The sequence below is a fragment of the Pantoea sp. IMH genome, from assembly GCF_000599885.1.
Taxonomy (GTDB): domain Bacteria; phylum Pseudomonadota; class Gammaproteobacteria; order Enterobacterales; family Enterobacteriaceae; genus Erwinia.
On record NZ_JFGT01000005.1, the window covers coordinates 1 to 57,671 of the forward strand.

A 57,671-nucleotide genomic window follows, 5' to 3' on the forward strand; every position below is an offset into this window, starting at 1 on the left:
GGTGTAAATCCCCCCGCCGTTGCCGCCGCGTAACGGTATTCAGAACGTCAAATATGCTGTGCTGGCTGGCGGGTTTCCGCCAGCCTTCAGGGACTTGAGAAGGAAACCATCATGAAAAAGACGCTGCTGTCGCTCTGTCTGTCGTTAAGCCTGCTGACCGCGCTACCCGACGCCGCCTTTGCGGCTCAGCAGGATGCCGCAAAGGCGCCGGCGATTTCCAGCCAGACGCTGCGCCAGCTTTCGTGGACGCCGCTGGTGCCGCCGGTGACGCAGGACGTGAAGCTCAGCGCCACGGGCAGCCAGATTAACCAGGGTGAGATTCAGGGGCCGGTCGCACCATTTTCGCTGCCAGCCGATCGCGGATCGCTGGAAGTTGTGCTGACCAGCGTGGTCTCAGGCAAAACAGTTTATGCGCCGAACGTGCTGGTGCTCGACGAGCAGATGCGCCCGGCCGCGTTTTATCCTGCCAGCTATTTCCCCTACGAGCAGCCCGGCATTGTCTCCAGCGATCGTCTGGAAGGCACACTGAAACTGACCCCGGCGCTCGGACAGAAACAAATTTATCTGCTGGTTTATACCACACGCCAGGATCTGGCGAAGACCACGCAAATGGTCAACCCAGCGAAAGCCTATGCCTCGGGCGTGGGTAACGCCGTGCCGGATATTCCCGATCCTGTCGCACGCCACACCCCAACGGGCACGCTGAGCCTGAAGGTCACTGCCGAGCAGAAGTCCGGCAACGTGATGATCGGTCAGTTCCTGCCCTCATCCGGTGCGCCAGCTGCCACGCCGGTGGTGGTGGGCAACACCCAGCCAGCGGCCGCGCCAGCCAGCCCGGCCAGCCCGGCCAGGCCGTCAGAACCGTTGCTGGATGATTCAGACGCTTACTTTAACGAGTCGATCAAGAAGGCCGTGAAGGCGGGCAACGTCGATAAAGCGCTGAAATTACTGGATGAGGCTGAACGGCTGGGGTCGAAAACCGCCCGTCAGACCTTTATCGACAGCGTGAAGCGTTAATTGTATCGCGGCGGGCGGTGTCAGAGCGCTGCCCAACGCTGCTGTGCACGGCGCAGCTGGCGGGAGGAGGAGAATCCCGCCGACAGCGCCGCTTTTTCCGCACCTTCCCCCTGCTGCAGGCGTTGTCGCGCAACGGCAATCCGCAACTGTTCATGATACGCCTTGACGGTGATGCCCAGATGCTGGCGAAACAGCCTGGTGAGATGCCTGGCGCTGACGTGTACGCGTCTTGCAACCTCTTCCAGCGGCCACTCCTGCTCCGGATGCTGGATTAACAGATCCTGCGTACGGTGTATCGCCGGATGCAGATGGTTACGGTAGCGTAGCCAGGGAGAAAGCTGCGGATCGTCACCTGAACGGCGAAACCAGACCACCATTTCCCGCGCCACATCCAGTGCCACCGTCGCGCCGCAGAGGCGGTGAATAAGGTGCAGTGAAAGATCGATACCGGCGGTGATCCCGGCGCTGGTCCAGATACCGCGATCTTCGATAAAAATCCGGTTTTCCCTGACGACAGCCGTCGGATCCGCCGCTCTCAGTCGTGTAATCACCTCATGATGCGTGGTGCACTCCCTGCCCGACAGCAGGCCGCTTTGCGCCGCAAGCAGCGAGCCAGAACAGATACAGACCAGCGTGATTTCGCCTGCGCAAATAGCAGGTGCCATCCGCCTGAGCCAGCGCCGTGCGAGGTCCGCCTGCGGCGTGGCAAACGCCACGCGGGAGTCAGCCGCGCCCGGCACAATCAGCAGGCTACCGGCGGGCAAACTTTCCGGCAGCGGCGCTATCCGCGACACCTGCATTTCCGTTGAGGTAACGACACTCTCTTCAGGTCCGGTGTAGTGCAAGCTGAACGCGTCGCCAGCCAGCTTCAGCGTTTCCGCCGGACCAGTGATATCCAGCAGCATCACGCCAGGTAATGTTAAAAACCACACCGGGACAGTCATATTAATCAAGTTCCTCCAGGCACGCCTCAAGTGTACGGATAGCGGCGAAGCGGTTAATGAGCACGCTCTCTGTGCGGTGGCGCAAATCGGCGATGCTCAGCGTAATACCGGCATGGGTAATCGGGAACGTCAGCGTCGCTTCGGTAACAAACGTCACCGCGTAGCCGAGATCGGAGGCGACCCGCGCCGTGGTTTCGCAGCACTGTTCGGTACGCAGGCCGCTGATAATCAGGTGCGTTGTTTTCTGCTCACGCAGCCAGGCATCCAGCCCCGAGTCAGTCAGCGCATTGTGCACGCGCTTATGCACGGTTTTCACCGCCTGATGGTGCAGGAAAGGCAGCCGTTCAACCAGTCCTGACGCCAGCGAGAACGGGCCATCCTCTTCCAGATGAAAAACGTCCACCACGGGGATATCGCGCTGGCGGCAGCCGTCAATCAACGCGGTAAGGCATTGTTCGAACGCCGGCGTCTCCGCCGTCTCCTGATAGCCACGATGATAGAAGGACTGCTGAGCGTCAACGACTAAAAGAACGGTGTGGGTCATTTCCGGACTCCTGCTGATAAGGTGAGAAGCCATACTGACGCGGATCGGTGGGCATAAGAAGGCCAGAAACGGACAAGCTGCTGTTGCAGGCAGACAGATCGGGAGGCCGCGGCTGCAAAGCACCCAGCAATACCTTTCCGCTGGCAGCACGGCACTATTTTCTGTACGGGTCATCAGTAAATATCAGGCAACAAAACCCGGTGGGCTGGGCGTTCCACCGTAGGTGAAGGGCTGGCGGGCCTCACCGGGCCGGTTATTCTCGCCGGCGGTACGGGCTGCCGACGGGATAAGCAAATTGCCTTGCCGCAGGAGAAGAGATAGTGTTTCCCTATGGGGAGTCGCCATGACAGGGATTTTCCGCTCCCGTTTCATGAAGTTACTTTTTCTCACCGGAGAAACTATGAGCAAGACTACTATCGTACTATTTTCAGCCGCGCTGCTTGGCACGATGCCGATGATCTCACCCGTCTGGGCGGAAGAGGGGCAGTCCGCCGCTGCTCAAAGCGAACAGGCAGCCAATCCTGCCGCGTCTGAACCTCAGATGGAAACGCCTGCCTCCCCTGAGCAGACACCCGAGGCAGCCGCACAGACCGCTCCTGATGCCGCAGAGGCGCCACAGTCCCAGCCGCCATCAGCGATGAATCCGGACGGTGAAACGACACCGGCGCAGGTAAAAGGAAAGTACGATAAAACCTCTTTCTTCGCCGACTTTAAACAGTTCCATATCGGGGACATTGCACCCGAAAGCTATCGTGCCCCGCATTATAAAATCGGCGAATGGAAGAAAAGGCATCTGACGCCGCCCGAAGAGGGCAGCCACTGGACCTACATGGGCGGAGATTACGTGCTGATAACGGATAACGAAGGCAAAATTCTGAAGGTGTTATCCGGCGATATCATCTATCAGTAATTTACCCGTCATCCTTCAGGCTGCAGGTGCGTTGGCTGCGCTCACTCACCCGAATCACTTACCAAAGTAAGCTCATCGGGATTCCCTCGTTTGCCGCCTTCCTGCGGCCTGAATGATTTAGGGTAAACGTTCGTCATCCTTCAGGCTGCAGGTGCGTTGGCTGCGCTCACTCACCCGAATCACTTACCAAAGTAAGCTCATCGGGATTCCCTCGTTTGCCGCCTTCCTGCGGCCTGAATGATTTAGGGTAAACGTTCGTCATCCTTCAGGCTGCAGGTGCGTTGGTTGCGCTCACTCACCCGAATCACTTACCAAAGTAAGCTCATCGGGATTCCCTCGTTTGCCGCCTTCCTGCAACCTGAATGATTTAGGGTAAACGTTCGTCATCCTTCAGGCTGCAGGTGCGTTAGCTGCGCTCACTCACCCGAATCACTTACCAAAGTAAGCTCATCGGGATTCCCTCGTTTGCCGCCTTCCTGCAACCTGAATGATTTAGGGTAAACGTTCGTCATCCTTCAGGCTGCAGGTGCGTTGGCTGCGCTCACTCACCCGAATCACTTACCAAAGTAAGCTCATCGGGGTTCCCTAGTTTGCCGCCTTCCTGCAACCTGAATGATTTAGGGTAAACGTTCGTCATCCTTCAGGCTGCAGGTGCGTTGGCTGCGCTCACTCACCCGAATCACTTACCAAAGTAAGCTCATCGGGATTCCCTCGTTTGCCGCCTTCCTGCAACCTGAATGATTCAGGATAAATGTGCGCCCGACTTCAGGTTTTTACCTGTCAGCCTCGCGAATTAGTCTGCCAGGAAATCTTCACGCTGAGGAGTAAAGGTATCGAGCAGCGTCCCTGGCTCCAGACAGACGCAGCCGTGTACCACGTCCGGTTTTTTATACAGCGTATCGCCCGCCTTCACCTCGTGCGTTTCATCTCCAATGGTGAAGCGAAAACGCCCGGAAAGGACATAGGTCAGTTGCTCATGCGGATGGCTGTGCAGCGGCCCGACGGCATCCTGCCCGAACGTGACCTCGACCGCCATCATTTTGCCGCCGTGCGCCAGGATGCGCCGCGTAACGCCCGCGCCCAGATCCTGTAAAACGGTCTCTTCTTTAAAACAGAACATAGTCTTACCTCAACAATAATTGCCTGAACGATCGAAGAGATCTTCAGGAAGTCTGGCCAGATAGAGTGCGGGTTTGCCTTCGACGTCAGAGGTAAACAGCACCTGTTTGTCATCGGGCGTAAAAGAAGGGTGAGGATGGGTTACCTGACGATCGCCATCCAGTACCCGCCATGAGCTATGGTGAGCGGCCAGGCGCGCCGTCCGTTTCCGTTGGCTGTCAAAGACGTATAGCCAGGGATCGTTATCAATGGCGTAGCTTGCCGCATCCTGCACGTCGACCGGTGAGCCGGAGCCATCACCCACCAGCAGTGAGCCGTCGTGATTGCTCATCAGATGGGAGCAGGCAGGCATCGCCATCACCACCTCATTCCTGCCGCTGTCTGGATCGAAACGGCAGATATGGCGGGCCTGCTGGCCTTTGAGGTAGGAGACATACATCAGCGCCGAGCCGTCCGGCACCCAGAACTCGTGGGTGCAGCTTTCCCCTGGCGCATGCGCTTTCACTTTGCGTACGTGGCTGCCATCTTCGTCGACCAGCCACATACGGGCATCGACCAGGTCGTGCGGCCCTTCATGACAGAAAGCCACGCAGGCATCCTGAAAAGGGCGGTAGATTGGGTGGCCAAGCCAGAGGTTATCCTGATGGATGGTTCGCGCCTCGCCGCTGGTCAGATCGACCCGTAGCAGACGGCAGCGCGGTTTTTGGGTAAAAAAGGTGTGGAAGACCTTCCAGTCCGTCAGCGGCGTCCAGTCTTCCCGCGCAATTTCAATACCGACCAGGCTGGTGCATTCGCTGTTCGCCACCCAGGTGCCATAGCCTACCCACTCTTCAGGCACGCGATAAACCACAGTTTCTCTGAGCGTCTCCAGATCGACCTTGCGCAGTTCCCGCTCGTTTTTAACGTAATAAAGATGGCGGTCATCCGGTGACAGGAAGCCGCCGAAGGTATTGTCACCTTTCCCTTCGGTTAGCTGGACGGCCTGCTGCTGCCGGAGATCCAGCAAATAGTAGTTTCGCGCGCCGTCAAACTCACCGGCAAACAGCAGGTGCTGTCCGTCCCGGCTGAAACACTTCTGGTAAAAGTAGTTACGATGACAGAGTACGTCAGGCGGCGTCAGGCGAACCAGTTCGGCGCCGGTTTGTGCATCCCGGGACGTTTGAAAATGAAGCGTAATGCGTGAACCCTTAGCCACGTTGACCTCCCTCGTGAGTAAGCAGACGGGAAAATAGGCCTGTTTTAAAATCAAAACAATGTTTCAAAAAGACAAGTTGATAATACTGTGATTGGTTCATCCGCAAACGGTCACGCTTAATTTATGGGAGGCTTCTCACATAAATGCAGTTGGACGGTCGTCTTCTTTATCAAACAGATACGCACGCTTTTTGGCTAAGCGATTGATTGTTATTTTTATTAATGCCTTTTCTCAGGGGTTCATTATTTTTAGTTTCGCCATGTCATTATTTCTGCGTGATTTTAGTCACATTATTCACCCGCCTGTAAACGTATAAAACGCTCTCTAAATTATTTTTGAAACATCGTTTTAATTATATATGGAGCTTTTTGCTATGATGACCAATGAAAGTCTCAACAATAAGGCTCGTCAGGTGAAGCTGGGCCATCAGCTTGCCTATGGCGGTGGCAATTTGCTGGGCAGCGGCGCGCTGGCAATTGCGGGAGCCTGGCTCCTCTATTTTTATACGACGTTTTGCGGGCTGACGCTGCTCGAAGCCTCATTCATTTTTTCTGCCGCCAGTATTATTGATGCGATCAGTAATCCGGTTATGGGCTATCTGACGGATAAATTTGGCAATACCTGGCTCGGTAAGCGGTTTGGCCGGCGTCGCTTTTTCCTGCTGATTGGCGCGCCGCTGATGATGGTTTACCCCTTATTATGGGTGGAAGGCTTCGGCTTCTGGTATTACCTGGCGACCTATGTCCTTTTTGAATTAATTTATACCTCGGTGATGGTGCCTTATGAGACGCTGGCAACGGAAATGACCGATGATTTCGCCACGCGTTCGAAGCTGACCGGCTTTAAAGCGATATTTGGCAAGCTGGCTAATTTCCTCGCGGCGTTTATCCCGGGCCAGTATATTCTTTTTTACGGCAAAGATTCCGCTCAGCCTTTTTTACTGACCGGCCTGACCTATGGCGCCATTCTGTTTATTGCGATTGGCCTGCTTTATCTCTTTACGTGGGAGCGGAAAAACGAAGAAGTTGTCCGCCAGAAGCAGTCGCTGTGGAAAACGCTGATCTGCCTGGCGCGGGATATGCAATCCACCTTTTATCTGCGCGTCTTCCGTAAACATTTAGGTATGTATCTGTTTGGCTTTGGGGCCGAATGGTTGTTCGCCTCCGTATTTACCTGGTACGTTATTTTCGTGCTGCAATATGATCCTTCCATCCTTGCTGGACTGAACAGCCTCAACGCCATCCTGCAACTTTTCTCTACCGCGATTTTTATCGGCATCTGCGTGAAAAAGGGCTTCAGCAAACCTTATATCTGGGCGTTAAGCATCGTTATTTTTGCCGTCGGCTGTTATTCACTGCTGCATTTTTTCCAGCTGCCTGTCTATTTATCTTCCGTTGCGATCGTCGCCATTACCGTGGTGTTTGGCCTGGGTACCGGCGGCGTCTATTACATCCCCTGGACGGTTTACACCTTCCTTGCCGATGTGGATGAAGTCTTTACCGGACGCCGGCGTGAGGGCATTTATGCTGGCGCCATGACCTTCTCCGGCAAGATTGTACGTTCCATCATTGTCTTTGTGATGGGTGCCATCCTCAGCTATTACGGCTTCCAGTCAAACACGCACACCCAGCCGGAAAGCGCGATAACGGCGATCTCCTGGGTCTTCTTTGGCGGCGTTACCCTGCTGGCCCTGATGGCAATTGTCTTCAGCCAGCAGATGAAACTCAACCGCAAAACCCACCGGATCGTGCTGGAAGAGGTGGCGCGCATCAAGGCGGGCGGTAAACAGAGCGATATTCCGCCAGCGTCACGGGCAGTGATTGAAAACCTGGTGGGTTATGCCTACGAAGAGTGCTGGGGTAACAGCGCGATTTGCAAAAAGATGAAGCTGGCGCCGGAGCGCGTTGATGACGCCGATCGCATCCAGCCTGTCCGATCGTAAGCTACCGGGCGGGATCTTTCGATGACGCGGGCAATGACCCGCTCATGCGGCCATGCCCCGCGCGATGGCGATACGTAACTCGCGGAGCCAGGGAAAGGTGTGATACTGCATTTTATAAAAAAAGAAACATCGTTTTATATTTGTTTGAAACTGGGCTGTTGCCGCGCTAAACTGAGCATCCTTTGTCGGGCAACCCGTTGTCCGGATGTCACCCTAAGGATGCCGGTCGCGTCTCAAGCCTATTGCCGCACCGTTAATCCCCTAAACCTATTAAGGAAGAGATCATGATTCTTGAGAGTTTTGCACTGAAGGATAAAGTGGCGATCGTGACCGGTTGTGATACTGGACTGGGTCAGGGAATGGCGACGGGGCTGGCGCAGGCCGGTTGCGATATCGTCGGTATCAACGTGGTTGATCCGGTGGAAACGGCGGAAAAAGTGACCGCGCTGGGCCGCCGTTTTCTGAGCCTGAAAGCGGATCTGAGCGATCTGACGGCGCTGCCCACCCTGATTGAAAAAGCGGTGGCCGAATTTGGTCATATAGACATTCTGGTCAATAACGCCGGGATTATACGCCGCCAGGATGCGATTGAGTTCTCCGAAAAGGACTGGGACGACGTGATGAACCTGAACATCAAAACGGTGTTCTTTATGTCTCAGGCGGTCGCTAAAGTCTTCCTCAAACAGGGAACCGGCGGAAAAATTATCAATATCGCGTCGATGCTCTCTTTCCAGGGCGGCATCCGTGTCCCTTCCTATACCGCCTCGAAAAGTGCGGTGATGGGCGTCACCCGCCTGCTGGCGAACGAGTGGGCGCAGCACAATATCAACGTGAACGCGCTGGCACCAGGCTATATGGCGACCAATAACACCCAGCAGCTGCGGGCGGATGAAGCGCGTAGCGCGGCGATCCTTGAACGCATCCCTGCCGGACGCTGGGGGCTGCCGGACGATATGATGGGGCCGGTCGTCTTCCTGGCGTCGGCAGCGTCAGACTATGTTAACGGCTACACCCTTGCTGTGGACGGCGGCTGGCTGGCCCGTTAACTGAAACCTATCTTCAGGAGAATTTCATGAACATCGCACTAATGATGGAAAACAGCCAGGCAGGCAAAAACGCGCAGGTCCTTGAGCAGCTTCAGGCCGTAGCCGCAGACAACAATGACAGCGTATTTAACGTTGGCATGAGCGACGAGCAGGATCACCACCTGACCTACATTCACCTGGGCATTATGGCCAGCATCCTGATCAACGCCCGCGCGGTCGACTTTGTCGTTACCGGCTGCGGTACCGGCCAGGGCGCACTGCTCTCCCTGAACATTCATCCTGGCGTGACCTGCGGTTACTGCATCGATCCGGCTGACGCTTTCCTGTTTGCCCAGATCAATAACGGTAACGCGCTGGCGCTGCCGTTCGCCAAAGGCTTCGGCTGGGGCGCCGAGCTGAACGTGCGCTATATCTTTGAGAAAGCCTTTACCGGCCGTAAAGGCGAAGGCTATCCGCCGGAGCGTAAAGAGCCACAGGTGCGCAACGCGGGCCTGCTTAACCAGGTGAAAAATGCGGTGATGAAAGAGAACTATCTCGACACGCTGCGTGCCATTGATCCGGAACTGGTGAAAACCGCTGTCAGCGGCGAGCGCTTCCAGAAATGCCTGTTCGAACAGGGCAAGGATCAGGATATTATTGGCTTCGTTCGCAATCTGCTGAACAGCTGATTTTCCACCAGCGGCGAACACCGCCGCTGGTTTACTTCTTTCTGTTTTCTGCAAACCGAAGCAGAGCGTCTGCTCAGAGAGTGTGGACGCCTCGCCGCTGTCATTCAGACAGCATGGCAGTCGCTACCCTCGCCGTCGTTAATCACTACAAACGCCCTGACGCCTTAGTCGCCGTGCTGCATATTTATGGCGTGCATCGTCAAAGGAAAGGGATGATATGCCGTTAATCACTCTGCTGTGGGCGGGCCGTTAGCTTTTCTGCGCCAAACAGATAGCGGCAGGTCGCCAGCAGGCAGAAGCTGTAGCCCAGCAGTTCACAGACTTCTTCAGCCATATTTTTGACCGCGTGGTTATAGTCACCCTGCATCAGATGCCGCCAGAGCAGCTGCATGCCAAATAGCCGTGAAAAAATCATCACCGTCAGCAGGCCTGCCGCCATCATTCCCCATCCCGGATGACGTAAAAAGTCAGCCAGCCCCGTCAGGGTGCGTTCAGGCTGACGCGCCGCGATAACCACGCAGACCAGGGTGACCGCCAGCGCAAACCAGACCCAGCTGCCGTGTGAAATCTCGTCAAACAGAAAATCCAGTTCGCGAATGAACATACAGCTGTAAAAGCCGCCGACCAGCGTCAGCGTGGGGCGCAGGCTGCAGTAGCGATATCCCCGCCAGAAGAACAGCAGGGAAATAGCGAGCAACATCAGTTCCTGCGCCACCTCGGTAAGAGAATTTTCATGAATGGCATTGTTCACCCAGCGTACGTCAATAAAGACCAGCCCCATCATGGCGCAAAGAAAAATGGCGCAGGCAAAGAGTGCCAGCACCTTACTACGAATAAAAATCAAATCAGATCGCATAATGCCCTCTTGTTATCAGGAGGGCGATTATAGGAATCCGGTGTGCCGTGGCTTACCAATTAATGCCAGTTAGCAACCTGGGGCACATACGGATAATTCTTAGCAGATAATACCGCGTGGCTGGACGAAAACGGGACGTGCTCACTATTACAGCTTCTCTGTTGTGACGTACTTTTGTTCCTGTTTCTCAAACCAGGCGGCGGGAACCCGGTAGGGAGGCTGGGTCAGCGCCCCGATGCCCTGCTCAATGATGGTGGAGGCCTGCTGCCAGAGTTCGCGGCTGCCGTCGGTGAGCAGGGCGATCTGGACGCGTTTCTCCACGAGGTAGACGCGGGCGAAATGAGGATCAAAGTGAATAATGGAACGCGTATTATCGATGATGTCAGCCAGCTTGATGGTTTGCGCCTCACAGGACGCTTCTGCCGTATGACGGAAATGCGCCACTTTACGCGCCGCCCGGTTTTTGGCCTGCGGCTGCGCGCTGTCGGTAAGCATGGATACCAGGGCCGCCACTTCTTTACCAAAGTGACTCTCAATGTCGCCCAGCGTGGTGGGCGTATCTTCAACGGTGTCATGCAGCCAGGCTGCTGCCAGCATAAACTCATTTTCGGTCACGCTGCGCACCAGCTCCACCACCGCAGCCGGATGCACGATGTAAGGTTCGTCGGTATATTTCCGGCGCTGCCCCGCTTCCGCATGCGCTTTGGTCGCATAGCGCCTGGCGCGTTCTTCCAGTGAATCGATCATCTTCTCTCCGTGGCGAAAATTCGCTTGCAATTATGTAGTGCGCTATTTATATTTTAACCATGACACTTCATCAAGATGACAAAAAAGCGCAAACCTCGCCACTGTTGCTTGATCAACAGCTGTGCTTTGCGCTTTACTCCACCAATCTGGCGCTGAATAAGCTCTACCGCAAGCTGCTTGCCCGGCTGGATATCACCTATCCGCAGTATCTCGTGATGCTGGTGCTGTGGGAGCGCGACGATGTGACGGTTTCCGAGATCGGCGAACGGCTGTTTCTCGACTCTGCCACGCTGACACCGCTGTTAAAAAGGCTGGAGACTGCAGGGCTGCTTAACCGCCAGCGTTCACGCAAAGATGAACGTCAGGTCGTGGTGACGCTGACGGAGCAGGGCCGCAACCTGCGCAGCCAGGCTGAAGAGATCCCGGACGCGGTGTTTTGCGCCACTTCCTGCGACGGCGAAACGCTGCAGGCGCTGAAAAGTGAGCTGGAAAACCTGCGGGATAAACTTAACGGCTGACACCGGCGTCAGCCGGTAAGCGCTATACTGAAATAACGACGCTGTTATAAATCGCGCGCTATTAAATAGCACGTTTAATTCATTCCCTCCCTGGAGATTCAAGATGACGCTAGAAAACGTAGTTTACCGTGCAAAAGCGAAAGCCACTGGTGGCCGTGATGGTCGTGCAACTTCTTCCGATGGCGTTCTGGATGTGAAGCTGGGTGTGCCTAAAGAGATGGGCGGTGCGGGCGGTGAAGCCACTAACCCGGAGCAGTTGTTTGCTGCTGGTTATTCAGCCTGCTTCCTGGGCGCGATGAAGTTTGTTGCCGGTCGCGACAAAATTGCCCTGCCAAAAGAGGCGTTTATTGAAGGCGAAGTGGGCATTGGTCCGATTCCAACCGGTTTTGGTATTGAGGCGAAGCTGAATATTCATCTGGAAGGAATGGACCCTGCTGAAGCGAAAAAACTGGTGGATGCCGCACATATCGTCTGTCCTTACTCTAATGCGACGCGCGGCAATATCGACGTGACGCTGAATATCATCAACTAAGCGACGCGCGCCCGGGGCGGCGTTCTCCGCCCCGTTTTTTTCTCACGCCGACCGTTTTTCACCGGCAGAAAGACCCTCTACGCTTCCCGGTATCTCAGCGCGGCAATCACTTCCGCCAGCGCCAGGGCCATTCAAACTCCTGACGTCGTTTCTGAAAAACCTGGCTACTGCCTCTCAGCACTCTGCGCCGGGCGCAGGCTGAATCCCGCTTATGGCTGCCCGCGTACTGCTCTCTTCATGTCGCAATCCTGTCCTTAACGTTCTGAATAGGCGAGAATGAAAGATATTATCTTTCATTTAATCTTTCAAAATGAAAGTTAAATCAACCGTTTTGTGATCTGCCCATCTTTTATTGTTCTGTTTTCGATCTACCTTATTGTCGCAGTGAAGATGAAATCTGTTCTCTACGCGAAGGGGTTAACAATGATTGAACACATTACACAGGGCGCCGAGTGGTTTATCGGACTCTTTCAGAAAGGCGGAGAGGTCTTTACCGGCATGGTAACCGGTATCCTTCCGCTGCTTATCAGCCTGCTGGTCGTTATGAATGCGTTGATCGTTTTCGTTGGACAGCGGCGTATTGAGGCGCTTGCACAACGCTGCGCCGGTAATCCGGTCTCTCGCTATCTGCTACTGCCGGTTATTGGCACCTTTGTTTTCTGTAATCCGATGACGCACAGCCTCGGCAGGTTTATGCCGGAAAAATATAAACCGAGCTATTACGCCGCGGCCTCCTATAGCTGTCATTCCATGAACGGCCTGTTTCCCCATATCAATCCCGGCGAGCTGTTTGTCTATCTGGGCATCGCCAATGGTCTGACAACCCTGGGCCTGCCGCTGGGGCCGCTGGCCGTCAGTTATCTGCTGGTCGGTATTATCACCAACTTTTTCCGGGGCTGGGTCACCGATCTCACCACCACTATTTTTGAAAAAAAGATGGGCGTGCAACTCGACCGTCAGGTTCGTTTATAAGAGCGGAGTAGAAAATGACTGACACCATTACCGTTAAAAAAGGTGAAAGTGGCTGGGGCGGCCCGCTCACTATCACAGTGACACCAGGCAAAAAGATTGTTTACGTCACGGCGGGAACGCGTCCGGCAATCGTCGATCGCCTGAAAGCGGTGACTGGCTGGGAAGCCGTCGATGGATTTAAGGAAGGGGAGCCGCCGGCTGACGAGATTGGCGTGGCGGTGATCGACTGCGGCGGTACGTTGCGCTGTGGCCTTTATCCCAAGCGTGGCATTCCCACTATTAATATTCATGCCACCGGGAAATCAGGCCCGCTGGCGCAGTTTATTACTGAGGAGATCTACGTTTCTGGCGTACGGCCAGAAGATATTCAGGCCAGCGATAGCGCATCCATACCCGCCAATGAAATGCCACCGCCTGAGGCGGCAAATAAGGGGCGCGACTATGACACCAGTAAAAAAATTACCGAGCAGAGCGACGGGCTGCTGGCGAAGGTCGGTATGGGAATGGGGTCGGTGGTGGCGGTTTTCTTTCAGGCGGGAAGGGAAACCATCGATACGGTGTTAAAAACGATTTTGCCCTTTATGGCATTCGTCTCGGCGCTGATAGGCATCATTATGGCCTCCGGCCTCGGGGACTTTATCGCGCATGGCCTGACGCCGCTGGCAAGTAGCCCCATCGGGCTGGTTACGCTGGCGCTTATCTGCTCTTTCCCTCTGCTTTCACCGTTTCTTGGTCCGGGCGCCGTTATCGCGCAGGTGATTGGCGTGCTGGTCGGTGTGCAAATTGGGCAGGGAACCATTCCGCCGCATCTGGCCCTGCCGGCTCTATTTGCCATCAATTCTCAGGCTGCCTGCGATTTTATTCCCGTCGGCCTGTCGATTGCCGAAGCGCGTCAGGAGACCGTACGTGTCGGCGTACCCTCTGTGCTGGTCGGCCGTTTCCTGACCGGTGCGCCCTCCGTTCTACTCGCCTGGGCCGTCTCCGGGTTTATCTATCAGTAACAGCGGGAGCGCTTATGAAAACCGTTTATGCATCCACCTTTGTCGCCATTGGGGCCTGTGCCAGCGAGTCGCTGCAAGACAACTTCATCATCATCTTTGGGGAAGGTGCGCCTGACGATCTGGCGGAATACTGTTTTATCCACCGTACCGATGTTAATGACGGCGGTACGTTCGCTGCCGGTTCCACGCTGGTTATCGGCGAAAAAAGCTATCCGGTGACGGCCGTGGGCGATGTGGCGCGGGAAAACCTGCGCGAACTCGGCCATATCACCGTGCGTTTTGATGGTGCCGCACAGCCCGAGTTTCCCGGCACCGTTCATGTTGACGGCAGTGCGCCTGCCTCAATCAAGCCGGGCCAGAAGTTTTGTATGTTGAGTGAATAATCAGGAGATGAAAATGGATCAGGTTGCTGTAGTCATCGGTGGTGGACAGACGCTGGGTGCTTACCTGTGCGAGGGGCTGGCGCAAGCCGGTTATAAAGTGGCGGTTGCCGACTTAAATAAAGAGAATGCTGACAGGGTTGCCGCCATCATCAACCAGGCGCATGGCGCAGGTCGCGCCCTGGCTTTACAGGTGGATGCCACCCGTGAAGAGAGCGTGATCGCGCTTGCCCGTCAGGTTAATGACCATTTTGGCCGGACCGATCTGTTGCTTTACAGCGCAGGAATGGCGAAAGCCGCGCCGATTACGGAGTTCGGACTGAACGATTTTGACCTGTCACTGCAGGTCAATCTGGTCGGGTATTTCCTCTGTGCCCGTGAGTTTTCGAAGCTGATGATCAGGGACGGCATTCAGGGGCGGATTATTCAGATCAATTCAAAATCCGGTAAGGTCGGCAGCAAACATAACTCAGGCTACAGTGCGGCCAAGTTTGGCGGCGTCGGTCTGACGCAGTCGCTGGCGCTTGATCTGGCTGACTACGGTATTACCGTGCACTCCCTGATGCTGGGCAACCTGCTTAAGTCGCCGATGTTTCAGTCACTGCTGCCGCAGTATGCCGAAAAACTGGGCATCCGTGCCGGGGAGGTTGAACAGCACTATATCGACAAGGTGCCGCTGAAGCGTGGCTGCGACTACGCCGATGTGCTCAACGTACTGCTGTTCTATGCAAGCGACAAGGCGTCTTACTGCACCGGGCAGTCCATAAATATTACCGGCGGCCAGGTGATGTTCTGACAGAGAGGCCGGTAGCAAAAGCTACCCGCTTCAGAAGGAGAAATATGGATCCCGTAAATGCCTTGATTGGGGTGGCAGCCATTGCCTGGACTTCCCAGATAGCGCTGGGCTGGCTGCAGATTAGCCGCTTTAACCGGGCGCTTGCTGCGCTCGCAGAGCATGGCCGGGTCAGCATTGGCCGCTCAGCGGGACGGTTAAAGCCGCGGGTTGTCCTGGCGCTGGCCATCAGTGAGGAGGGCAGGATAACCGCTAACTTTGTGATGAAAGGGTTGACGGTATTTGCCACGCCTGGGGACGAAGCGCGTCTTACCGGTCGCGCAATAAGTGAGGTATGCCCTGAAGCCCTATTTCCTGAAAATAAATCCCTACAGGAGGCGCTGACATTAGCCATTTCAAATAAGAGGTGATAACTTTCATTTTGAAAGAATGCTCCTTTGCATCCGGTGTGAAAAACGCCGGATAATAAGGACGTTCAGCAACTGAAAGGACTTCTTTATGAAACCGATACAGCGTCAGGCACAAATTCTTGAATACCTGCAGCAAAACGGCCGCACAACCGTAGAGACATTGATTACCCACTTCAATACGACCGGGACCACGATCCGTAAGGATCTGACCCGGCTGCAGCAGGAAGGCGCAGTGATCAGGACCTACGGCGGCGTGATGCTGAACCGTGATGAAGGAGATCAGCCTATCGACAGAAAAACGCTTATTAACACGGAAAAGAAAAAGCGTATTGCCGCTCGTGCAGCCTCTCTGATCGGCGAAGGCGACTCGCTTATTTTTGATGCTGGTAGTACGGTGCTGCAAATGGTACCGCACCTGGCGCGCTTCAATAATATCACCGTGATGACCAACAGCCTGAATATCGTTAATGAACTGGTTGAGCTGAATAACGATCAGGTTATCCTGATGCCCGGCGGGACCTACCGCGGCACATCAGCATCTTTTCACGGCAGTCTGGCGGAGTCGGCCTTCAGCCAGTTCAGCTTCGACACGTTGTTTATCGGCGCGGACGGCGTGGATATGACCGCTGGCGTGACGACGTTTAATGAAGTCTTTGCTGTCAGCCAGGCGATGTGTCATGCCGCTAAAAAAATTGTCCTGCTGGTGGACGCTTCCAAATTTGGCCGCCGCAGCCCCAACGTCGTATGCAGTCTCGATGCCGTCGATATATTGATCACCGACGACGATATCCCTGATGAGATCCTGGCGCAGCTGCAGGAAAAGGGCATTGAAGTTATCGTTGTCTGATATAACGATTTAAAATCAGTGGGTTATGATTACGTTATTTGATAATGTTGATATTGAAAGTGTCGCTCTTATATGTGCGACTTCCTTAACCGCAATCTGGATGCTGCTGCACGGTATCCGGGGTTATCAGGCGGGGCTTATTATTGAGTCCCGCAAGGGTTCTCCGGTTAAAGATTACTATTACCGTGGAAGTGCTGGTTTTTACGTTAACGTCTTCTGTTACATTGCCGGCGGGACGGCCATGGCGGGGTTTTCATTCTGGCTGGTCATGACAAGCCTGGGCTACTGGTCATGATCTCTGGCTGACGAATATGCCGTTTATCCTGTCCTGAAAGCGCCTCGCTTAATATCGTGGGAGTATAGCCCTGGTAACGTCTCCTGAGGATGGCCGTCAGCCTGCTGCAAACATACTTCAGTTGAACGGTTAAGCTATCTGGCGTTTAACCAGATAGCTTAACCCGGACTGAGTACTCTTCAGATATTCCGATCGCTGGCGAGGTTATTTAGCCAGCAGCTCTCTCCGGACAATTTCAGCGCCCGCACTTAAGGCGTTCAGCTTGCCCTGGGCTACGCGACGGGAGAGCGGCGTCATACCGCAGTTGGTACAAGGGTAGAGTTTGTCAGCATCAACAAATTGCAGCGCTTTACGCAGCGTATCGGCGACTTCCTCAGGCGTTTCAATGGTATTGGTGGCCACGTCAATGGCGCCAACCATCACTTTCTTACCGCGGATAAGTTCAATAAGATCCATGGGAACTCGCGAGTTTTGACACTCCAGAGAGATGATATCGATATTCGATTTCTGCAGTTTAGGAAAAATCGCTTCATATTGTCGCCACTCTGAGCCCAGCGTCTTTTTCCAGTCGGTATTTGCTTTGATGCCATAGCCGTAGCAAATATGCACAGCCGTTTCACATTTAAGCCCTTCGATGGCTCTTTCTAATGCGGCGATCCCCCAGTCATTCACCTCATCGAAGAAAACATTAAATGCAGGCTCATCAAACTGGATAATATCGACACCTGCCGCTTCTAATTCTCTGGCTTCCTGATTGAGGATTTTGGCGAATTCCCAGGCGAGCTTTTCACGGCTTTTGTAATGGCTGTCATAAAGCGTATCGATCATGGTCATCGGGCCTGGCAGCGCCCATTTAATGGGCTGGCTGGTATGCTGACGTAGAAATTTAGCATCTTCAACAAATACGGGCTTTTGACGGACCACTTCACCGATAACGGTCGGCACACTCGCATCATAACGGTTGCGGATCCTCACGACCTCACGTTTTTCAAAATCGACGCCGCTGAGGTGCTCGATAAAGGTCGTGACAAAATGCTGACGGGTCTGCTCGCCATCACTGACGATATCAATACCGGCTTCCAGTTGATCCTGCAGGCATAAACGCAGCGCATCCAGCTTGCCATCAACCAGTTCCTCACCCTGCAATTTCCAGGGTGACCAGAGCGTCTCCGGTTGAGCAAGCCAGGAGGGTTTCGGTAAACTGCCAGACGTCGACGTAGGTAATAACTTTTTCATCATAGAGAACCTTGTAATTCGATCAATTAAAGAACGGCGTTAGCAGACCATTGCTCAAGAACCGCTTTATAGGGTTTAATGAATTTTTCTTCAGTAAATTTTCCCTGTTCAATAGCCAACTGGCTGCGTTCTTCGCGATCGTAAACAATCCGCGTTAACGAATAGTCCTGATGCGTCAGGCTTGGCTGACAGACTTTTCCTGCGGCAGAATTTGCATTGTAAATTTCAGGCCGGTAAATCTTCTGAAAGGTTTCCATCGTGCTGATGGTGCTTATCAGCTCAAGATGTGTGTAGTCGCTGAGTAAATCACCCATGAAATAAAAAGCCAAAGGTGCAACGCTGCCTTCCGGCATAAAATAGCGGGCTTGTAGCCCCATTTTTCCGAAATAGTAGTCAGTCAGTGACGGCTCGTCCTGCTGATATTCGACGCCCAATACAGGATGCGTATCTCCTGTACGGTAATAACTGTTTTTGCTTGAAACACTCAGGCATATCACCGGTGGTTTACTGAAGCTCTCTTTGTAGGCATCTGAACGAATGAATTTTTTGAAAATATTCCCATGCAAATCGCCAAAGTGAGCAGGCAGGCTGAACTCAGACTGATTTTTATTGTGTTCTGGCAGTAAGACGCTGAAGTCGAAGTCCCTCACATAAGAGGAGAAGTTATTCCCTACAATCCCCGCAATACGCTGACTGGTTTGTTTATCGACGATATTCGTTTTCAATATTTCAATGACGGGAAAGGCGTCAGATTGGCCTTGTATATCAATATTTAATTCAGCGGAAATGATTTCAAGCTCAACCGAGTAGCGATCGCTTGTGGGGTTGTCCCAGTGCGCCAGAGAATTGAAGCGATTATCGATCATTATCAGGGTGTTGCGCAGATTCTCCTGGCGCTTATCACCTCTGGCTAAGTTAGCAAAGTTAGTGGTGATTCGCGTATTCTCAGAAGGGTTATAATTTTCGTCGAAACGAATACTTTTAAGCGTAAATGTGAAATTTTTATTCATTTCGATCTGGTACCCCGGTTGCTGATATAAAAACCTGACCTATCATTTTTCTCAGGCTTTCGTACTCAATTTTTATGTTAATTGATTAACATCAATGCATCTTTTATGCCTGAGTCACGGTGTGAGGAAAAGTGATTTAATTTCATTCATCATGAGCTATTTTCATGATGAGAGCGTAGACGGTGGCACCGATGCCGCAATCCGAAGAGATTCACCGCGAGAACCTGAAGCATAGGCTGCTCGCTGAGGTATGCAGGCGGAGTGGGGGGCTGATATTTCAGGCCCCCTGACCCATTAACAATTTAACGCGTTTCAGCCCGGCGCAGGATTTTGGTGAAAGGCAGCCTGCGGGCCGGCAGGGTAATCACCGTCAGGCAGGCGACAATCAAGCCGACGCCAGCCCAACCGATCGGCGGCAGTCTTTCACCCACCAGCAGCACTGCCAGCAGGGCCGCGACCACCGGCTCCAGCAGGGTAATGGTGGTCGCCATACTGGCCGGAATGCGCGCCAGTCCGTAGCCGTAACAGAGATAGCCGACAAACATCGGCACCAGCGCCATGTAAATGCCGACGGCCGCATTATTCCAGGCCATCAGCAGTGGCGCTCCCGTCAGCAGCAGCACCGGCATCAGCAGGATACCGCCCGCGCCGAAGGTCACGCCCATAGCCGCACGGGGAGCCACGCCTTCCTGCATCATTCTCCGCGCTGACCAGGAATAAAGTGCATAGGTGAAGCCCGCCAGCAGCCCCAGCATAATGCCCGCCATGCCATAACTACTCTCACTATGGTGACCACCGCTTTCTGCCAGGCAGAGCAGCATCATACCGGCAATACCTGTGGCCGCGCCGCTCATCCAGCGCTTTGTGAGGCGAAGCCCGTCAATGCGGTATTCGATCAGGGCGGAAAGCAGGGGCGCAGACCCGATGGAAATTACGGTGCCGACCGTCACGCCCGCATAGCGCATGGAGGCATAGAAGGCGAGGGGATAAACCGCCACCGCGAGCGCGCCGGTCAGCAGGTAATGCCAGTGACGGGCTATCAGGCGGCGCTGACGAATAATGGTGGCGGCGGCAATCAGCCCTTGTAACAGTCCGCCGATCCCCATGGCAACCGCGCCCACGGCCAGCGGACTCAGATCGGGTGCGTAGGTGGCCGCCGTGCCGGTCGTTCCCCAGAGGATGGCCGCGACGAGTACCCCCGCCGTGCCGCCCAGGCGTTGTCCTGATGGGAGCATCAGTAGGTCTCCATCATCTGGCTGGCCATCATCCCAGCCTGCCTGACGCAATCGCCGTTACCTTCCAGACCGGCGCGTGAAATGCTGCCTTCCAGCAGGAAAGCAAAGTGCCTGGCCATCCTGCGTGCCTCTTCAGCCTCTTCCCCCATCAGTTCGGTCAGATGCGCGATGAGAATGGCCTCTACCTCTTCCTTGTGCGCCCGCACGGCCTGCCGGCCAGGCGCGCCGGCGGGCAGCTCCGCCGCCGCGTTGAGCAGGCCGCAGCCGCGGAAACCATTTTCATACGCAAACTCAGCATGGTCCTCATAGGCCATAAACACGGCCAGCACTTTTTCACGGGGCGTTGTGGCGTTCTGCTGCCGCTTCTTATAAAGAGAGAGCCACTCCTCATGACGCACCCTGAGATAGGTGGCAACCAGTTCGTCTTTCGAAGCGAAATTGTTATAGAGGCTTTTTTTGGCGACGCCGGCGCGTTTTATGATGGCATCAATACCCGTGCCGTTGATGCCGTGGTTATAAAAGAGTACGCGCGCCGCGCTGAGCAACTTTTCGTAGGCGGTTTCGGGACGACCGGGTAAAGAAGTCATTGACGACATCCTGACAGAAAGAGTAGGTAGACCAGTCTGCCTACAAGAGCAGAAAGATCAATACAGGCGGGAATTTCGCGCCCTTTTTTTAGCGATGAAAAAGGTCACTCCAAAACCGTACGTAGTTCAGGGAAAGGTTTTGCCAGCGGTAGAGGGCTTAACTAATTCCAGAAGAGGCCGCTCAGGACGGTATTGCAAAGTAAGATGATGGGAGGTTTTTAATCTGGCAGAGCAAGAACGTGTTAACGCTTCAGGCCGCATATAGCCATAACCGACACAGGCGAACGCTCGCCGCGATATTAAAGCGTCTACACCGGTTGTACTGCAATGTCGTCATATCAGCGGAGTGAGATGAAAACAGGCTCTGGCATGGGAGGTAAATGAAACAACTATAAACAGATGGTCTGAACAATTTTTGTGCTTTTTTACGGGCCTGACAGACGATTAATCTGATCTCCTGGCGATAATATGGTTAACTACGCCGCCTGTACAAGAGGTGTACAGCCCTCTTACTCTCAGAATGCTCCGGTAATCCCCCCTCCGCAGGATAATCGGCCTGTTACCCGAACTCTGGCGAAACGGCATGGTCTGATTAGCGTTTGAGAATTGTTTTGTTACGCCGGGAATATGGTTGAATGAATTATATAAAAACACTTACGCAACAAAAGCTCTCGCTTTTGCTGGCTTTTTACATCGGTATCTTCCTGAATCTCCCTGTTTTTTACCGACGTTTTGATCCTTTTCTGGCAAGTTTTAACGCCTCAGAGTGGCTCTCCGCGGTGGCGGAAATTGTCGCCATTGTGCTGCTGACCTTCTTTCTGATGCGCCTGCTGTCGTTGGGTGGTCGGGTATTCTGGCGCATTGCCGCCACTGCGCTGGTGCTGATTTCTGTTGCAGCCAGCTACTATATGAGTTTTTTCAACGTGGTCATTGGCTATGGCATTGTCGCCTCGGTGATGACTACGGATACCGACCTGTCGAAGGAAGTGATTGGCTACCATTTTGTGCTCTGGATGGTGCTGGTCAGCGCGCTGCCGCTGCTGCTGATCTGGCGTAATTCACTGCGCATGACGCTGATCGAGCAGATCAAAACGCCCGGGCAGCGCCTCAGGCCGCTGCTGACGCTGCTGCTCGCTGTGGCGCTGGTCTGGCTGCCTATCCGCTACTTTGACAAACAGCAGAGTATTCACGAGAAACTCTCCAATATCGATCTGCCAAGCTACGGCGGCGTGGTGGCGCACTCTTATCTGCCTTCTAACTGGCTCTCGGCGTTAGGCCTCTTTGCCTATACCAGCTACGACGAAAAAATGGACAGCGGTTCGCTGTTCGATCCGGCGAAAGAGTTCACTTATGTGCCGCCTGCTTCCGGTCTGGATGATACCTACGTGGTGTTTGTTATTGGCGAAACGACCCGCTGGGATCATATGGGGCTGCTGGGTTATGAACGGGACACCACGCCGAAGATGTCGCAGGAGAAAAACCTGGTCGCCTTCCGCGGTGAATCCTGCGATACGGCGACCAAGCTGTCGCTGCGCTGCATGTTTGTGCGTGAGGGCGGGGCAGATGAAGGGCCGGGACGGACGCTGAAAGAGCAGAACGTCTTTGCAGTGATGAAACAGTTAGGCTTCAGTTCAGAGCTGTTTGCGATGCAGAGCGAAGTCTGGTTTTACAACAATACCGATACCGACAACTATGTCTTCCGTGAACAAATCGGTTCTGAAAAGCAGAATCAGGGGAAATCGGTAGACGATATGCTGCTGGTGCCCGAGCTGAAAAAATCGCTCGACAGGCATCCTCAGGGCAAACACCTGGTGGTACTGCATACCAAAGGTTCGCACTATCTTTATTCGCAGCGTTATCCGCGTGAGTATGCCCGCTATCAGCCCGAGTGTATGGGCGTCGATGACACCTGCAGTAAAGAGATGCTGCTCAACGCGTTTGATAACTCGGTACTTTATACCGACACGGTGCTCGACAGCGTGTTCGACCAGCTTAGAGATAAAAAGGCGATTGTGTTTTACGCCTCCGATCACGGTGAATCGATCAGCGATAACATGCACTTGCACGGTACGCCGCGCGAGGTGGCGCCGCCTGAGCAGTTCCGCGTACCGATGATCGTCTGGGCGTCTGATAAGTTCCTCAGTGAATCTGAACATCAGCATGCGTTTGAACGCCTTAAGGCACAGCAGCGGATAGGGAAAACCCATCGCCACGTTGAGCTGTTTGATTCTATTCTGGGCTGTCTGGGTTATACCTCACCAGATGGCGGCATCAGGGATGCCAACAACTGGTGTGCCGCGCCAACAAAAGCCGCACCGGCGGCAGATCAAGCCTGATCGTCTGCGCCCGGCTCTGGCCGGGCGTTTTTATTTTCTATAGAACAGCCAGCCAGGGGGTCGGTAACGCTTTCAACGATCGGTCGGTTATAAAACCCCTTTTGATTTGTTAAAACATCTTGCGGCCTGGTCACTGCAAAATTTAAATAAGAAATCAAAGAGGATCCCAAAGAGGGGTGAGAAGAGCTTAGCGTACACCTGATGGAACTGTAAGATCACAGCGTTTTTGCTGCGAAATAGCCTGGACAGGCATTCTATATAGTGAAGGAAATCCTCAGGTGACTTTATCAGCTATGGCGATGGCTGTCTTTCCTGAGTTAATTTTATATATGAGAGCGTCATTAACCAAAAGGCCTGGGTAAACTTAATCCTGACGCCGAATTGTATTCGTTCCTTCCTGCATTGTCTTCTGAAGACGGGCTCTTACAGAATCTCCCGCTCGGATAGGGAGCTTTCACAATTTTTTTAGAAAGAGGTACAGGTAAATGGCATAGTGAGGTCAGTTTGCCTCCTGCATTTTTGGTAAGCATTAATAAACAATCAGAGGTAATAAGAAATATTCATCTCACTTTACTCTCTCCAAAACTGTACCTGATATTTTTTCTGAAGTGCTCTGAATTTAATTATTTACAATGGGCTATGCCTGGGGGGCTGGCTTCTGGAATAAATTGGACGTCTGACACCTACGTCTGAATCATTATGTACGCACAGTGCGTTGCAGAAGATTCCTATAAATTACAGGCGTAGTCTATTCTGAAAGATTAACATCATGTAAATTTTAGTTACAAAATTTCATTTCCATTATTATGACTACAGTTTTTACACTCTAATTATGAGTGCGTATCCGGTATTTAAAATATCAGGGTAAAGTCTAAAACACAGTGTCGGTTTGTCAGTGAAGGGAATGCGCTTGCTTTGGCCCGGTGTTTTGAGTCACGTTGGATGGCGTGAAAAGGGAACTTTTTCAGGCAGGATAAGCCTTTCTTAATAATTTTACTGGTAGCGACCGTTTCTATTACCCCATAGAACAGGGACAGTTATGTCTAATTCCTGCCAGCCAGAGACAGGTGAATTTCGCGTTAATACCCAGTTAAGCCTGCATGCTGGCGAAACAGGCAGGGAAACGGAATCACCGCTGAAATTACGGGCGACTACCGATTGTAGCCCTGGACAGCAAAAGACGCTTTTATCTGAACACGCAAAATTAAACGTCAGTAAAAATAACCTTAACAGCGCCCTTTCTGAATACTCTCCAATAATTAATCCTGCCGTAGAAAACACCCTGACCGGTGACAGCAGTGAAGAAAACGTCAGCCTCTCCTTCAGTAAAATAAAAGTCTTCGTACCTGAACAGATGGCCCGCCAGATCTCCCCGCTTAAAGCCATGCATAACCTGCAAGCAAACCTGCCGGATAGTATCAGGCCAGACTGTGAAATATCGGCAGCAGGTTGTCAGGATGCTGTGGAGGCGGTCCTGGCGATGACGCTACGTCTGGTCTTCACTGGAAAATATCGCCTGGCTACCGGAACAGAATTTGACCGTACACAAGGAGTGCGCGCATGAGCAGTAATCCCCCGATAAGATTCAGCCACAACCATCACCAGTTGTCGGTGAAGGGATGTGACGCTGAGCTTGATGTGCTGGCGTTTGAAGGCGATGAGGCCCTGAGCAGGCCGTTCCGTTACCGCATTGAGTTCACCAGCGGCGACCATGCCATCACCAAAGAAATGATGCTGATGAAAGCGGCTTCCCTGACGCTGCAGGCCCCGGTAGACCAGGGCTACGGCATCAAAATGCAGCAGCCGGTACGGGTGATTCAGGGCGTGGTGACGGGCTTTGAGCGGCTCAGTACCTCAAAAGATGAAACCCATTATGCCCTGAGGCTCCAGCCACGTCTGGCGCTGCTTGACCGTTCGCATCAGAACGCCATTTATCAGGATATATCGGTCCCACAAATCGTGGAAAAAATCCTGCGCGAGCGTCACAACATGCGCGGTCAGGATTTTTTGTTCTCACTCTCAAAAGAGTACCCGCGCCGTGAGCAGGTGATGCAGTACGGCGAGGACGACCTGCGCTTTATCACCCGTCTGCTGGGGGAGGTCGGTATCTGGTTCCGCTTTACCACTGATACGCGCCTGAACATCGACGTGGTGGAATTTTACGACAGCCAGCAGGGTTACAAGAAAAGCCTGACCCTGCCGTCGGTGCCGCCGTCGGGACAGCATTCAGAAGGTGTGGATTCGGTCTGGGGGATGGAGAGCCATCATAACGTGGTGCAGAAGCAGGTCAGCACCCGCGATTACAACTACCGCCAGGCCACGGAGGAGATGAACGCACAGGTGGATGTGACCCGCGGGGATACGACCACTTACGGTGAAGCCTACCATTACGCCGGTAACTATCTGACGCCGGGAAGTCAGTATGACCGCAATCCGGCCCCGGAGTCCGGCGCGTTTTATGCCCGCATACACCATGAGCGCTACCTGAATGGCCAGACGCAGACTCATGCCATTACCAGCTGTCCGGTGCTCTCCCCCGGTCAGGTGCTGAAAGTCACCGGCGGCTACGAAGTGGCAGAGGTATTTGCTCATGGCGTGGTCATCACGGCGATGCACAGTCATGCGCGGCGCGATGAGGACTTCGGCGTCAGGTTTGACGGCATCCCGGACAGCACTGATTTTAGTTTCCGTCCTGAGCCAGGCGCACGCCCGGTGATGGCCGGCACCTTACCGGCCCGCGTGACCAGCACCACCGAAAACGACACCTACGGCCATATCGATAAAGACGGGCGCTACCGCGTCAGCATGCTGTTTGACCGCGACAGCTGGGAGACCGGGTTTGAAAGTCTGTGGGTGCGTCAGTCACGGCCGTATGCCGGGGACACTTATGGCCTGCACCTGCCACTGCTGGCGGGCACCGAAGTGGCGATTGGCTTTGAGGATGGCAACCCGGACCGGCCCTATATCGCCGGGGTGCTGCACGATTCGGCGCACCCGGACCATGTCACCATCCGCAACTACAAACGCAACGTCCTGCGCACGCCAGCGAACAATAAAATCCGCCTCGATGATGAGCGCGGCAAAGAGCACATCAAGGTCAGCACCGAGTACGGAGGCAAGAGTCAGCTCAACCTCGGCCATCTCGTCGACAGCGAGAAGCAGAAGCGCGGTGAGGGTTTTGAGCTCAGAACCGACAGCTGGGGAGCTATCCGGGCGCAGAAAGGGCTGTTTATCAGCGCTGACGGGCAGGTGAAGGCGCAGGGCCAGGTGCTGGAGATGGGGCCGGCCCTCACACGGCTTTCTGCTGCTTTAGCGGAAATGCAGTCCCTGGCGGCCAGCGCACAGCAGGCACAGGCGCTGGCCGCGGATGTCAGGCGCCAGCAGACACTCCTGAAGCAGAAAATAGAACAGCTGCATGAGGAGGTTATCCTGGGCAGTGCGCCAAAAGGAATGGTACTGGTGAGTGGCGAAGATATGCAGCTGTCGGCCAGCGATAACCTGACGCTGACGGCGGGCAGACAGCTGGATGTGGGGGCGCAAAAAGACTTCACGCTGGCGGCCGGAAAACACCTCAGCCTGTACAGCCGTGAAGGCGCAAAGCTGTTCAGCTCGCAAAACGATATAGATATACAGGCGCAGGGCGGGAATATCACCACCTGGTCGACGCAGGACACGCATATATCAAGTGGCAAAAAAATGGTCGTTACGGCGCAGGATGAGCTGACACTGGTCTGCGGCGGTGGCTATATCAGAATCAAAGGCGGAAACGTTGAGATAGGCGGTCCGGGCAAACTGCTTGTTAAGAATACAGGGATAAAGAAAGCGGGCAGCGGGAGTATGCAGGGCGTGATGAAGTCGTTTGCGCCAGAGAGTTTTGATGAGAAGTTCAAAATAACCCATGGCCTGACACAGGAGCCATTAGCTAATCAGCGTTATCGCATTAAATTACCGGATGGGAAATTAATCGAAGGTGTGACGTCTGAAACAGGTGAAACATCTTTAGCTCAATCGCAAGTAACTGATGATATGGAAATCACATGGCTGGAGAGAATCATTAAATGAAGAATAAAACATTGATTATTATCGCGGGTGTTTGCACATTATTTATTGTTGGGTTAATTATATTATCAAATTTGCCTACTGTTGGTGGCAGTTTTGGCTATGGAATGCCCCGTCCGGTGAAAGCGGATAATGATGACAGAGTCGTGGTTACGGATGCCCCGCCGCAGGTGGTGTTCCGGATTGACGATCACCGCTATCTGACACTGGAGAACTATATCGCCTGCGATAAAAGCGGGCAGATTTATTACCATGATACAAATTTGGGAATTAAGACAAGGATTGATACGGTTAATCGCGATTACTATAAGGATGACGGAACTGTTGTAAAAAACTATCTGGTAGGCGATGAGCAGATTCAGTTAAAAAATGTAGAGAATGGCATTATGGCGTATGGAGGTATATTGCTTTATGATGCTACCAATGGGGCGCTCGCTTTTCCTTATGTCAATAATACATGGAGTGGGTGTGATAATAATCGGGGGTGTTATCAGGGAGCGATGGTTTCAACTGATGAGGGAAGAACATTCTATAGTCGTATCTATGAGAAATCTTTTAATGGCCCAAGTGTTGGGACAGTTATTACTGTCAGTAATGAAGCGTTCTACAGAGGGGAGGATTACGGCTATGGTGTGAAGAGAATACCTTTTATTTATGGCAAGAATCTTACGGAAGATATTACTGAAAACAGAGATGTCAAATTTGATAAGGGAACCCTGAAAAACAGAAAATATGGCACACGTTTTCATTGTGATAATAATATCAAGCCAACAAAAATTCGATTTGTAAAATTTAAAAGGGAGGTGGAAAGTGAGCAATAACAGCGCTGAGCCAACCCGCGTACTGGAAACCTGTATTGATGATAATGGCCGACCTTCCTGGAAAAGCTTTACATCTCCTAAATCAGTGAAAGTTCGTGGAGAATGTCAACTTCCACCTCATTTACCCGGGATTATTATTTTTGTCCATGGTGTGAACTCCACCGGTGAATGGTATGAACTTGCGGAAAAAAATATATGCGCAGGATTAAATGAGCGGCTCGGACTAAATGATACCAGTTTCAAATTGAAAGAAAATGTCTACAGCTGTGATGGCGGCTCACCCGACAAGGGATTCAGACGGCTAGTACAGGAAGGGCGATCTCCGGTCATCCGGTTTTACTGGGGATATCGTTCTGCTGAAGGGGAAGAGGGGAAATATAAAATTCCGCTGGTAAATATCCGTAACGAAGATTACCACCAGCTTATTGCTGAGGGAGTGCCTGAGGAAGAAGTCCGTAAAAAAGGCCCCTTTTTCTGGGGTGGGGGTCCGTTTCAAAATGGCACCACTCAGCTGTTGTCGCTGTGGAGTAAAGAAGGGTTTAAGTCAAAAGTCCTGGGCGTGGTGCCTGTACAGGAATTTGCCCCCGATCTGGATCGGTTGTTGACTGATGCCCCGCCAAGAGAATACTACGCCCATGCAGCAAAGCGTCTGGCGGATTTAGTGGATCTCATTCGTCAAGAGTATCCCCATGATACGGTAAGTATTATTTCTCACAGTCAGGGAACGATGATTGCGATGGCGGCAACAGCACTGGCCAAAAAAGCGCCTGATGCGTTGTTTATTCTTAACTCTCCCTATGCGATGGAGGCCAAAATAACGGACAGCCTGGCTCTGCCAGCAAATGAAGTCTCGTCGGATAATGCCCGCAGTCAGACCCTGTCAGCAATAGTGGATAAGATTGCCGCGCAGGCCGGGAGGTTAAAGCCGGAAGATTATATTGCGCTATGCGTGGGCAAAACGGACGATAAAAAACGCTGGGCTCCGGATGTGACATTGTCCTCATCTGATAGTGATACAAGAATTCCGGAACGGGATAATCATGGTCGTTTTTATATTTACTGTAACCCCCATGACAGAGTCATGGGCGCAAGTCCTTTGCTGAGCCTTGGCTGGCAGGGCTTAAAAAACAATCCTGATGGGAGCCCCCACCCTTTGCTTGAACAACATAAAGGGCACCTTTACCAGCGTATTCTGGCGCGCTGGCTACCCTGTGGTGATACCCCGAATCCCAGAACTTCTTTTACCCCAACGGATGGCAAGCCGTTCTGGGATGATGATGGCGACTGGTTAACCTATAACAATCCAGGATACTGGACTCTGGATATTAATGGCGAAAAGGCCCCTAAATCAATTAAAGTGGCTGACTTAACTAAGTTAGGATTTGACCAGACACGCGGTGGTAAGAAAGAAATGCCAGGTGAAAAATATGGCTATGGCTGGGGGCAGCTTGATAAAGATGCTCATGAAAAAAATAATTTAGATATCCCCAATGACGATACCTATCAGAACTATATTAATCTATACCCGTTTGAACAGGTTTTAACAGGCTATGAACAGTCAGGTTATACCCGAATTCCCCGTTACCGCCGTGAAACGCTAGAAGAACGAAATAATAGGCTGGGAACATATATCTCTCAGCCTACGGATCACAGCACTTTACCTACAAATGGAATGTTTATGAGTCGGGTTGTTGCTTATGATATTCCAGTCGGGTTTTGTGATGCCAGCCGTAATAAAGCCTTTATGGCAAAATTAAGGGACGTTGCTGACTGGATACAGGGTTATGACAATTATATGGAAAAAGGGGTTTTAAATGTACCCCCAAAACCTGACATCATAAATGATGAGTCTGTTTCTGATGTTACTGAAAAAAACAATCGCAGTATGGGGCGACCCGTAGCTAATAACCATTGGTAAAAGGAATTAACTAAATGGGTAAATATGCCGTCGTTTTAGGAGATGCCACCTCGCATGGTGGCAAAGTAACGTCAGCCTCATCCAGTTTCGATATATCCGGTAAAAATGCCGCACTTTTGAATGATACCGTCAGCTGCCCGGAACACGGCACAAATAAAATCATCGAGTGCGATGTTTCTGCATATGAAGAAAACGGGCGTGGAATTGTATTACATGGCTGTAAAACGCAGTGCGGTGCAAGCGTTATAGCCAGCATGCAGGATATGGAGGTTGGCTGATGGGATGGTCTCTGCCGGAGGTGCCTGAAAAAGAGCAGGCACCAGCCTGGTCGCCGTGGGTTTGTCTTTTGATTATTGTCCTGGGGCTTTTTATCGGGTTGCTTGTGGCTGTTCTGAAATCGCCAGTTGCCGGAATGCCTTCTCTGGGCAGTGGATACTGGTTACCACTGACTATCCGGACATTTGCAGGCATTTCGGTAGCCATCGCTGTTTACAGTTTCTGGTGGGAAACGCTGGCAATTCGCGTCTGGAACTGGAACGAATGGTGCCGGAGTATGCGTCTGATGTGGCGCAGACGGGCAAATCAGCACCTCGTCATTCTCAGTCATGTTTTTATGCCCGCAGACACAGGTTTGTTGTCCCGTCTTGCCCATACGCAGGTGGGGGAGGAAGCAGAAGCACCTCCTTTAACGCTGTTTCCGGAAGAACCGATTACGCCAGGTATTTCACGTTTTGAGCAACTCTCCCGCCATCTCATTTCCAGGATGAAGTCCGCGCTGTTGCAGCGATATCCCTCGGGTCCGCTACAGATTATTGTTCAGACTGGCGGGAGCGATAAAGAGCGGGAATCGCAGTTATTCCGGCGTATCTGGACGGCAGAAGCCCTGCCCTGGAAAGTGGATCTCCATTTTCAGGATACCGGTTCATCTCCCGGTGACTGGAACCAGTATGTGGAAGCGGCCAGACGACCCGTACTGGTACTGGCGATGCACTACCGCCAGCCCGATGATGTTCAGCCTGAATTTGCCAGCGGATTGTTTTTGATGCCGCCATCGATGCTGAATCCGGGTGAGCAAAAAAATGCGCTACGGTTATTCCGGGCGATGCCGCTCAACACCAGTATGCTTGCAGCTGAACTCAGTGAATTACGGGATATGGCCCTCACGCCTGCCAGCAAAAAACTTCTTGTCTGGCACAGCGGACTGTCAGATGCACCACGACAGTCAGTGAGCAGGGTGCTGAATGATCTGTCGGTCCCACTGTATGATGGCATCGGCACTGGCGGCGTTATTGATTATGACACCGCATGCGCTCCCTATGGTGATCTTGCCGGCTGGGCAATGATTGGGGCTGCGGCTGAGATGGCCGCTTACGGACCTGCCTGCCAGTGGCTTCTTCTCGAAGGTGACGATGATGCCTGGGCTGTTACGCTCGGAAACATCGCGCCGCTTGCAGGGCCTGATCATCTGGTTGCTCCGCCTCCCTTTCCGGGAGGCTCTGTTCTGGTGGCATTACTGCTTAATGTTGGGCTGTACTGCCTGATGAATCGCTATTTCCCTTCAGTGTCTTTTTCCTGGTCGGGGATTATTCTCCTGCTGCTGGCACTGGTTGTGACATTACCCGGAATTGCTTTTGTGCTGAGATGTGCCATTGCCCGTCTTCAGTGTCCTGTATTTATCAAGGCTGCACGTCAGTCCGGAAAGGAATAACCGGCATGAAAAAGGTCTCAAAATTCCTGGGGACGGGACTTCTTATCCTGCTCGTCATTCTTCTGGTGTTCTTTGTTCTTGCACAAACAACCCAGTTACCCTCTGCAGGTGATGAAAATATATACTGGTATACAGTGGCAGGCTTTGTAGCCCTGACCGCGCTATTAAGTACTGTCATTTTTTTTACGTTGTCCGCGCAAAAAAATTCCTCTCCTGTAACGCCGGATAACAGCAAGGATGACAATGAGGAAAAAACGCCAGATTTGTATGATTTTCCAGCACTCAACAAACACCTAAAAGCTCGCTACACCCTCTTCTGGCGCCGCAAGGTCCGCCTGCTGCTAATCACCGGCGATGAGACGGCGATAGAACAGCTGGTTCCCGGCCTGCAACAGCAGCAATGGCTTGAAGGCAACCGCACCGTTCTGATTTACGGCGGCAGTCTGACTGCTGAGCCCGATAAGGAGAAATACACTGCGCTGCGTAAACTGCGTCGCGGGCGCCCACTGGACGGCATTGTTCGCGTCATGCCACAGTTGCTTAATCTGACCCCACAAATCAGCGACAACGATTTACGCGGTCTGGAAAAAATCAGCGAACTGCTGCGCTATTCCGCACCGGTCTGGCTTTGGCAGCTGTGCGACAGCGCCTGGTCGCAGGCAAAACGCACTGAACAGACGGTAGGGGCTACTTTCCCGCTGCGCGCCAAAGCAGACGATGTTATCCGCCAGCTTGAACTGATGCTGCCGGCCCTGCGGTTGCAAGGCGTGAGTCAGGTCGCTGAGAACAACAGCCACGACTTCCTGCTGCGCCTGGGCCAGCACCTCAAAGACGGCGGTATTGCCCGCTGGGCTCAGCAACTGCTGCCATGGCTCTCTGTCTCCCAGCAGCGTGTTCCGCTGCGTGGCCTGATGTTCAGCCTGCCGGAGAATAAATCCGCTGATACCTTAGAGGGAACAGCTGGTGCTGCACCTACCGACACTGAGAAATATTTTCCGGAATCACAACGCCATGCGCTGACCCTGCCGGTGACCTGGCAGGGGATCGTTGAGGACTGTACCCGCGTGCGTGGCCGCCGTGTCGGCATGGCATGGGAACAGACGCTGGCCTGGACGCTGATGGCTATTATCGGTGCCTGGGGGGCGGGGACGCTGCTGTCGTTTGCGGTCAACCGCCTGCAGATTGTCTCTGTGGCGCAACAGGCGCATGCTCTGGTGGAGCATCCTTCCGTATCGGATTACCAGCTGACAGCGCTGCATGAACTGCGTAATGACGCCGGCCGCCTGCAACACCATATTCAGGAAGGCGCGCCATGGTATCAGCGCTTCGGTCTGGACCATAATCAGCAGCTGCTCGACGCGATGCTGCCCTGGTACGGCGTGGCAAACAACCGTCTTATTCGTGACCCGGCAAATGAGGCGCTTAAGCAGAAGCTCAGCGTGCTGGCAAACTCTGCGCCCAATAGCGATCAGCGTGCGGCACTTGCGAAACCGGGTTATGACCAGTTGAAAGCCTGGCTGATGATGGCCCGCCCGGATAAAGTGGATGGTGCGTTTTACGCACAGACCATGAAGGATGTTGAACCGTCCCGGACAGGTATCTCAACCGGCCTCTGGCAAAGCCTTTCCCCGGATCTGTGGGCCTTTTACATCATCGAACTGCCTAAGCAACCGCAGTGGAAAATCACCCCGGACATGCAGCTGGTCAGCCAGAGTCGTCAGGTGCTGTTGCAACAAATCGGACGTCGTAACGCTGAAAGCTCGCTCTATCAAAACATGCTCAAATCCGTGCGTCGTAATTTTGCTGATGTGTCTCTGGAAGAGATGACCAGCGGCACCGATGCGCGGCGACTGTTTACCACAGAAGAGGTGGTGCCGGGCATGTTCACCCGCCAGGCCTGGGAAGGCGGTGTTCAGCAGGCTATCGAAAAGGCCGCAAACTCCCGCCGGGATGAAATTGACTGGGTGCTGAGTGACAGCCGCAAAGCTGTCTCCTCAGACCTGACGCCGGAAGCCCTGAAAGCACGGCTGACGCAGCGTTACTTCACCGACTTTGCCGGCAGCTGGCTGGGCTTCCTTAACAGCCTGCGACTTAATCCGGCAAACAACATTGCTGACGTTACCGACCAGCTGACGCTGATGAGTGACGTCCGGCAGTCGCCGCTGATTGCCCTGATGAATACCATTGCCTGGCAGGGGCAGACTGGCCAGCAAAGCGAAGGGCTTTCAGATTCCATCATCAAATCGGCTAAAGACCTCATAGGCAGACAGGACAAACCCGCGATTGACCAGTCTGCGTCAGGCCCACAGGGGCCGCTCGATGAAACCTTTGGCCCGCTCCTTCAGCTTCTGGGTAAAAACAAAGGCAGCAACGTGATGTCGGCTGACACTTCACTGAGCCTGCAGACGTATCTGACCCGCATCACCCGGGTGCGTTTGCGTCTGCAACAGGTAGCCAGCGCTTCGGACCCGCAGGAAATGATGCAGGCCCTGGCGCAGACCGTGTTCCAGGGCAAAAGCGTGGACCTTACCGACACGCAGCAGTACGGCAGTCTGATTTCGGCAAGCCTTGGCGAAGAGTGGAGCGGATTCGGCAACACCCTGTTTGTGCAGCCGCTGACCCAGGCCTGGGAGACCGTGCTTCAGCCATCGGCAGCCAGCCTGAATGATAAATGGCGCCGTTCGGTGGTGGCGAACTGGCACACCGCCTTTGACGGGCGCTTCCCGTTTGTCGCGAGCAAAAGTGATGCCTCTTTGCCGATGCTGGCTGAGTTTGTGCGTAAGGACAGCGGGCGTATTGAACGCTTTCTGACGACAGAGCTCAGCGGTGTGCTGCACAAAGAGGGCAGCCAGTGGGTGCCGGATAAGGTCAACAGCCAGGGGCTGAGCTTTAACCCGGCTTTCCTGCGGGCGATTAACCAGCTGAGCCAGCTGTCAGACATTCTGTTCACCGATGGCAGCCAGGGCATCAGCTTTGAGCTGCAGGCACGCCCTGCACCACAGGTAGTGGAAACGCAGCTGACCATCGACGGTCAGAAGCTGCATTACTTCAACCAGATGGCCGACTGGCAGAGCTTCCGCTGGCCGGGAGACACTTACAAACCGGGGACGATGCTGACCTGGACTACGGTCAACGCCGGTGCGCGTCTGTTCGGGGATTACGGCGGGACCTGGGGCTTTATTCGCTGGCTGGAGCAGGGTAAACGTCAGCAGCTTGACCGCAGCCAGTGGATGATGAGCTTTACCGCCCAGGACGGTCGCACATTGCAGTGGGTGCTGCGCTCACAACTCGGAAAAGGTCCGCTGGCGCTGCTGGATCTGCGCGGATTCACGCTGCCGGATCAGATATTCAGTGTCGACAGCGCGGCCACGGCTCAGGCGCCGATGGCCAGTGCCGGAAACAGTGACATGGATGGAGTTGAATAATGAGTACTTTGCAGAGTCCCGTCTCTGCCTTTCTGGGAAACTAACATCACTTGTGGCCGCAGGCATCGTTGCGCCCCAAAAACTGGCCTCACCATTAAGAAGGCGCAGAATGAAGGATCGGAAAATCGCCCGGTATATTGAGCTGTTACAGGATTAACTGAGAACGGCAATGGCCTCTTTAAGAGGGGTTAATTCCCTTCGCGCATTGAACTGCCTGCTGCTCCCGCAGCATTTTATACTGCCTGTAATAAAAGTGCTTCAACTCTAAGGCACTTTTCCGCCGCCAGAAAACCCCCGAAACGCCTTCTCCCGTCATCCTCGCCGCGCTTAATTCGCGCCGCGTTTTTCTTATGACCGTTTTGCGTAAACTGCGCCTTTCTTATATCGCTACGGCAGCATATTCCTCTGCCGGATCAGGTATAAGCAAAGTGTATCGTTCAAAAATGAGGCACTTAGCGGTCAGCTTCCGGTGTTTTTTTCCGGAGCTTATCGCTGCGCTTTAGCCAGATGGCAGGCTTTTTATGTGGTTAACGACGATTCCCTCATGCGTTTACCCTGGATTTGGCCAAAAAGCGTTTTTTTTATATTTGCTTGCTGTTTCTCACACTCTGTGTAAATACCTCACAGTTGTATTGACGTTCACGGCAACAGTTGACAAATTGATGCCTCAGTGAACAAAAGAAGCAGAATTGTCTGATGCTTTTTTACCGCATCCCGACAGCCCTGCTGACCACTCGTCACCGATGCCGGAAGGCATTACGTCGGGGCCGCCATAAAAAAAACCAGGCCCCGCGTCAGTACATACAACACAACACCACATCACAATTGGAGCAAAAGCATGCGTATTTCCCTGGCCAAGACAGGAATGCTGAAGGTCGGTCTGAGCCTGATCGCCCTCACCGTTGCCGCTGGCGTCCAGGCTAAAACCCTGGTGTATTGTTCTGAAGGTTCCCCGGAAGGTTTTAACCCGCAGCTGTTCACCTCCGGCACGACGTATGACGCCAGCTCTGTACCGATCTATAACCGTCTGGTGGAATTCAAAACCGGCACCACCGAGCTGCAGCCTGGCCTGGCAGAGAAGTGGGACATCAGCGAAGATGGCAAAACTTACACCTTCCACCTGCGTAAAGGCGTGAAGTGGCAGACCACCAAAGAATTCAAGCCGACCCGTGACTTCAATGCCGACGATGTCGTGTTCTCCTTTGAACGTCAGCTGGACGAAAAGAACAAATATCACGGCGTCTCTGGCGGCAGCTATGAGTATTTCGAAGGCATGGATATGCCCGCGCTGATCAGCAAAATAGAGAAGGTGGACGATCACACCGTGCGCTTCGTGCTGACCCGTCCTGAATCGCCGTTCCTGGCTGACCTGGGAATGGATTTCGCCTCGATCATGTCCGCAGAATATGCCGATAATATGCTGAAGGCCGGTACCCCACAGCAGATCGACCTGAAACCAGTGGGTACAGGCCCGTTCCAGCTGGTGCAGTATCAGAAAGACTCCCGCATCCTGTATAAGGCGTTTGACCAGTACTGGGGCACCAAACCTAAAATCGATCGCCTGGTCTTCTCCATTACCCCAGACGCGTCCGTGCGCTACGCCAAACTGCAGAAAGGCGAGTGCCACGTTATGCCTTATCCGAACCCGGCCGATATTGCGCGCATGAAGGAAGATAAAAACATCAACCTGATGCAGATGCCGGGCCTGAACGTTGGCTATCTGTCGTTCAATACCGAGAAAAAACCCTTAGATAACGTGAAGGTTCGCCAGGCGCTGACCATGGCGGTGAACAAACAGGCGATCATCGATGCCGTCTATCAGGGTGCAGGCCAGACCGCCAAAAACCTGATCCCGCCAACGATGTGGAGCTATAACGACGCGGTAGAAGACTACGCCTATAACCCGGAGCAGGCGAAGGCGCTGCTGAAAGAAGCTGGTATGGCTGAAGGCTTCTCTATCGACCTGTGGGCGATGCCGGTACAGCGTCCGTATAACCCGAACGCCCGCCGCATGGCGGAGATGATCCAGAATGACTGGGCGAAAATCGGCGTGAAAGCCAAAATCGTCACCTACGAGTGGGGCGAGTATCTGAAGCGCGCCAAAGCGGGTGAACACCAGACCGTGATGATGGGCTGGACCGGTGATAATGGGGATCCGGATAACTTCTTCGCGACCCTGTTCAGCTGTGCCGCGGCGAAAGATGGTTCCAACTATTCGCGCTGGTGCTACAAGCCGTTTGAAGATCTGATCCAGCCAGCCCGTGCTGAAGCAGATCACAACAAACGTATTGAGCATTACAAGCAGGCTCAGGTCGTGATGCATGACCAGGCACCTGCGCTGATCATCGCGCACTCCACCGTGTATGAGCCAGTCAGCAAGAAAGTGTCGGGCTATGTTGTCGATCCTTTAGGTAAACATCACTTCGAGAACGTTGATATTCAGGAATAACCGTGACCGGATGCAGGGTTAACTGACCGACTCGCACGGCGTAGCGCCTCGTCCCAGGCGATAAGCGATGGGACGGCGCTGATGCGCCCTGTGTGGGGACGGTCACCTGCACCCCGATAAGCGTTTCTGAAGTCATTCATTGAATTCATTCAATAGTTGTTGGGTAAAGGCGCCTTCACCGGCGTCGCGGGGGAGTTCGCTCTGCCGCAAGATGTGAGCAAATATAATCTCGCCGGTTACGAGCCGGCGGGAACTTAATGAGAATCCGGAATATGTTGCAGTTCATACTCCGACGTCTGGGACTTGTCATCCCGACGTTTATTGGTATCACCCTGTTAACCTTCGCGTTTGTGCATATGATCCCGGGTGACCCGGTGCTGATTATGGCTGGCGAACGCGGTATCTCTCCTGAACGCCACGCGGAGTTACTGGCCCAGATGGGGCTGGATAAACCACTGTGGCAGCAGTACGTCTCCTACGTTTACGGCGTGCTGCATGGCGATCTGGGGATCTCCCTGAAAAGCCGCATCCCGGTCTGGGATGAATTTATCCCACGCTTTAAGGCGACGCTTGAACTGGGCTTCTGCGCGATGATTTTTGCCGTCGCTGTCGGTATTCCAGCGGGCGTGCTGGCTGCGGTAAAGCGGGGCTCGCTGTTTGACCATACCGCCGTGGGCATCTCACTGACTGGCTACTCCATGCCGATCTTCTGGTGGGGCATGATGCTGATCATGCTGGTTTCCGTGCAGCTTGATCTGACGCCCGTCTCCGGTCGCATCGGCGATACGGTGTTCCTGGATGACACTCAGCCGCTGACCGGTTTTATGCTGATCGACACCTTATTCTGGGGTGAAGAGGGCGACTTCCACGATGCGGTGATGCATATGATCCTCCCCGCCATTGTGCTGGGAACGATCCCGCTGGCTGTGATTGTGCGTATGACCCGCTCCTCCATGCTGGAAGTGCTGGGCGAAGATTACATTCGTACCGCCCGTGCCAAAGGCCTGACGCGTATGCGGGTGATTGTGATTCACGCCCTGCGTAACGCCATGCTGCCCGTGGTGACCGTCATCGGTCTTCAGGTGGGGACGCTGCTGGCCGGTGCCATCCTGACCGAGACGATATTTTCCTGGCCGGGATTAGGCCGCTGGCTGATCGATGCCCTCCAGCGCCGCGACTACCCGGTGGTCCAGGGTGGCGTGCTGATGGTGGCGACGCTGATTATTCTGGTCAACCTGCTGGTTGATGTGCTTTACGGCGTGGTTAACCCGCGCATCCGTCATAAGAAATAAGGGGGCCAGGATGTCTTTAGTTGATCCAGGCAGCGTGAGCGCTGCACCCAAGCCTATGACCCCTGTACAGGAGTTCTGGCACTATTTTAAACGTAACAAAGGTGCCGTTATCGGCCTGGTTTACGTCGTTATCATGTTTTTAATCGCGATTTTCGCGAACTTTATTGCCCCGCACGCGCCATCGGAACAGTTCCGTGACGCCCTGCTGCACCCGCCTGTCTGGCAGGAAGGCGGCAGCTGGCAGTACATTCTGGGTACTGATGATGTGGGCCGCGACGTGCTGTCCCGCCTGATGTACGGCGCACGTCTGTCGCTGCTGGTTGGCTGTATGGTTGTGGTGCTGTCACTGATTCTGGGCGTTATTTTCGGCCTGATCGCCGGCTATGTCGGCGGCGTGACGGACGCCATTATTATGCGTCTGGTCGACATCATGCTGGCGCTGCCAAGCCTGCTGCTGGCGCTGGTGCTGGTAGCGGTCTTCGGCCCCTCAATCGTGAACGCTTCTATTGCGCTGACTTTTGTGGCGCTGCCGCACTATATCCGTCTGACCCGCGCCGCGGTGCTGGTGGAAGTGCACCGCGACTACGTTACCGCGTCAAACGTGGCTGGCGCAGGCGCGCTTCGTCAGATGTTTATCAACATTCTGCCTAACTGCCTTGCACCGCTGATCGTGCAGGCTTCGCTGGGCTTCTCCAACGCGATTCTGGATATGGCCGCGCTGGGCTTCTTGGGTATGGGGGCGCAACCGCCAACGCCGGAGTGGGGCACCATGCTCTCCGACGTGCTGCAGTATGCGCAAAGTGCCTGGTGGGTCGTCACCTTCCCTGGTGTCGCGATCCTGCTGACGGTGCTGGCATTTAACCTGATGGGCGACGGTTTGCGTGACGCCCTCGACCCGAAACTCAAGCAGTAAGAGGCACCTGATGGCGTTATTAAATGTAGACAAACTGTCGGTGCACTTCGGCGACGAAAAAGCACCGTTCCGTGCGGTTGACCGCATCAGCTACCAGGTCGAACAGGGCCAGGTGGTGGGCATCGTGGGGGAATCCGGTTCCGGTAAATCGGTCAGCTCGCTGGCGATTATGGGGCTGATTGATTATCCCGGTAAGGTGATGGCGGAAAACCTGGAGTTTAACCAGCGCGACCTGCAACGCATTTCCGAAAAAGAGCGCCGTCAGCTGGTGGGCTCGGAAGTGGCGATGATTTTCCAGGATCCGATGACCAGCCTGAACCCGTGCTACACGGTTGGCTACCAGATTATGGAAGCGATCAAAGTGCATCAGGGCGGCAATAAGCGCACCCGCCGCCAGCGTGCAATCGATCTGCTGAATCAGGTGGGCATTCCCGATCCCGCCTCCCGTCTGGACGTTTATCCGCACCAGCTTTCAGGTGGGATGAGTCAGCGCGTGATGATCGCGATGGCCATCGCCTGCCGTCCGAAACTGCTGATTGCCGATGAGCCGACGACGGCGCTGGATGTGACCATTCAGGCGCAGATCATTGAACTGCTGCTGGAGCTTCAGCAGCAGGAGAATATGGCGCTGATCCTGATCACCCACGATCTGGCGCTGGTGGCTGAAGCCGCCCAGCATATCATCGTAATGTATGCAGGCCAGGTGGTGGAAACCGGCAAAGCGGCTGATATCTTCAAAGCGCCGCGTCACCCTTATACACAGGCACTGCTGCGTGCGCTGCCGGAGTTTGCCGCAGACAGGGCGCGTCTGGCGTCGCTGCCTGGCGTGGTGCCGGGCAAGTACGACCGCCCGACCGGCTGCCTGCTTAATCCGCGCTGCCCGTATGCCACCGACCATTGCCGCGCTGTCGAACCTGAATTACGCGATATTCCGGGGCGTCAGTCCAAGTGCCATTATCCTCTGGACGATGCCGGGAGACCAACTTATGAAGCCTGAACACGATAACTCGTCCCTGCTGATGCAGGCGATCGATCTGAAAAAACATTATCCGGTGAAGAAAGGGATTTTTGGCCAGGAGCAGTTGGTGAAAGCGCTGGATGGCGTCTCTTTCAACCTTGAGCGCGGTAAAACGCTGGCGGTGGTGGGCGAGTCAGGCTGTGGAAAATCCACGCTGGGTCGCCTGCTGACGATGATAGAGACGCCGACGGAAGGTCAGCTCTTTTATCAGGGGCAGGATCTGCTGAAACACGATCCCGAGGCGCAAAAGCTGCGCCGCCAGAAAATTCAGATCGTTTTCCAGAACCCCTACGGATCGCTTAACCCACGCAAAAAGGTGAGCCAGATCCTGGAAGAGCCGCTGCTGATCAATACCGATCTGAGCAAAGCCGGACGCCGGGAAAAAGTGCTGGCGATGATGGCCAAAGTGGGGCTGAAAACGGAGCATTACGATCGCTATCCGCATATGTTCTCCGGCGGCCAGCGGCAGCGTATCGCCATTGCCCGCGGCCTGATGCTTGACCCGGATGTGCTGATCGCCGATGAGCCGGTTTCCGCGCTGGACGTATCGGTACGCGCCCAGGTGCTGAACCTGATGATGGATTTGCAGGAAGAGCTGGGCCTCTCCTATGTGTTCATCTCCCACGATCTCTCCGTGGTGGAACATATTGCCGATGAGGTGATGGTGATGTATCTGGGCCGCTGCGTGGAGCGGGGTACAAAGGAAGCGATTTTTGCCAACCCCCGTCATCCTTACACCCAGGCCCTGCTCTCGGCCACGCCGCGTCTGAACCCGGACGATCGGCGTGAGCGGATTAAGCTTACCGGCGAACTGCCAAGCCCGCTGAACCCGCCACCGGGTTGCGCTTTTAACGCGCGCTGCCGTCGACGCTTTGGTCCCTGTACCCAGCTTCAGCCTCAGCTGAAACAGTATGGCGATCAGCAGATTGCCTGTTTCGCCGTCGATCAGGATGAAGGAAACCCGGTCAACGTCTGAGTGCGCACTCTCTCTCTGGCCCGCCATTAACGGTACGGGCCAGCTTTTGCCGTTGCCTCCCCGCGCGGCAAAGCCCTCACTTCTGCGCTCAGGCGCCCATTTCATCTTTTAATATAACAATTATCCTGTTAACGCCATCAACTCAGACTGGCTTAAGGACATTTTGGCGCTTTTTTTATCCTGCTGGCCTCAATATCCATAGAAAGCGTGTGAGTACAGTCTCTTCCGGCGCACTTTTCAGAAATTTGCGAGCAAGGTTGCAGATTGTTTGTTAAGTTTAACTTAAGCATTGCCTGAGCGGGGAAATGACGTTAATTCAGTAAGAATTAACAAAAAATAGCGGTCTGAGAGAAATGTGTTAACGCCGCTCTGATAGTGATGTTAACCCCGGTAATAAGCGCCAAGATTAACGCTTCGGGGCGTCATCGGAATGTTTAATCCTTGAGAGTAAATTATTTACTGAACCTGGCATTTTTAACACTAAGATTAATCTGATGAAAATAAAAATTGTATGTTATATTGCCGCGAAATTTCCCCACTCTTCGCGACTGCTTCCATGAAAAGCTATGACGATCTCCAGCGTTTTAAAGAAAAAACGCAAACAAACCATATCGAATTCAAGGATATGTCTGAACAGACGAAACATTCAGACGGTGCAGGCTGGGCGATAATCCAGCAGCTGAAAGAGGAGGGCGCCGGGCATGGCCTGGGCAACGGCCAGCGCGTTGACGTGACGGCTCCCCAGCCCGTAACGGAAGATATTTTCAGAACGGCTGCCGTGCCTGCGCCAGCGCAGACACGTCAACCCCAGTCTGAGCAGATAACGCCGCCGTCTCAACGCCCGCCTGAGCAGGCCCAGCCGCAGAGCGTAGCCGCTATTCTCGCGGCGAAACCGGCCGCTCAGCCTGCCGGATCGCTGCTGGAAACGATCTCCGCCTCGTTAAAACCGGCCAGGGCGGATGTGATAACGCCAGCAGAAACGGCAGTAACGCCTGCAAAAGAAACCTCTGCGCACCAGGAGGCGTCGCCTTCGCTTTTTACTGCCACCGCCTCGTTCCCGGCGACAGGCTCGCGACCTGTGGCATCGCCGCTGGCTGCCGCAGTGTCGGCTGAGCAGCCCCGTTTTAAACAGTTATTCAGCGCGACGCCGGACACGCCGCCAGATCTGCTGCCGAAAGAGACGCTGCTTCAACCTCTTCTGGAGAGAATTGCCCTATGCCGCTAGTTTGTGTTTGTTCTCCTAAAGGGGGCGTCGGTAAAACCACCCTTGCCGCGAACCTGGCCTACACCCTGGCGCGCGGCGGCAGTAAAGTGCTGGCGATTGATTTTGACGTCCAGAACGCCCTGCGCCTGCATTTTGGCGTACCGCTCTCAGACGGGCGCGGCTTCGTGGCGAAGTCTGCTGAGTCCCCCGACTGGAGCCAGTCGATTCTGACCACCGGCGGGAACATTTTTGTGATGCCCTATGGCGACGTCACTGAAGAGCAGCGTGTTGAATTTGAAGATAATTTAGCCCGTGACCCTAACTTCCTCGCCCGCGGGCTGCACACCGTTCTGAACTATCCGGGACTGGTGATCGTGGCTGACTTTCCTCCCGGCCCCGGCCCGGCGCTGAAGGCGCTGACCGGCCTGGCTGATTTGCACGTTGTGGTGATGCTGGCCGACACCGCGTCGCTCTCGCTGCTGCCGCAGATTGAGAATGAGAAAATGATTGGTGGTCCGCTTAATCATCGTCTGGGCCACTACTTTGTACTGAACCAGAGCGACAGCCGCCGTAATATCAGCCGTGACGTGACGGCGTTTATGCAGCAGCGGCTGGGTGACAGGCTGCTTGGCGTGATCAACCGTGATGAGAGCGTGGCGGAAGCCAATGCCTCGCAGCAGTCAATCTATGACTTCAGCCCGGTCTCCGCTGCCGCCTTTGATATTGAAATTACCGGTAAACGTATTTCCGCCCTGCTCGATATCAAAGTCGGCGATGGCGAGATGCATGCCCCAATAAGATCACGTTAAACAAGCGTTTGACCGTCCGGTAGGGATACCTGAAACTCCGTGGCGCGTCAGCGCCGCGATAAAGAATAATCGTCTGTTCCCAGGATGACTTATGAAAAAAGTCCTGTACTGCCTGCTGCTGCTATTATTCCCGCTCGCCGCAGTTATCGTGATTGTCCCTATGGACAGCGAGAAGCAATATATTTTTGGCCTGATCGCCATTGCCATTCTCTTTGCGCTGGGCATTAGCAAGAGCCACAAAACCTCCATGGTTATGGTGTTTCTTTCCGCCCTGATGTCGACGCGTTATATATACTGGCGCGCGACAGAAACCCTCTCTTTTAATTCAGAAGTCGAGGCGATTCTCGGCATCGGCTTATTTGCCGCCGAGATCTACGTCTGGGTGATCCTGCTGCTGGGCTACCTGCAAACATCATGGCCGCTTAAGCGAACCATTGAACCGATGCCGGATGACATCAGCCTCTGGCCGACCGTCGATATCTACGTGCCGAGCTATAACGAGAGCCTCGACGTGGTACGCGATACCGTGCTGGCGGCGCAGTGCATAGATTATCCGCGGGACAAGATAAAAATCTATCTGCTGGATGACGGCAAGCGCAGCGAGTTTGCTGTGTTTGCGGCCGATGCGGGCGTGGGCTATATCACCCGTGATGACAACCGACATGCGAAAGCGGGTAATCTTAACCATGCGTTGCGCATCACCAAAGGTGAGCTAATCACCGTTTTCGACTGCGATCATGTGGCTACCCGCGCGTTTCTGCAGGCGACCGTTGCGCCATTCCTTAAAGATCCGAAACTGGCGTTGCTGCAGACGCCACACTATTTTTATTCCCCCGATCCCTTTGAGCGTAACCTGAAAGCGGCACGGGAGATCCCGAACGAAGGGGCGCTGTTCTACGGTCCGGTTCAGCAGGGCAATGATAACTGGAACGCCACCTTTTTCTGCGGCTCCTGTGCGGTCATCCGCCGTTCGGCGCTGGAAGAGATCGGCGGCTTTGCCACCGAAACCGTTACCGAAGATGCGCACACCGCGCTGAAGATGCAGCGTCGCGGCTGGAAGTCAGCCTTTCTGGCGCTGCCGCTGGCAGCCGGACTCGCGACAGAACGTCTGGGGCTGCATGTGGTGCAGCGTACCCGCTGGGCGCGCGGTATGACGCAGATTTTCCGCGTCGATAATCCGCTGCTGGGACGCGGGCTGAAGTGGCAGCAGCGCCTTTGCTACCTCAACGCCATGCTGCACTTCCAGTTCGGCCTGCCGCGCGTCGTCTTCCTGACCGCGCCGCTGGCTTATTTGCTGTTTAACCTGAACATTATCCACTCCTCCGCCAGCCTGATATTTGCCTATGTGCTGCCGCATCTGGTGATGTCGCTCTACGTCAACTCGCGGATGAACGGGCGTTTTCGCGCCACCTTCTGGGGCGAGATTTACGAAACGGTAATGGCCTTCCACCTGGTGATCCCGACGCTGTTGACCATGATTTCGCCCAAACATGGCAAATTTAACGTGACGGATAAAGGTGGCCTGCTGGACGTGGGTTTCTTCGATTTTAATATTGTACGCCCGCACGTGATCTGCGCTGCGCTGCTGGTGATTGGCGTGGTCAGCGGCACCGTACGCGCCGTCGCGCATGACTATTTTGGCGTCGATCCCTGGGTTATCGCCCTGAACGTCGGCTGGGCGCTGTTCAGCCTGATCATTCTGATGGCGGCGATTGCCGTCGCGCGCGAAACCAAACAGACGCGTAAAACGATCCGTATTGATGTGGTTATCCCGGTAGTGCTGCACTACGCCAGCGGCATCTCTTCACGTACCGCCACGGTGAACTTGTCGATGGGCGGCGCGCAGGTAACGGCACCGGATAACCGGCACGAAACCGACGAAATCGAGGCGATTGATCTGATGCTCCAGTCGGGTGCGATCTCCATTCCGGTCAGCCTGATTGGCGCTGAAGAAGGGGTGATCCGCCTGAAGTTTGATGAGATCCCGCTTGCCCGTCGTCGCGAGCTGGTGCGCGTTGTCCTCTCACGTGCCGATGCCTGGATTAAACCAGAAGGGCCGAAAGATAAGCCGCTGCGCTCGCTGGTCACCATTGTGCGTACCGTATTTGAACTGTTCTGGCTGACCTGGAAAGATCGTCGATCGAAACCACAGCCCCGGGCCGCGAAGGCTGAAGAGGATGGCGTGGCATGAAGTTATTACCTCTACTCGGTTTGACTGGCGTACTGACGCTGACCGCTGCCTGGGCGGCGCCCGACAACGTTACGCAGGACAGCGGCGCGCTGTCGCAAATTCCGCCGCCTGCGGGCGTGGGTGAGAATACCGCTGCCGCCGCGTCGCTGTCTGCGTCAGAGGAAAATAACGATACGCTGCCGCAAATTCCTCCGTCTGTGGACGCCAGCGGGAATACCGCTGCCGCCGCGCCGGCGCCTGCGACAGGGGAAAATAACGGTACGCTGCCGCAAATTCCGCCGTCTGTGGATGCGGGCGGGAACACTGCCGCCCCTGTGCCGGTGACGACGACAGGGGAAAATAGTGATGCGCCGTGGCAAGTTGAGCCAGCGTTACAGCCGGATGCAGCACCGGCATCACCAAACGCCAGCGAGCCGACGCCACTGCCTGCCGGGCTGCCGCCGTTTCCGGCGGTGAATGATGCCCCGGCTTCTGCGGCGTCCGCCACGCGCACTATGCTCAACCTGAATCAGCCGCTCTCTACCACCATAACGGTCAGCCAGATGGGCCAGGCTAACGGGGTCCTGCTGAGCGGCGGACAGCTGCAGTCGGGCATCGTCTTTACGCTGCCTGGTGATGAAGTGGTCACTAACGCCCGCCTGAACCTGGCGCTGAAAGTCTCCCCGGCGCTGGCAGCCCGTAACACCTCTCTGCAACTGATGCTCAACGGCCAGCCGCTGGGTACGCTGCCGCTCAGCGCGTCAGCTCAGGCGAAGGAAGAGTATGAGCTGGAGATCCCGGCGGCGATGGTCGTCTCCAGCAATAACCTCAGCTTTAAAATTAACGATGCCGAGCAGCTTTTGTGCGAGCGTGACAGCGCCAGCCAGTATCAGGTGACCATCCTGCCTGAAACCGCACTGTCGCTTGAAGGTCAGCAGCTCAATATGGGCAACAGCCTGGCTAACTTCCCGCGTCCCTTTATCGATCCGCTACGGATGACGCCCGCCAGCGTGCCGATGGTCTTTGGTCAGACGGTCACGCCGGGTAAAGTCAGCGCGGCGGCCATTCTCTCTTCATGGTTTGGGATCCAGACCGATTATCGCGGCGTCAGTTTCCCGGTGTTGCGCAATCAGCTGCCGGAGAACAACGGTATTATCTTCGCCCAGCCTGGCGAAACGGTTGGCGGGATAGCGGTGCCGGACGTGAGCGGGCCAACGCTGCGTTTAGTCGATAATCCGGTCAATCCGGTTTATAAACTGATGCTGGTGATTGGCAAGAATGATGATGAACTGCGTCAGGCCGCCTGGCGGCTGATCCAGCCACTGAACGTAGAGGAATCTTCGCTGGCGGTAGCCACGCAGACCATCCCGGTCAGCAAGCCTTATGATGCGCCGCGCTGGATTAATACGGATCGTCCGGTTCGCCTGAGCGAACTCCTGCGTAAAGATCAGAGCCTGACCACCACCGGTCTCTGGCATGACGCGCTGCGGGTGAACTTCCGCGCCGCGCCCGATCTCTTCCTGTGGGATGGCGATACGCTGCCAGTACAGGTGAACTATCGTTTTCCGGCTGAAAGCTGGATTGATGAGGATAACTCTTTCCTGAATGTCAGCCTGAACGGCACTTTCCTGCGCAATCTGAGCGTGAACAAAGTGGGTCTGCTGGAGAATATCTGGCACCGGCTGGGCGGCGACGCGCGTCAGGAGCGCTATACACTGAAACTCGATCCCTATCTGATTTACGGCGATAACCAGCTCCAGCTCTATTTTAATATCAAGCCAAAGGCCAACGCGCCCTGTAGCGTGCTGACCAATAACAATATTAAAAGCCGCATCGAAGATGATTCGTATATCGATCTCAGCCATACGCGCCACTTCACGCTGTTGCCGGACCTCTCCTATTTTGTCGGTGCCTCGTTCCCGTTTACGCGGCTTGCTGACTATTCACAGACCGTGCTGATGCTGCCTGCCTCACCCAGTGACGCAGAGATCGGCACCCTGCTGGATATGGCCGGACGCTCCGGTAACGCTACCGGCGTGGCGCTACGGCATAACAGCGTGATGTTTGGTGTGCCTGCGGGTGGCGGTGCCTATGCGCGTCTGCAAAACAGCGATGTGCTGGCGGTGTCCACGCTTTCCCAGAGCACCTTTACCCGCGCCATGTTGCAGAATACGCCTTTCGAAGTGAGCAGCCATACGCTGGGCGTGAAAACGCCAACGCTGCTGGATAACCTGCGCGGCTGGCTGACCGGCGACTGGTTCCGCCAGACAATGGAGGCCGATCGCTACTTCTCCTCCAATGAAGACTGGCGCGGTTTTGTCAGCTACCGCTCGCCGTGGAGTGAATCCCGCGTGGTGGTGATGACGGTGGCAACCGATGATGCCCAGCTTTCCCGGCTTCACCAGGATATGACGCAGCAGCGCATTAATGCGGGTATTCGCGGCGATACGGCGATCATTACCGATGAGAATGGCATCCGCAGCTTCCGCGTCGGGGCGCAGTTCCCGAGCGGGCAGATGCCCTGGTACATGATGGTGGTGTGGTACGCCAATCAGCACGCAGTCGTACTGGCGTTGCTGGCGTTGCTGATCTCCACCCTCGTCGGGTTGAGCACCTGCGTACTGTTGAAGCGTCACGCCTGGAAGCGGCTGAACCCGCAGAATGATCCCCGTTCCTCTGGCGAGAAGAAGTGAAGACCATGATGAAAATAAAAATGCTGACCGCCAGACTTCGCCTGATGTGGGTTCCCGGCCTGACGCTCGCCGCTTCGGCGCTGGCGTTCCCGGCAGCGGCGGCTGACGCCAATCCAGCCTTACAGGCGCTGTTTGACCAGGCGAATTACTGGCATCAGAAGGCCCATGACGATCTGGCCCGCGACGCGCTGAACAAAGTGCTGATGGTCGATGGTAAAAATACGCAGGCCATCTATCTTATGGCGCTGTGGGCGCAGCAGAGCGGCGATAACGCGACGGCGGAGAAATGGCGTACGCGCCTGAGTGAAATCTCCCCGCAGGATCCCCGCCTGGCTGAGCTGGATAACGCGCGACAGCTACGGGCCATCCCGGCCGCGCAGCTGACGCTGGCCCGTCAGCAGGCGAGCAGCGGCAATATTGCCGCCTCGCTGCAAACCTGGCGTAACACCTTCAGCGGCAATGAACCGCCAGCCAGCGTCGCGGCTGAATACTATCTGACCATGGCTGGCGATCGCACGCTGCTGCCGCAGGCCGTGGATAACCTTCGCCAGTTCGCCGCCCAGCATCCGCAGGATATTGGCGCGAAGCTGGCGCTAGGCAAGGCGCTGACCTATCAGGAATCGACTCGCCGGGAAGGGCTGCAGATGCTACAAGGCCTGGCGGATGGCAATGCCGACGCCGACCGCTCGCTGCGGCAGGCACTGCTCTGGCTCTCTCCGCAGACGGAGGACGCGCCGCTCTATCAGACCTATCAGCAGCGCCATCCTCAGGATAACGCGGTGATGGCTTACTTCCGCAAAAACGTCGGCGGTGCCGAAAAAGGCCAGGGCTTTACCGCCCTCAACAGCGGTGACGTTTCCAGCGCCCAGAGCGCCTTCAACCGCGTGCTTGAGGCCAGCCCGGAAGATGCGGATGCGCTGGCCGGGCTCGGCTATGTGGCCCAGCGCAGCGGCAACTACGCCGCCGCCGCTGACTACCTGGAACGTGCGGCGAAGCAGGGCGGCGAAAATGCGCAGCAGCGTCAGCAGCAGGCTGGCGATGCCCGCTTCTACGCCCAGCTGGCGGCGGCGCAGCAGGCGATGAAAGCCGGTGATACGGCCCAGGCGCTGAGCCTGAGTGAACCGCTGACGCGGGCCGAAGGGGAAAAAGGCGTTTCCGCCAGGCTGTTCCGCGCGGACGTGCAGCGCCGCAGTAACCAGCCTGAGGCCGCCGAACAGAGCTACCGCGCCGTGCTGGAAAGCGATCCCGATAATCGCCCGGCAAAAGAAGGGCTGTTCTATGTGCTGCGTCAGCAAAACCGCAGCGAAGAAGCCAGTACGCTGCTTTCTTCGCTTCCCGCCAGCGTGCGCGAGAGCGTGACGCCGAAGCCCGCCGTGACCAGCGAGCCGGTCCGTCGTCAGGCTCAGCAGGCGCTCAGCGCGGGCAATACTCAGCAGGCGATTACGCTGCTCCAGCAGGGAATGCAGCGCTTTCCGAATGATGCCTGGCTGCGACTCGATCTCGCCCGGATTTACCAGCAGCAGGGCAATAGCAGCCTGGCCGCAGGGGTTATGCAGCCCGCCTTCCGGCAGGGCGCCAGCAGCAACGAAATCTATGCCGGTGCGCTGTTCGCCAGCGAAAGCGGCGGCTGGCAACAGGCACAGACGCTGCTTGCCCGCATTCCGGCCCGTAGTCAGAACAAAGCGATGCGCGATCTCTCCCGGCGGGTGAATTTCAACCTGCAGATGGCCGTTGCGCAGCAATATCTGGCGCAGGGCGCTAACGCGGCGGCGGCGAACACCCTGAAAGCGCTGGCGGTCAATCCACCGGCGAATCCGGCGGATGTGGGCAACCTGGCGAAAGCGCTGGCCGATGCCGGTGACATGACCACGGCGGTTTCCCTGGTGCGCGGCAATATGCAGCAGGGCGTTCAGGGCGATGCGGGCGATTATGCGGCGCAGGTGGCGGTGCTGAATCAGGCGGGCCTGGGCGGCGAAGCGCAGAGCTTTCTCCGCAATCCGGAGCTGCAATCCCGCAGCACCTCAGCCCAGCTGGCAGGTATTCAGAACGGCTATGTCATTCAGGAAGCCGATCGTCTGCGCGAGCAAAAACAGTATGCTGTCGCTTATGACAAGCTGATTAGCGCCTTGCAGCACGATCCGCAGAACAGCGACCTGATGTTTGCGATGGGACGGCTGTACCAGTCCGGCAAAATGAACAAAGAAGCGGGCGTGGTCTATGACTACCTGATGACCCGCGACACGCCAACCCAGGATGCCCGCGTGGGCGCCATCAATGTGGCGCTGGCCAGTAACGATCTGCCGAAAGCGAAAAGCCTGGTGGCAGGTCTGCGCGGCGAACAGACGCCGGAACGTCTGCTGTTAATGGCGCGCGTCGCCGAGGCGGATGGCGATCATCAGCAGGCGCTGGCGTATCTGCGTACCGCCCGCGGCAGGATGATCGGCCTTGAGGGCGCGACTACCGGCACTGCACCGGTTATTGGCGGTATGGCACTGGCGGATAATCCATTTATCAACAGGAGCACGCTTTCCGCGCGCCGTTCACCTTCCGCCTACGGCACCGTTATGCCATGGCAGCAAGGCAGCAGCAGCGATACGGCGCTACAGACCGCAGGCGTCAGCGTGCCGTCTCAGCAGGTCCAGACGCTGCATCAGATCGATACGATGATGGATACGCTGGAAGAACGCACCGGCACCTGGACGCAGGGTGCCGTACAGGTCAGAGGGCGTGACGGCGAATCCGGCCTCAGCAAGCTGACCGAGGCGAAGGCGCCGCTGACCTGGTCGACGGTGCCTTACGGCGATACGCGCTTCGACTTTACGCTGATGCCGGTCTCCCTGAGCGCCGGTAGCCCGTCCGGCAGCGCACTGTCGCGCTACGGTACGCAGGCGCTTGAGCAGGGCCGTATCGCCCAGGCGAACGACATCGATCCCGGCGAAGTGAAGCTCAACTCACCGGGATCGCAGAACGCCTCCGGCGTTGAGGTGAACCTCGGCCTGACCAACGATAATTTCAAAATCGATCTCGGCTCCACGCCGCTCGGGCAGGATCTCAGTACGCTGGTGGGGGGTATTCAGTGGTCGCCTAAGCTGACGGACTATCTGACGCTGATCCTGACGGGAGAACGCCGGGCCGTTACCGACAGCCTGCTCTCCTACGTGGGCGTTGAGGACAAGCTGAGTGGCAAGCGCTGGGGCCGCGTGACTAAAAACGGCGGTAACGCGCTGCTTAGTTATGATAACGGCGATGCCGGGTTCTATTTCGGTGCCGGCGGCTACAGCTATATCGGCGAGAATGTTAAGAGTAACCAGAGCCTTGTCGGTAATGCGGGAGCCTATGTGCGCCCGTTCCATGATGACAATGGCGAGCTGAAGACGGGCATCAGCATCAGCTGGATGGATTTCTCAAAGAACCTCAGCTACTACAGCTACGGGCAGGGAGGCTACTTCAGCCCGCAGGACTTTGTGGCGGTCTCTTTCCCCGTTGAGTGGAGCCGCAACTATGACGATCTGAAAATGAACGTGGGCGGGTCGGTCGGCTATCAGTCCTATTCGCAGGATCGCAGCGCCTGGTTCCCGACCGATCCGCAGAAGCAGGCCCAGCTTGAGGGCTTTGCCAATCGGGGTTACGTTGAGGATGCCTACTACGAAGGCAGCAGCAAAAACGGCATTGGTTATAATCTGCACGCAGGTGCGGACTACAAGGTGAATAAAGACGTTACCGTGGGTGGACAGCTGGGTTACGACACCTTTGGCGACTATAACGAAAGCACCGCCAGACTTTATTTCCGCTATATGCTCGGGGACAAATAAGCATGAGTGATTTACAGGATCGTACCCTGCATTACTATCGCCAGCAACAGTCTCAGCCGGGCTGGTTTGATCTGCTCAGCCTGATGATTAACGGCATGCTGCGCAATGCTGGTGAGCATGAGAGCCACGCTTTCCTGCAACAAATGGGAGAAGAGTTGGCCACGCGTTATCCTTTAGGTGGTGCGCAGACCGTGGCTGACCTGGAGGGGCAGATTAACCAGGTCCTGGCGCGTTTTAACTGGGGTTTTGTCGATCTGGCACCGCGCGAAACGTCGCTGCTCATCTGCCACAACGCGCTGCCGCTGGGCGATGGCCAGATCGAGGCGCAGAAGTGGCGCCAGGCCCTCGGCGCTGTGCTGACCGGCCTTTACGCTCGCTGGCTGCGCGAGTTGGGTGGCAGTCCGGCAGTACCGGTGCTGTGTGAAACAACCGACAGCGAAACAACGCTGAATTTCCGCTATCAGAAGTAAGGAACAGGATAATGGGGTTTCTCCGGGCAGGCATGGTAGTGATGGCGTTAATCTTAAGCTGTGCGCAGGTCAGCGCAGCAGAGGGCTGGGGGGCGTTTAAAGGCCGTTATATGACCAGCGAAGGCCGTATTCAGGACACCGGCAATAATAACATCAGCCATACCGAAGGTCAGGGATATGCGATGCTGATGGCGGTGTGGTACAACGACCGCAGCGGCTTTGACAGCCTGTGGCGCTGGACGCAGCAGCATCTGCAAAATCCCCAGACCGGGCTGTTTTACTGGAAATACACCCCTTCCGCCGCCGATCCCGTGGCTGACAAGAACAACGCCTCTGACGGCGATGTTCTGATCGCCTGGGCGCTGCTGAAGGCGGGAGAAAAATGGAACAACAACGCTTTTCTGGCGGCCTCGGACAAGATCCAAAAGGCGATTGTTGCGCGGGACGTGATTACCTTTGCTGGCTATACGGTGATGCTGCCGGGAAATAATGGCTTTAACAAAACCAGCTATGTGGTGCTTAACCCATCTTATTTCCTTTTTCCGGCCTGGCAGGATTTTGCCCGCCGCAGTCATCTGAAAGTCTGGAATAGCCTGATCGACAGCGGCATGGCGCTGCTGGAGAAGATGCGCTTTGGCCAGGCGGCTCTGCCGACGGACTGGGTTGCGCTGAATGCGGATGGCAGCGTTGCGCCAGCAACCGCCTGGCCAGCGCGCTTCAGCTATGATGCGATACGCGTGCCGCTTTATCTCTACTGGTACGATCCGCAAAGTCTGCAACTGGTGCCTTACCAGCGTTTCTGGATGAATTTTTCACGGCTGCAGACGCCAGCGTGGATCGACGTGCTGAGCAATACCACCGCGCCTTATAACATGGCGGGTGGCCTGCTGGCGGTAAGGGATTTAACGCTTAACCAGAATCAGTTTCTCAGCGACAGACTGGAGGCAAAAGAGGATTACTACTCTTCCAGCCTGCGGCTGCTGACCTGGCTGGCGCTGAAAGATCGGTAAAAAAGCGATCCCGCAGGGACTGCCTGCGGTGACGGGCAAGGTTGCGGTTCAGGAGAAAAACTGCCCGTAAAGCCGCACAAGCATCGTTCCTGATATCCGTCCCGCGCCAACCCTGGCGCGGGACGCTTTACTCCCCATTCCTCTTCTTCCTGCTTTACTGAAGCTTGCCTCAGTTTTCTGCAGGCAGCCTGTCAGGGCGCTTTATCGGATGGGACATGGCCGGGCATGGCATTTTGCCGGTCGCTGCGCGACGTAAGGGAAGCGGCCTGCGCATGCGGTTCACATGATCCGATCTGCGCCGTCTGGCCGATGATTTCTGCCTCTTCATGCCACACCATGCGGCGGCTGAACATCTCCTCATCAGGCTGGCGGAAGATGAACCTGAGCGCGGTATCCAGATCGTTGTAGCGGCATGAGGAAAGAAACAGCCAGAGCCTGTTCTCCGCCAGCGTGAACACATCGCCAAAGCGCCGCGGCTTACACTGGCTTAGCACCGCTTCTGCCGTCACTCCGGAGCGCCTTTCAAAGGCGATCAGCAAACCTTTCGCCTTTTCCGGCGCCTGCGCGTTATTCATGCGCTCTGTTACCGAGCGGGAGAAGCATGCCGGGTCCAGGTAGCCTCTTTCCTGGAGAGGATGGAGCGATTTCAGTAGCACATCCAGTTCTGCAGGCACGTGCCGGTTGTAGATATGGCCCTGAATGTCTGCCAGCGTGGCGAACAGGCGTGATACCGGCGCGCTGAAGGGGACAATCGCGTTAACGCCACAGGCAAGAAGAAGACGTTCGTTACCGTAGCGCAACGCGGCCTGCTTTTCGCGCACCACAATTTTCAACGCGCTGCCGCGACTGCGGCGCAGGCTGTGAATGTAGCCCGCCAGGCTGGCTATCTCTTCGCTCTGGTTCAGAGAGAACACGACGGTTGCGGCGTCCGCTTCACGGGCGCGGGCGTAGAGGGCCGCATTATTCTCAAACAAACAGCAGTGGCTGGCCTGCACCTGTTCGCCTTCAGGTACGGATTGCTCCAGCAAGTAGATGTGTACATCTTCCGGGACGGGTGACGCCGCTTGCTGATCCTGACTTATCTGGGTGAAACGTCCGTCGGTGAAGGAGAGCCGTAGCGTCCGGTCGGTCAGCATATCATCGTTGTCTGCCCACCAACTGATGCGATAATCCCAGTGATCCTGGTGCCGGCTGAGATGGGAAAGTCCGCTGAGATAGCGATAAAAAGTTTGCAGTTGTGGGCGCAGCGAGTGAACTTCCGGCACGGAAGTAATGATAAGCAGGGTAGAGGGCTGACCCGCGAAAGACGCCTGTATTTTTTTTATCCAGGCGTAACGGCGGGCAGCGGATAATGTCTCCCAAAGGGAAGCCGTGGTGAAAAAAAGGATGACGCCAGGCGAACGCGGCAGTAGATACGCCGGATCCTCAGCCAGGCTCATCAGCGCCTCTTCCGTCGCTGGCAGGATGAGCGGTGGGATGGCGGGCGTCCCGTCAGTGGCTGGTGGTGGGAGCAAACCCTCAGCGCCGCTCCCCGAACAGATAATCGCCACCGGACGCTGGCCGTTGGCACAATGCTGTGCCAGTAATTGTGCGTCTTCTTCCGGGCTCACCGTTATCCAGTAACAGCCTGCAGGCTGCATCCGCACGCAGGCTTTTCTGGCCTGACCAAACCCAAGGGTAAGGGGGGAAATTATCGCTTTTTTCGTGTCACTCATGTTTCAGGACCTCAGGGAGTAGCCCGATTGAAGTGAAGCTTTTTCGGATTATTTTTGCCACTATACCTGACAAGGTATGGCAGTTTCATTGAAACACGGCTTAAGCGTTTGCCTAAGTATAGCCGTACGCTGTCAGGATATTCGCTGGCGGAGAACAGGAATAAGGCAAGCGACCGGTTAATAAAGGTACGCTTCCCGGTGCGGGAGGCCGATCCCGTTTTTTACAGCAGACGTCCACGGCAGTCCTGTGAGGTTTTATCCGGACGTCCGGGGCCATACTGGCCGCATTTTCCTCGGAAAACCCTTAATCCGACGGTTAACGTGCGGGATAACTTAACAACTGCCCGCCATACGATATACTCAGGACAGTTTTTGCTGCCCGTCTGGGGCGGCATACAGGATGTTGGAGAGCAGGCTTGCGCGTCAGTCGTTCGTTAACGATAAAACAGATGGCGACCATATCGGGCGTTGCGGTTGTTACCATCTCTATTTTTATCGTCATTCAGCTATTTCATTTTGTGCAGCAGCGCAGGATTGACTACGCCCAGCAGATGGAAAATGTGGCGCATACCGTGCGGGTACCGCTGTCACAGTCGGTGCTGAAAGGGGATATTAACCAGGCTGAAGTAATTCTGAATTCGCTGAAACCAGCGGGGATTCTGGCCCGTGCGGAGGTGGTGCTGCCCGATGGGCTGCAGGCGCTGCATACCAACTTTGAACCCGCGAGGCCGGTACCCGAGCTGATCGCCAGAGTGTTCGAACTGCCGGTACAGATTACCGTTCCGCTCTATTCCGTTGAGCCCGCTAATCCCAAGCCAATGGCACTGCTGATCCTGCAGGCGGATTCATGGCGGGTCTATCAGTTTATCCTCAGCGCCGTTTCAACTATGGTCACCACCTATCTGCTGCTGGCGCTGATCCTCTCCGTGGCGATCAGCTGGTGCATCAATAAGCTGATCGTCCGTCCGCTGCGGAAAATTGCAGATGAATTGCAGGATTTACCGGCGCAGGCGGTGATTACGCATCAGCTGGCGCTACCTGCCCGGCACCGTAACGATGAACTGGGAATGCTGATCCGCAGCTATAACCGCAATCAGAAAGTGGTGGCGTCGCTTCATGATGAAATGAGCCAGCAGACGACCCGATTTACCCTGACCAATCTGCCGAATAAAGCGCTGTTTGTGGCGCTGCTGGAGCAGCACCTTAGTGCCGTTGCGGACGATGAGATCTTTACGGTAATGGTGGTACGCATCGAGACGTTGCAGGATGCAAACGGCGTGGTGACGGATGAACAGCGGGACGTGCTGTTGCTCACCCTGCTGGAAAAAATTCGTAGCTGCACCGATGATGCCACGATTCTGGGCCAGCTCTCCATCAGTGATTTTGCGCTGCTGGTGAAACGGGCGAACAATCCTTTCCGCGCCATACGGCTGGCAAGGCTGCTGCTGATGCGTCTTAACCAGCCGGTGACGCTGCATCAGATGCAGTTACGGCCAGCGCTCAGCATCGGCATCACGCAGCGTGCTGCCAGCCAGACCACGGCCCAGGAGTTTCTCAGCCGCGCGGCCTCGGCCATGATGTCGGCCAGCCAGCAGGGTAAAAATCAGATCCTGTTCTTCGATCCGGCAATGATGGCGCGGGCGCATAAGCGCCTGACGCAGGAGCATGACATTCTGCAGGGGCTGGAGCAGGGCGAATTCAGGCTGTTTCTCCAGCCGCAGGTCGATATGCGCAGCGGCAGGCTGGTGGGCGCCGAAGCGCTGCTGCGTCAGCGTCAGCCGGATGGCAGCTGGGCGCTGCCGGAAGAGCTGATCGCAAACGCCGAGGAGATTGGCGTCATAGGTTCGCTGGGGCGCTGGGTGTTTGAGGAGTCCTGCCGGGTACTGGACGACTGGCAGGCGCAGGGCTTTACCCTGCCGCTGAGCGTGAACCTCTCCGCCACGCAGCTGCGGGAACCGGATATGGTGGCGCACCTCCGTGAACTGATCCAGCGGCACCGTATTGCGCCAGGCAGCCTGATGCTGGAGATTACCGAAACGGCGCAGGTAGGCGAGCCGGAGAAGGCGCTG

At 55.2% G+C, this 57,671-nt stretch carries 46 protein-coding genes (1 of these 46 running past the window's edge); 35 read left to right on the top strand and 11 right to left on the bottom strand.

Annotated elements, in window-relative coordinates; all coding sequences use genetic code 11:
• Positions 1-111: 111 nt before the first annotated feature.
• On the top strand, positions 112-1,017 hold the full coding sequence (gene malM / locus EA20_RS0108205; protein ID WP_024966362.1) for a maltose operon protein MalM: 906 nt from the start codon (positions 112-114) through the stop codon (positions 1,015-1,017).
• Positions 1,018-1,037: 20 nt separating this feature from the next.
• On the opposite strand, the gene EA20_RS0108210 is transcribed toward malM, so the two are convergent.
• Together EA20_RS0108210 and EA20_RS0108215 are read right to left on the bottom strand one after the other, a co-directional pair.
• Positions 1,038-1,961, bottom strand: a complete 924-nt coding sequence (locus tag EA20_RS0108210) for a GlxA family transcriptional regulator (RefSeq protein ID WP_024966363.1) — start codon at positions 1,959-1,961, stop codon at positions 1,038-1,040.
• 1 nt (position 1,962) lies between these two features.
• Positions 1,963-2,505 (bottom strand): isochorismatase family protein, encoded by a 543-nt coding sequence (locus EA20_RS0108215; RefSeq protein WP_024966364.1) that lies wholly within the window; start codon positions 2,503-2,505, stop codon positions 1,963-1,965.
• 400 nt (positions 2,506-2,905) lie between these two features.
• On the opposite strand from EA20_RS0108215, the gene EA20_RS21095 reads away from it, so the two are divergent.
• Positions 2,906-3,415, top strand: a complete 510-nt coding sequence (locus EA20_RS21095; RefSeq protein WP_235192642.1) for an RcnB family protein — start codon at positions 2,906-2,908, stop codon at positions 3,413-3,415.
• Positions 3,416-4,208: 793 nt separating this feature from the next.
• On the opposite strand, the gene EA20_RS0108225 is transcribed toward EA20_RS21095, so the two are convergent.
• Together EA20_RS0108225 and EA20_RS0108230 are read right to left on the bottom strand one after the other, a co-directional pair.
• A complete protein-coding gene (locus EA20_RS0108225; protein ID WP_024966366.1) occupies positions 4,209-4,535 on the bottom strand; it encodes a cupin domain-containing protein in 327 nt (108 codons plus the stop codon).
• A gap of 9 nt (positions 4,536-4,544) precedes the next feature.
• Positions 4,545-5,729, bottom strand: a complete 1,185-nt coding sequence (locus EA20_RS0108230) for an oligogalacturonate lyase family protein (RefSeq protein WP_024966367.1) — start codon at positions 5,727-5,729, stop codon at positions 4,545-4,547.
• A gap of 373 nt (positions 5,730-6,102) precedes the next feature.
• Between EA20_RS0108230 and EA20_RS0108235 the strand changes: the two genes are divergently transcribed.
• The 3 genes from EA20_RS0108235 to EA20_RS0108245 all read left to right on the top strand — a co-directional run bounded on the left by EA20_RS0108235 (position 6,103) and on the right by EA20_RS0108245 (position 9,385).
• The gene (locus tag EA20_RS0108235; RefSeq protein ID WP_071995395.1) at positions 6,103-7,671 is read left to right on the top strand and encodes an MFS transporter; all 1,569 of its coding nucleotides are present in this window, start codon (positions 6,103-6,105) and stop codon (positions 7,669-7,671) included.
• Positions 7,672-7,955: 284 nt separating this feature from the next.
• Positions 7,956-8,717, top strand: coding sequence for a 2-dehydro-3-deoxy-D-gluconate 5-dehydrogenase KduD (gene kduD, locus EA20_RS0108240; RefSeq protein ID WP_024966369.1), 762 nt, complete (start codon positions 7,956-7,958; stop codon positions 8,715-8,717).
• 26 nt (positions 8,718-8,743) lie between these two features.
• Positions 8,744-9,385: an RpiB/LacA/LacB family sugar-phosphate isomerase gene (locus tag EA20_RS0108245; protein ID WP_024966370.1), complete on the top strand. Its 642-nt coding sequence runs from the start codon at positions 8,744-8,746 to the stop codon at positions 9,383-9,385.
• Between the two features lie 223 nt (positions 9,386-9,608).
• Here EA20_RS0108245 and EA20_RS0108250 read toward each other — a convergent pair whose 3' ends face one another.
• Both EA20_RS0108250 and EA20_RS0108255 read right to left on the bottom strand, forming a co-directional pair.
• Positions 9,609-10,241 carry a hypothetical protein gene (locus EA20_RS0108250; RefSeq protein ID WP_024966371.1) on the bottom strand — a complete coding sequence of 211 codons (633 nt, stop codon included), beginning with the start codon at positions 10,239-10,241 and terminating at the stop codon, positions 9,609-9,611.
• Between the two features lie 147 nt (positions 10,242-10,388).
• Positions 10,389-10,988 (bottom strand): HD domain-containing protein, encoded by a 600-nt coding sequence (locus EA20_RS0108255; RefSeq protein WP_024966372.1) that lies wholly within the window; start codon positions 10,986-10,988, stop codon positions 10,389-10,391.
• A gap of 59 nt (positions 10,989-11,047) precedes the next feature.
• Here EA20_RS0108255 and EA20_RS0108260 point away from each other — a divergent pair, with 59 nt between their 5' ends.
• The 9 genes from EA20_RS0108260 to EA20_RS0108300 all read left to right on the top strand — a co-directional run bounded on the left by EA20_RS0108260 (position 11,048) and on the right by EA20_RS0108300 (position 16,736).
• Positions 11,048-11,506 (top strand): MarR family winged helix-turn-helix transcriptional regulator, encoded by a 459-nt coding sequence (locus EA20_RS0108260; RefSeq protein WP_024966373.1) that lies wholly within the window; start codon positions 11,048-11,050, stop codon positions 11,504-11,506.
• Between the two features lie 103 nt (positions 11,507-11,609).
• Positions 11,610-12,038, top strand: coding sequence for an organic hydroperoxide resistance protein (locus tag EA20_RS0108265; protein ID WP_024966374.1), 429 nt, complete (start codon positions 11,610-11,612; stop codon positions 12,036-12,038).
• 423 nt (positions 12,039-12,461) lie between these two features.
• Entirely contained in the window at positions 12,462-13,010 is a 549-nt protein-coding gene (locus EA20_RS0108270; RefSeq protein WP_024966375.1) for a PTS glucitol/sorbitol transporter subunit IIC, read from the top strand.
• A 14-nt stretch (positions 13,011-13,024) separates the two neighbouring features.
• Entirely contained in the window at positions 13,025-14,011 is a 987-nt protein-coding gene (locus EA20_RS0108275; protein WP_024966376.1) for a PTS glucitol/sorbitol transporter subunit IIB, read from the top strand.
• Between the two features lie 14 nt (positions 14,012-14,025).
• Entirely contained in the window at positions 14,026-14,394 is a 369-nt protein-coding gene (locus EA20_RS0108280) for a PTS glucitol/sorbitol transporter subunit IIA (RefSeq protein ID WP_024966377.1), read from the top strand.
• 13 nt (positions 14,395-14,407) lie between these two features.
• Positions 14,408-15,187, top strand: a complete 780-nt coding sequence (srlD, locus tag EA20_RS0108285) for a sorbitol-6-phosphate dehydrogenase (protein WP_024966378.1) — start codon at positions 14,408-14,410, stop codon at positions 15,185-15,187.
• A 44-nt stretch (positions 15,188-15,231) separates the two neighbouring features.
• Entirely contained in the window at positions 15,232-15,594 is a 363-nt protein-coding gene (gene gutM, locus EA20_RS0108290; protein WP_024966379.1) for a transcriptional regulator GutM, read from the top strand.
• Positions 15,595-15,682: 88 nt separating this feature from the next.
• Positions 15,683-16,441: a DNA-binding transcriptional repressor gene (locus EA20_RS19605; protein WP_038381560.1), complete on the top strand. Its 759-nt coding sequence runs from the start codon at positions 15,683-15,685 to the stop codon at positions 16,439-16,441.
• 25 nt (positions 16,442-16,466) lie between these two features.
• Entirely contained in the window at positions 16,467-16,736 is a 270-nt protein-coding gene (locus EA20_RS0108300) for a hypothetical protein (protein WP_024966380.1), read from the top strand.
• 204 nt (positions 16,737-16,940) lie between these two features.
• Here EA20_RS0108300 and EA20_RS0108305 read toward each other — a convergent pair whose 3' ends face one another.
• From EA20_RS0108305 to EA20_RS0108320, 4 genes are all read right to left on the bottom strand, one after another.
• Entirely contained in the window at positions 16,941-17,972 is a 1,032-nt protein-coding gene (locus EA20_RS0108305) for a methionine synthase (RefSeq protein ID WP_024966381.1), read from the bottom strand.
• Positions 17,973-17,998: 26 nt separating this feature from the next.
• Positions 17,999-18,982: a DUF1852 domain-containing protein gene (locus tag EA20_RS0108310; protein ID WP_024966382.1), complete on the bottom strand. Its 984-nt coding sequence runs from the start codon at positions 18,980-18,982 to the stop codon at positions 17,999-18,001.
• 302 nt (positions 18,983-19,284) lie between these two features.
• Positions 19,285-20,217: a DMT family transporter gene (locus EA20_RS0108315; RefSeq protein WP_024966383.1), complete on the bottom strand. Its 933-nt coding sequence runs from the start codon at positions 20,215-20,217 to the stop codon at positions 19,285-19,287.
• Positions 20,217-20,804, bottom strand: a complete 588-nt coding sequence (locus EA20_RS0108320; RefSeq protein ID WP_024966384.1) for a TetR/AcrR family transcriptional regulator — start codon at positions 20,802-20,804, stop codon at positions 20,217-20,219. Before EA20_RS0108320 ends, EA20_RS0108315 begins: the two co-directional genes overlap by 1 nt.
• Before the next feature lie 635 nt (positions 20,805-21,439).
• On the opposite strand from EA20_RS0108320, the gene eptB reads away from it, so the two are divergent.
• The 20 genes from eptB to EA20_RS0108420 all read left to right on the top strand — a co-directional run bounded on the left by eptB (position 21,440) and on the right by EA20_RS0108420 (position 53,887).
• Complete coding sequence (gene eptB / locus EA20_RS0108325; protein WP_024966385.1) at positions 21,440-23,140, top strand: kdo(2)-lipid A phosphoethanolamine 7''-transferase; 1,701 nt, start codon at positions 21,440-21,442, stop codon at positions 23,138-23,140.
• A gap of 1,039 nt (positions 23,141-24,179) precedes the next feature.
• Entirely contained in the window at positions 24,180-24,704 is a 525-nt protein-coding gene (locus EA20_RS19610; RefSeq protein ID WP_024966386.1) for a type VI secretion system contractile sheath small subunit, read from the top strand.
• Complete coding sequence (locus EA20_RS0108335; RefSeq protein WP_024966387.1) at positions 24,701-27,202, top strand: type VI secretion system Vgr family protein; 2,502 nt, start codon at positions 24,701-24,703, stop codon at positions 27,200-27,202. The genes EA20_RS19610 and EA20_RS0108335 overlap by 4 nt, the downstream gene beginning before the upstream one ends.
• Positions 27,199-28,020, top strand: a complete 822-nt coding sequence (locus EA20_RS19965; RefSeq protein WP_024966388.1) for a hypothetical protein — start codon at positions 27,199-27,201, stop codon at positions 28,018-28,020. The genes EA20_RS0108335 and EA20_RS19965 overlap by 4 nt, the downstream gene beginning before the upstream one ends.
• Positions 28,010-29,938, top strand: coding sequence for an alpha/beta hydrolase (locus tag EA20_RS0108345; RefSeq protein WP_024966389.1), 1,929 nt, complete (start codon positions 28,010-28,012; stop codon positions 29,936-29,938). Before EA20_RS19965 ends, EA20_RS0108345 begins: the two co-directional genes overlap by 11 nt.
• A gap of 14 nt (positions 29,939-29,952) precedes the next feature.
• Positions 29,953-30,216: a PAAR domain-containing protein gene (locus EA20_RS0108350; protein WP_024966390.1), complete on the top strand. Its 264-nt coding sequence runs from the start codon at positions 29,953-29,955 to the stop codon at positions 30,214-30,216.
• Positions 30,216-31,646 carry a hypothetical protein gene (locus EA20_RS0108355; protein WP_024966391.1) on the top strand — a complete coding sequence of 477 codons (1,431 nt, stop codon included), beginning with the start codon at positions 30,216-30,218 and terminating at the stop codon, positions 31,644-31,646. Before EA20_RS0108350 ends, EA20_RS0108355 begins: the two co-directional genes overlap by 1 nt.
• Before the next feature lie 5 nt (positions 31,647-31,651).
• A complete protein-coding gene (locus EA20_RS0108360; protein ID WP_024966392.1) occupies positions 31,652-35,071 on the top strand; it encodes an ImcF-related family protein in 3,420 nt (1,139 codons plus the stop codon).
• An 838-nt stretch (positions 35,072-35,909) separates the two neighbouring features.
• Entirely contained in the window at positions 35,910-37,520 is a 1,611-nt protein-coding gene (gene dppA / locus EA20_RS0108365; RefSeq protein WP_024966393.1) for a dipeptide ABC transporter periplasmic-binding protein DppA, read from the top strand.
• Between the two features lie 272 nt (positions 37,521-37,792).
• A complete protein-coding gene (gene dppB / locus EA20_RS0108370) occupies positions 37,793-38,812 on the top strand; it encodes a dipeptide ABC transporter permease DppB (RefSeq protein WP_024966394.1) in 1,020 nt (339 codons plus the stop codon).
• A gap of 10 nt (positions 38,813-38,822) precedes the next feature.
• Positions 38,823-39,725 carry a dipeptide ABC transporter permease DppC gene (dppC, locus tag EA20_RS0108375; protein ID WP_024966395.1) on the top strand — a complete coding sequence of 301 codons (903 nt, stop codon included), beginning with the start codon at positions 38,823-38,825 and terminating at the stop codon, positions 39,723-39,725.
• Between the two features lie 10 nt (positions 39,726-39,735).
• Positions 39,736-40,722, top strand: a complete 987-nt coding sequence (dppD, locus tag EA20_RS0108380) for a dipeptide ABC transporter ATP-binding protein (RefSeq protein WP_024966396.1) — start codon at positions 39,736-39,738, stop codon at positions 40,720-40,722.
• Positions 40,712-41,719: a dipeptide ABC transporter ATP-binding subunit DppF gene (gene dppF, locus EA20_RS0108385; protein WP_024966397.1), complete on the top strand. Its 1,008-nt coding sequence runs from the start codon at positions 40,712-40,714 to the stop codon at positions 41,717-41,719. Before dppD ends, dppF begins: the two co-directional genes overlap by 11 nt.
• 556 nt (positions 41,720-42,275) lie before the next feature.
• The gene (bcsO, locus tag EA20_RS0108390) at positions 42,276-42,944 is read left to right on the top strand and encodes a cellulose biosynthesis protein BcsO (protein ID WP_024966398.1); all 669 of its coding nucleotides are present in this window, start codon (positions 42,276-42,278) and stop codon (positions 42,942-42,944) included.
• A complete protein-coding gene (bcsQ, locus tag EA20_RS0108395; RefSeq protein WP_024966399.1) occupies positions 42,935-43,732 on the top strand; it encodes a cellulose biosynthesis protein BcsQ in 798 nt (265 codons plus the stop codon). Before bcsO ends, bcsQ begins: the two co-directional genes overlap by 10 nt.
• 91 nt (positions 43,733-43,823) lie before the next feature.
• Positions 43,824-45,923 (top strand): UDP-forming cellulose synthase catalytic subunit, encoded by a 2,100-nt coding sequence (gene bcsA, locus EA20_RS0108400; RefSeq protein WP_024966400.1) that lies wholly within the window; start codon positions 43,824-43,826, stop codon positions 45,921-45,923.
• A complete protein-coding gene (gene bcsB / locus EA20_RS0108405; protein WP_024966401.1) occupies positions 45,920-48,595 on the top strand; it encodes a cellulose biosynthesis cyclic di-GMP-binding regulatory protein BcsB in 2,676 nt (891 codons plus the stop codon). Before bcsA ends, bcsB begins: the two co-directional genes overlap by 4 nt.
• 8 nt (positions 48,596-48,603) lie before the next feature.
• Entirely contained in the window at positions 48,604-52,407 is a 3,804-nt protein-coding gene (locus tag EA20_RS0108410) for a cellulose biosynthesis protein BcsC (protein WP_024966402.1), read from the top strand.
• A gap of 2 nt (positions 52,408-52,409) precedes the next feature.
• A complete protein-coding gene (gene bcsD / locus EA20_RS0108415) occupies positions 52,410-52,877 on the top strand; it encodes a cellulose biosynthesis protein BcsD (RefSeq protein ID WP_024966403.1) in 468 nt (155 codons plus the stop codon).
• Positions 52,878-52,888: 11 nt separating this feature from the next.
• Positions 52,889-53,887: a glycosyl hydrolase family 8 gene (locus tag EA20_RS0108420; RefSeq protein ID WP_038381562.1), complete on the top strand. Its 999-nt coding sequence runs from the start codon at positions 52,889-52,891 to the stop codon at positions 53,885-53,887.
• Between the two features lie 191 nt (positions 53,888-54,078).
• Here the strand turns inward: EA20_RS0108420 and bcsE are convergent, their stop codons facing one another.
• Positions 54,079-55,602 carry a cellulose biosynthesis protein BcsE gene (gene bcsE / locus EA20_RS0108425; RefSeq protein WP_081772560.1) on the bottom strand — a complete coding sequence of 508 codons (1,524 nt, stop codon included), beginning with the start codon at positions 55,600-55,602 and terminating at the stop codon, positions 54,079-54,081.
• A gap of 416 nt (positions 55,603-56,018) precedes the next feature.
• Between bcsE and hmsP the strand changes: the two genes are divergently transcribed.
• A protein-coding gene (gene hmsP, locus EA20_RS0108430) for a biofilm formation regulator HmsP (protein WP_024966406.1) crosses the window boundary here: on the top strand, positions 56,019-57,671 show its 5' portion. It continues 348 nt past the right edge of the window; only the first 1,653 of its 2,001 coding nucleotides appear in the window; the start codon lies at positions 56,019-56,021; its stop codon lies off the right edge, out of view.

Bases quoted from the DNA above. Each gene is read 5' to 3' on its own strand.
- bcsO (WP_024966398.1), top strand. From the start codon at position 42,276: ATGAAAAGCTATGACGATCTCCAGCGTTTTAAAGAAAAAACGCAAACA.
- EA20_RS0108260 (WP_024966373.1), top strand. From the start codon at position 11,048: ATGACACTTCATCAAGATGACAAAAAAGCGCAAACCTCGCCACTGTTG.
- EA20_RS0108315 (WP_024966383.1), bottom strand. From the start codon at position 20,217: ATGCTCCCATCAGGACAACGCCTGGGCGGCACGGCGGGGGTACTCGTC.
- EA20_RS0108355 (WP_024966391.1), top strand. From the start codon at position 30,216: ATGGGATGGTCTCTGCCGGAGGTGCCTGAAAAAGAGCAGGCACCAGCC.
- kduD (WP_024966369.1), top strand. From the start codon at position 7,956: ATGATTCTTGAGAGTTTTGCACTGAAGGATAAAGTGGCGATCGTGACC.
- EA20_RS0108280 (WP_024966377.1), top strand. From the start codon at position 14,026: ATGAAAACCGTTTATGCATCCACCTTTGTCGCCATTGGGGCCTGTGCC.
- dppC (WP_024966395.1), top strand. From the start codon at position 38,823: ATGTCTTTAGTTGATCCAGGCAGCGTGAGCGCTGCACCCAAGCCTATG.
- dppD (WP_024966396.1), top strand. From the start codon at position 39,736: ATGGCGTTATTAAATGTAGACAAACTGTCGGTGCACTTCGGCGACGAA.
- bcsB (WP_024966401.1), top strand. From the start codon at position 45,920: ATGAAGTTATTACCTCTACTCGGTTTGACTGGCGTACTGACGCTGACC.
- malM (WP_024966362.1), top strand. From the start codon at position 112: ATGAAAAAGACGCTGCTGTCGCTCTGTCTGTCGTTAAGCCTGCTGACC.
- EA20_RS19605 (WP_038381560.1), top strand. From the start codon at position 15,683: ATGAAACCGATACAGCGTCAGGCACAAATTCTTGAATACCTGCAGCAA.
- dppA (WP_024966393.1), top strand. From the start codon at position 35,910: ATGCGTATTTCCCTGGCCAAGACAGGAATGCTGAAGGTCGGTCTGAGC.
- eptB (WP_024966385.1), top strand. From the start codon at position 21,440: ATGAATTATATAAAAACACTTACGCAACAAAAGCTCTCGCTTTTGCTG.
- srlD (WP_024966378.1), top strand. From the start codon at position 14,408: ATGGATCAGGTTGCTGTAGTCATCGGTGGTGGACAGACGCTGGGTGCT.
- EA20_RS0108305 (WP_024966381.1), bottom strand. From the start codon at position 17,972: ATGAAAAAGTTATTACCTACGTCGACGTCTGGCAGTTTACCGAAACCC.
- EA20_RS0108310 (WP_024966382.1), bottom strand. From the start codon at position 18,982: ATGAATAAAAATTTCACATTTACGCTTAAAAGTATTCGTTTCGACGAA.
- EA20_RS0108235 (WP_071995395.1), top strand. From the start codon at position 6,103: ATGATGACCAATGAAAGTCTCAACAATAAGGCTCGTCAGGTGAAGCTG.
- EA20_RS0108335 (WP_024966387.1), top strand. From the start codon at position 24,701: ATGAGCAGTAATCCCCCGATAAGATTCAGCCACAACCATCACCAGTTG.
- EA20_RS0108225 (WP_024966366.1), bottom strand. From the start codon at position 4,535: ATGTTCTGTTTTAAAGAAGAGACCGTTTTACAGGATCTGGGCGCGGGC.
- dppB (WP_024966394.1), top strand. From the start codon at position 37,793: ATGTTGCAGTTCATACTCCGACGTCTGGGACTTGTCATCCCGACGTTT.
- bcsA (WP_024966400.1), top strand. From the start codon at position 43,824: ATGAAAAAAGTCCTGTACTGCCTGCTGCTGCTATTATTCCCGCTCGCC.
- bcsE (WP_081772560.1), bottom strand. From the start codon at position 55,602: ATGAGTGACACGAAAAAAGCGATAATTTCCCCCCTTACCCTTGGGTTT.
- EA20_RS0108270 (WP_024966375.1), top strand. From the start codon at position 12,462: ATGATTGAACACATTACACAGGGCGCCGAGTGGTTTATCGGACTCTTT.
- EA20_RS0108245 (WP_024966370.1), top strand. From the start codon at position 8,744: ATGAACATCGCACTAATGATGGAAAACAGCCAGGCAGGCAAAAACGCG.
- EA20_RS0108420 (WP_038381562.1), top strand. From the start codon at position 52,889: ATGGGGTTTCTCCGGGCAGGCATGGTAGTGATGGCGTTAATCTTAAGC.
- EA20_RS0108350 (WP_024966390.1), top strand. From the start codon at position 29,953: ATGGGTAAATATGCCGTCGTTTTAGGAGATGCCACCTCGCATGGTGGC.
- dppF (WP_024966397.1), top strand. From the start codon at position 40,712: ATGAAGCCTGAACACGATAACTCGTCCCTGCTGATGCAGGCGATCGAT.
- EA20_RS0108250 (WP_024966371.1), bottom strand. From the start codon at position 10,241: ATGCGATCTGATTTGATTTTTATTCGTAGTAAGGTGCTGGCACTCTTT.
- EA20_RS0108215 (WP_024966364.1), bottom strand. From the start codon at position 2,505: ATGACCCACACCGTTCTTTTAGTCGTTGACGCTCAGCAGTCCTTCTAT.
- EA20_RS0108275 (WP_024966376.1), top strand. From the start codon at position 13,025: ATGACTGACACCATTACCGTTAAAAAAGGTGAAAGTGGCTGGGGCGGC.
- EA20_RS0108265 (WP_024966374.1), top strand. From the start codon at position 11,610: ATGACGCTAGAAAACGTAGTTTACCGTGCAAAAGCGAAAGCCACTGGT.
- EA20_RS19965 (WP_024966388.1), top strand. From the start codon at position 27,199: ATGAAGAATAAAACATTGATTATTATCGCGGGTGTTTGCACATTATTT.
- EA20_RS21095 (WP_235192642.1), top strand. From the start codon at position 2,906: ATGAGCAAGACTACTATCGTACTATTTTCAGCCGCGCTGCTTGGCACG.
- EA20_RS19610 (WP_024966386.1), top strand. From the start codon at position 24,180: ATGTCTAATTCCTGCCAGCCAGAGACAGGTGAATTTCGCGTTAATACC.
- bcsD (WP_024966403.1), top strand. From the start codon at position 52,410: ATGAGTGATTTACAGGATCGTACCCTGCATTACTATCGCCAGCAACAG.
- EA20_RS0108255 (WP_024966372.1), bottom strand. From the start codon at position 10,988: ATGATCGATTCACTGGAAGAACGCGCCAGGCGCTATGCGACCAAAGCG.
- EA20_RS0108300 (WP_024966380.1), top strand. From the start codon at position 16,467: ATGATTACGTTATTTGATAATGTTGATATTGAAAGTGTCGCTCTTATA.
- EA20_RS0108410 (WP_024966402.1), top strand. From the start codon at position 48,604: ATGAAAATAAAAATGCTGACCGCCAGACTTCGCCTGATGTGGGTTCCC.
- gutM (WP_024966379.1), top strand. From the start codon at position 15,232: ATGGATCCCGTAAATGCCTTGATTGGGGTGGCAGCCATTGCCTGGACT.
- EA20_RS0108210 (WP_024966363.1), bottom strand. From the start codon at position 1,961: ATGACTGTCCCGGTGTGGTTTTTAACATTACCTGGCGTGATGCTGCTG.
- EA20_RS0108360 (WP_024966392.1), top strand. From the start codon at position 31,652: ATGAAAAAGGTCTCAAAATTCCTGGGGACGGGACTTCTTATCCTGCTC.
- bcsQ (WP_024966399.1), top strand. From the start codon at position 42,935: ATGCCGCTAGTTTGTGTTTGTTCTCCTAAAGGGGGCGTCGGTAAAACC.
- EA20_RS0108320 (WP_024966384.1), bottom strand. From the start codon at position 20,804: ATGACTTCTTTACCCGGTCGTCCCGAAACCGCCTACGAAAAGTTGCTC.